The 55,073-nt window shown below is 60.8% G+C and carries 53 protein-coding genes (1 of these 53 cut by a window edge); 18 read left to right on the forward strand and 35 right to left on the reverse strand.

The features are described from left to right. Positions 1–1,129 (reverse strand): IS3 family transposase gene (locus AC1RBR_RS06290; RefSeq protein ID WP_177325627.1). Its coding sequence is split into 2 segments (ribosomal slippage): positions 1–778 and positions 778–1,129, totalling 1,224 coding nucleotides; it reaches 94 nt to the left of the window's first position; the frame shifts between segments, so codons are not numbered across the junction. A gap of 111 nt (positions 1,130–1,240) precedes the next feature. Next, complete coding sequence (locus AC1RBR_RS06295) at positions 1,241–1,450, reverse strand: cold-shock protein (RefSeq protein WP_002554837.1); 210 nt, start codon at positions 1,448–1,450, stop codon at positions 1,241–1,243. Between the two features lie 353 nt (positions 1,451–1,803). Here AC1RBR_RS06295 and dcd point away from each other — a divergent pair, with 353 nt between their 5' ends. Both dcd and AC1RBR_RS06305 read left to right on the forward strand, forming a co-directional pair. Then, complete coding sequence (gene dcd / locus AC1RBR_RS06300; RefSeq protein WP_095138429.1) at positions 1,804–2,370, forward strand: dCTP deaminase; 567 nt, start codon at positions 1,804–1,806, stop codon at positions 2,368–2,370. 102 nt (positions 2,371–2,472) lie between these two features. After that, a complete protein-coding gene (locus AC1RBR_RS06305; RefSeq protein WP_095138430.1) occupies positions 2,473–2,682 on the forward strand; it encodes a hypothetical protein in 210 nt (69 codons plus the stop codon). A gap of 45 nt (positions 2,683–2,727) precedes the next feature. Here AC1RBR_RS06305 and pdeM read toward each other — a convergent pair whose 3' ends face one another. The 10 genes from pdeM to AC1RBR_RS06355 all read right to left on the reverse strand — a co-directional run bounded on the left by pdeM (position 2,728) and on the right by AC1RBR_RS06355 (position 15,986). Next, the gene (pdeM, locus tag AC1RBR_RS06310; protein WP_443534626.1) at positions 2,728–3,384 is read right to left on the reverse strand and encodes a ligase-associated DNA damage response endonuclease PdeM; all 657 of its coding nucleotides are present in this window, start codon (positions 3,382–3,384) and stop codon (positions 2,728–2,730) included. Beyond that, positions 3,384–5,870 (reverse strand): ligase-associated DNA damage response DEXH box helicase, encoded by a 2,487-nt coding sequence (locus AC1RBR_RS06315; protein ID WP_492563481.1) that lies wholly within the window; start codon positions 5,868–5,870, stop codon positions 3,384–3,386. The genes pdeM and AC1RBR_RS06315 overlap by 1 nt, the downstream gene beginning before the upstream one ends. 190 nt (positions 5,871–6,060) lie before the next feature. Then, on the reverse strand, positions 6,061–6,825 hold the full coding sequence (locus AC1RBR_RS06320) for an ABC transporter ATP-binding protein (RefSeq protein ID WP_003222314.1): 765 nt from the start codon (positions 6,823–6,825) through the stop codon (positions 6,061–6,063). A 13-nt stretch (positions 6,826–6,838) separates the two neighbouring features. Further along, the gene (locus AC1RBR_RS06325; protein WP_166496558.1) at positions 6,839–7,957 is read right to left on the reverse strand and encodes a succinylglutamate desuccinylase/aspartoacylase family protein; all 1,119 of its coding nucleotides are present in this window, start codon (positions 7,955–7,957) and stop codon (positions 6,839–6,841) included. Positions 7,958–7,968: 11 nt separating this feature from the next. After that, positions 7,969–8,679: an ABC transporter permease gene (locus AC1RBR_RS06330; protein WP_115986257.1), complete on the reverse strand. Its 711-nt coding sequence runs from the start codon at positions 8,677–8,679 to the stop codon at positions 7,969–7,971. Beyond that, a complete protein-coding gene (locus AC1RBR_RS06335) occupies positions 8,676–9,404 on the reverse strand; it encodes an ABC transporter permease (protein ID WP_047601190.1) in 729 nt (242 codons plus the stop codon). Before AC1RBR_RS06335 ends, AC1RBR_RS06330 begins: the two co-directional genes overlap by 4 nt. Before the next feature lie 56 nt (positions 9,405–9,460). Next, the gene (locus tag AC1RBR_RS06340; protein ID WP_042557957.1) at positions 9,461–10,243 is read right to left on the reverse strand and encodes a transporter substrate-binding domain-containing protein; all 783 of its coding nucleotides are present in this window, start codon (positions 10,241–10,243) and stop codon (positions 9,461–9,463) included. Positions 10,244–10,630: 387 nt separating this feature from the next. Further along, positions 10,631–12,319, reverse strand: a complete 1,689-nt coding sequence (locus AC1RBR_RS06345) for an ATP-dependent DNA ligase (RefSeq protein WP_115986256.1) — start codon at positions 12,317–12,319, stop codon at positions 10,631–10,633. Further along, the gene (locus AC1RBR_RS06350; RefSeq protein WP_492563484.1) at positions 12,316–13,350 is read right to left on the reverse strand and encodes a ligase-associated DNA damage response exonuclease; all 1,035 of its coding nucleotides are present in this window, start codon (positions 13,348–13,350) and stop codon (positions 12,316–12,318) included. Before AC1RBR_RS06350 ends, AC1RBR_RS06345 begins: the two co-directional genes overlap by 4 nt. Positions 13,351–13,541: 191 nt before the next feature. Continuing rightward, positions 13,542–15,986: a penicillin acylase family protein gene (locus AC1RBR_RS06355; RefSeq protein ID WP_492563486.1), complete on the reverse strand. Its 2,445-nt coding sequence runs from the start codon at positions 15,984–15,986 to the stop codon at positions 13,542–13,544. A gap of 445 nt (positions 15,987–16,431) precedes the next feature. Between AC1RBR_RS06355 and AC1RBR_RS06360 the strand changes: the two genes are divergently transcribed. Beyond that, a complete protein-coding gene (locus tag AC1RBR_RS06360; protein ID WP_492567220.1) occupies positions 16,432–16,989 on the forward strand; it encodes a cysteine hydrolase family protein in 558 nt (185 codons plus the stop codon). A gap of 148 nt (positions 16,990–17,137) precedes the next feature. On the opposite strand, the gene AC1RBR_RS06365 is transcribed toward AC1RBR_RS06360, so the two are convergent. From AC1RBR_RS06365 to AC1RBR_RS06380, 4 genes are read right to left on the reverse strand one after another with little or no spacing between them, the layout of a single operon-like run. Further along, on the reverse strand, positions 17,138–17,341 hold the full coding sequence (locus AC1RBR_RS06365) for an SEC-C metal-binding domain-containing protein (protein ID WP_003198420.1): 204 nt from the start codon (positions 17,339–17,341) through the stop codon (positions 17,138–17,140). Further along, complete coding sequence (locus tag AC1RBR_RS06370) at positions 17,338–17,832, reverse strand: LEA/WHy family protein (protein WP_492563487.1); 495 nt, start codon at positions 17,830–17,832, stop codon at positions 17,338–17,340. Before AC1RBR_RS06370 ends, AC1RBR_RS06365 begins: the two co-directional genes overlap by 4 nt. A gap of 43 nt (positions 17,833–17,875) precedes the next feature. Beyond that, positions 17,876–18,352 (reverse strand): YchJ family protein, encoded by a 477-nt coding sequence (locus AC1RBR_RS06375; protein WP_027614356.1) that lies wholly within the window; start codon positions 18,350–18,352, stop codon positions 17,876–17,878. A 4-nt stretch (positions 18,353–18,356) separates the two neighbouring features. Further along, the gene (locus tag AC1RBR_RS06380) at positions 18,357–18,854 is read right to left on the reverse strand and encodes a DUF6231 family protein (RefSeq protein ID WP_095138440.1); all 498 of its coding nucleotides are present in this window, start codon (positions 18,852–18,854) and stop codon (positions 18,357–18,359) included. Positions 18,855–19,051: 197 nt separating this feature from the next. Between AC1RBR_RS06380 and AC1RBR_RS06385 the strand changes: the two genes are divergently transcribed. The 4 genes from AC1RBR_RS06385 (at position 19,052) to AC1RBR_RS06400 (ending at position 21,749) form a co-directional block, all read left to right on the forward strand. Continuing rightward, complete coding sequence (locus tag AC1RBR_RS06385; RefSeq protein WP_095138441.1) at positions 19,052–19,747, forward strand: PA1041 family peptidoglycan-binding anchor lipoprotein; 696 nt, start codon at positions 19,052–19,054, stop codon at positions 19,745–19,747. 90 nt (positions 19,748–19,837) lie between these two features. Next, positions 19,838–20,560 (forward strand): PA1041 family peptidoglycan-binding anchor lipoprotein, encoded by a 723-nt coding sequence (locus AC1RBR_RS06390; RefSeq protein ID WP_095138442.1) that lies wholly within the window; start codon positions 19,838–19,840, stop codon positions 20,558–20,560. 162 nt (positions 20,561–20,722) lie between these two features. Continuing rightward, on the forward strand, positions 20,723–20,998 hold the full coding sequence (locus tag AC1RBR_RS06395; RefSeq protein WP_204895043.1) for a DUF1145 domain-containing protein: 276 nt from the start codon (positions 20,723–20,725) through the stop codon (positions 20,996–20,998). Further along, entirely contained in the window at positions 20,991–21,749 is a 759-nt protein-coding gene (locus AC1RBR_RS06400; RefSeq protein WP_253151265.1) for a collagen-like protein, read from the forward strand. Before AC1RBR_RS06395 ends, AC1RBR_RS06400 begins: the two co-directional genes overlap by 8 nt. Positions 21,750–21,929: 180 nt before the next feature. Here the strand turns inward: AC1RBR_RS06400 and AC1RBR_RS06405 are convergent, their stop codons facing one another. Further along, positions 21,930–22,394 (reverse strand): DUF2269 family protein, encoded by a 465-nt coding sequence (locus AC1RBR_RS06405; protein ID WP_095138445.1) that lies wholly within the window; start codon positions 22,392–22,394, stop codon positions 21,930–21,932. 99 nt (positions 22,395–22,493) lie between these two features. Between AC1RBR_RS06405 and dinG the strand changes: the two genes are divergently transcribed. The 5 genes from dinG (at position 22,494) to pdxH (ending at position 30,486) form a co-directional block, all read left to right on the forward strand. After that, the gene (gene dinG, locus AC1RBR_RS06410; RefSeq protein ID WP_003222341.1) at positions 22,494–24,638 is read left to right on the forward strand and encodes an ATP-dependent DNA helicase DinG; all 2,145 of its coding nucleotides are present in this window, start codon (positions 22,494–22,496) and stop codon (positions 24,636–24,638) included. Positions 24,639–24,732: 94 nt separating this feature from the next. Then, positions 24,733–27,228 (forward strand): beta-galactosidase, encoded by a 2,496-nt coding sequence (locus AC1RBR_RS06415; protein ID WP_492563493.1) that lies wholly within the window; start codon positions 24,733–24,735, stop codon positions 27,226–27,228. Between the two features lie 214 nt (positions 27,229–27,442). After that, the gene (locus AC1RBR_RS06420; protein ID WP_492563495.1) at positions 27,443–28,588 is read left to right on the forward strand and encodes a serine hydrolase domain-containing protein; all 1,146 of its coding nucleotides are present in this window, start codon (positions 27,443–27,445) and stop codon (positions 28,586–28,588) included. 113 nt (positions 28,589–28,701) lie between these two features. Next, a complete protein-coding gene (locus AC1RBR_RS06425; protein WP_492563496.1) occupies positions 28,702–29,814 on the forward strand; it encodes an OmpA family protein in 1,113 nt (370 codons plus the stop codon). A 24-nt stretch (positions 29,815–29,838) separates the two neighbouring features. Next, a complete protein-coding gene (pdxH, locus tag AC1RBR_RS06430) occupies positions 29,839–30,486 on the forward strand; it encodes a pyridoxamine 5'-phosphate oxidase (protein ID WP_492563498.1) in 648 nt (215 codons plus the stop codon). A gap of 5 nt (positions 30,487–30,491) precedes the next feature. Here pdxH and AC1RBR_RS06435 read toward each other — a convergent pair whose 3' ends face one another. After that, on the reverse strand, positions 30,492–30,728 hold the full coding sequence (locus AC1RBR_RS06435; RefSeq protein WP_166496546.1) for a hypothetical protein: 237 nt from the start codon (positions 30,726–30,728) through the stop codon (positions 30,492–30,494). Between the two features lie 167 nt (positions 30,729–30,895). Between AC1RBR_RS06435 and AC1RBR_RS06440 the strand changes: the two genes are divergently transcribed. Further along, the gene (locus tag AC1RBR_RS06440) at positions 30,896–31,360 is read left to right on the forward strand and encodes an outer membrane lipoprotein (RefSeq protein ID WP_007969461.1); all 465 of its coding nucleotides are present in this window, start codon (positions 30,896–30,898) and stop codon (positions 31,358–31,360) included. A gap of 71 nt (positions 31,361–31,431) precedes the next feature. On the opposite strand, the gene AC1RBR_RS06445 is transcribed toward AC1RBR_RS06440, so the two are convergent. Together AC1RBR_RS06445 and AC1RBR_RS06450 are read right to left on the reverse strand one after the other, a co-directional pair. After that, positions 31,432–31,689, reverse strand: coding sequence for a colicin E3-like toxin immunity protein (locus AC1RBR_RS06445; RefSeq protein ID WP_456018866.1), 258 nt, complete (start codon positions 31,687–31,689; stop codon positions 31,432–31,434). Between the two features lie 5 nt (positions 31,690–31,694). Continuing rightward, positions 31,695–32,921 (reverse strand): S-type pyocin domain-containing protein, encoded by a 1,227-nt coding sequence (locus tag AC1RBR_RS06450; protein ID WP_492563501.1) that lies wholly within the window; start codon positions 32,919–32,921, stop codon positions 31,695–31,697. A 277-nt stretch (positions 32,922–33,198) separates the two neighbouring features. On the opposite strand from AC1RBR_RS06450, the gene AC1RBR_RS06455 reads away from it, so the two are divergent. Continuing rightward, the gene (locus AC1RBR_RS06455) at positions 33,199–34,293 is read left to right on the forward strand and encodes a PLP-dependent cysteine synthase family protein (protein WP_481396646.1); all 1,095 of its coding nucleotides are present in this window, start codon (positions 33,199–33,201) and stop codon (positions 34,291–34,293) included. 137 nt (positions 34,294–34,430) lie between these two features. Here AC1RBR_RS06455 and AC1RBR_RS06460 read toward each other — a convergent pair whose 3' ends face one another. The 3 genes from AC1RBR_RS06460 to AC1RBR_RS06470 form a co-directional block, all read right to left on the reverse strand. Next, positions 34,431–36,044, reverse strand: coding sequence for an NAD(P)/FAD-dependent oxidoreductase (locus tag AC1RBR_RS06460; protein WP_492563503.1), 1,614 nt, complete (start codon positions 36,042–36,044; stop codon positions 34,431–34,433). 97 nt (positions 36,045–36,141) lie between these two features. Next, positions 36,142–36,795, reverse strand: coding sequence for a COG3650 family protein (locus AC1RBR_RS06465; protein WP_492563505.1), 654 nt, complete (start codon positions 36,793–36,795; stop codon positions 36,142–36,144). Between the two features lie 136 nt (positions 36,796–36,931). After that, positions 36,932–37,531 (reverse strand): short chain dehydrogenase, encoded by a 600-nt coding sequence (locus AC1RBR_RS06470; RefSeq protein ID WP_492563506.1) that lies wholly within the window; start codon positions 37,529–37,531, stop codon positions 36,932–36,934. 104 nt (positions 37,532–37,635) lie between these two features. Between AC1RBR_RS06470 and AC1RBR_RS06475 the strand changes: the two genes are divergently transcribed. After that, positions 37,636–38,550, forward strand: a complete 915-nt coding sequence (locus AC1RBR_RS06475) for a LysR family transcriptional regulator (RefSeq protein ID WP_492563508.1) — start codon at positions 37,636–37,638, stop codon at positions 38,548–38,550. Between the two features lie 107 nt (positions 38,551–38,657). Here the strand turns inward: AC1RBR_RS06475 and AC1RBR_RS06480 are convergent, their stop codons facing one another. The 9 genes from AC1RBR_RS06480 to AC1RBR_RS06520 form a co-directional block, all read right to left on the reverse strand. Then, complete coding sequence (locus AC1RBR_RS06480; RefSeq protein ID WP_492563509.1) at positions 38,658–39,134, reverse strand: DoxX family protein; 477 nt, start codon at positions 39,132–39,134, stop codon at positions 38,658–38,660. After that, positions 39,131–39,889 (reverse strand): HvfC/BufC family peptide modification chaperone, encoded by a 759-nt coding sequence (locus tag AC1RBR_RS06485; protein ID WP_492563510.1) that lies wholly within the window; start codon positions 39,887–39,889, stop codon positions 39,131–39,133. Before AC1RBR_RS06485 ends, AC1RBR_RS06480 begins: the two co-directional genes overlap by 4 nt. Then, entirely contained in the window at positions 39,886–40,773 is an 888-nt protein-coding gene (bufB, locus tag AC1RBR_RS06490) for an MNIO family bufferin maturase (RefSeq protein WP_492563512.1), read from the reverse strand. Before bufB ends, AC1RBR_RS06485 begins: the two co-directional genes overlap by 4 nt. A 25-nt stretch (positions 40,774–40,798) precedes the next feature. After that, positions 40,799–41,107 (reverse strand): BufA1 family periplasmic bufferin-type metallophore, encoded by a 309-nt coding sequence (locus AC1RBR_RS06495; protein ID WP_115986234.1) that lies wholly within the window; start codon positions 41,105–41,107, stop codon positions 40,799–40,801. A 300-nt stretch (positions 41,108–41,407) separates the two neighbouring features. Continuing rightward, positions 41,408–42,109: an ABC transporter ATP-binding protein gene (locus AC1RBR_RS06500; RefSeq protein ID WP_003222380.1), complete on the reverse strand. Its 702-nt coding sequence runs from the start codon at positions 42,107–42,109 to the stop codon at positions 41,408–41,410. Further along, positions 42,110–42,877, reverse strand: a complete 768-nt coding sequence (gene livG / locus AC1RBR_RS06505) for a high-affinity branched-chain amino acid ABC transporter ATP-binding protein LivG (RefSeq protein ID WP_095138460.1) — start codon at positions 42,875–42,877, stop codon at positions 42,110–42,112. It abuts the gene before it with no gap. Next, positions 42,874–44,130: a high-affinity branched-chain amino acid ABC transporter permease LivM gene (locus tag AC1RBR_RS06510; protein WP_115986233.1), complete on the reverse strand. Its 1,257-nt coding sequence runs from the start codon at positions 44,128–44,130 to the stop codon at positions 42,874–42,876. The genes livG and AC1RBR_RS06510 overlap by 4 nt, the downstream gene beginning before the upstream one ends. Beyond that, the gene (gene livH / locus AC1RBR_RS06515; RefSeq protein ID WP_007918526.1) at positions 44,127–45,050 is read right to left on the reverse strand and encodes a high-affinity branched-chain amino acid ABC transporter permease LivH; all 924 of its coding nucleotides are present in this window, start codon (positions 45,048–45,050) and stop codon (positions 44,127–44,129) included. Before livH ends, AC1RBR_RS06510 begins: the two co-directional genes overlap by 4 nt. Before the next feature lie 231 nt (positions 45,051–45,281). Further along, positions 45,282–46,409 carry a branched-chain amino acid ABC transporter substrate-binding protein gene (locus tag AC1RBR_RS06520; protein WP_443533098.1) on the reverse strand — a complete coding sequence of 376 codons (1,128 nt, stop codon included), beginning with the start codon at positions 46,407–46,409 and terminating at the stop codon, positions 45,282–45,284. 351 nt (positions 46,410–46,760) lie between these two features. On the opposite strand from AC1RBR_RS06520, the gene AC1RBR_RS06525 reads away from it, so the two are divergent. Next, positions 46,761–47,066, forward strand: a complete 306-nt coding sequence (locus AC1RBR_RS06525) for a DUF2288 domain-containing protein (RefSeq protein ID WP_047292130.1) — start codon at positions 46,761–46,763, stop codon at positions 47,064–47,066. A gap of 294 nt (positions 47,067–47,360) precedes the next feature. Here the strand turns inward: AC1RBR_RS06525 and AC1RBR_RS06530 are convergent, their stop codons facing one another. After that, positions 47,361–49,559, reverse strand: a complete 2,199-nt coding sequence (locus tag AC1RBR_RS06530) for a hypothetical protein (RefSeq protein WP_166496535.1) — start codon at positions 49,557–49,559, stop codon at positions 47,361–47,363. A gap of 195 nt (positions 49,560–49,754) precedes the next feature. Here AC1RBR_RS06530 and AC1RBR_RS06535 point away from each other — a divergent pair, with 195 nt between their 5' ends. Then, the gene (locus AC1RBR_RS06535; RefSeq protein ID WP_492563516.1) at positions 49,755–50,651 is read left to right on the forward strand and encodes an NAD(P)-dependent oxidoreductase; all 897 of its coding nucleotides are present in this window, start codon (positions 49,755–49,757) and stop codon (positions 50,649–50,651) included. Here AC1RBR_RS06535 and AC1RBR_RS06540 read toward each other — a convergent pair. Further along, positions 50,542–52,824: a putative bifunctional diguanylate cyclase/phosphodiesterase gene (locus AC1RBR_RS06540; protein WP_481396652.1), complete on the reverse strand. Its 2,283-nt coding sequence runs from the start codon at positions 52,822–52,824 to the stop codon at positions 50,542–50,544. The genes AC1RBR_RS06535 and AC1RBR_RS06540 overlap by 110 nt on opposite strands. Positions 52,825–52,971: 147 nt before the next feature. Then, the gene (locus AC1RBR_RS06545; protein WP_095138466.1) at positions 52,972–53,340 is read right to left on the reverse strand and encodes a YkgJ family cysteine cluster protein; all 369 of its coding nucleotides are present in this window, start codon (positions 53,338–53,340) and stop codon (positions 52,972–52,974) included. A gap of 301 nt (positions 53,341–53,641) precedes the next feature. On the opposite strand from AC1RBR_RS06545, the gene AC1RBR_RS06550 reads away from it, so the two are divergent. Further along, a complete protein-coding gene (locus tag AC1RBR_RS06550) occupies positions 53,642–54,991 on the forward strand; it encodes a spinster family MFS transporter (RefSeq protein ID WP_095138467.1) in 1,350 nt (449 codons plus the stop codon). Positions 54,992–55,073: the final 82 nt, after the last annotated feature.

The raw sequence follows: 55,073 nt of genomic DNA on the forward strand, positions 1-55,073 counted from the left end.
TTCACTGCATCCGCCAGGTCTTTGGGGCGATGTAGCAAAAACTCAGTCTTCAAAATCCCATTTACCCTCTCCGCCATAGCGTTCTGATAGCAATCATAACCGTCAGTCATTGAGCACCTGATTCCATGCCGGGTATGCATCCGTTGGTATAAATCAGAGCAATACTGGGCTCCGCGATCTGAATGATGAATGAGCGGTTGATTGGATTTTCGCTGACTAACAGCCTTCTGCAGCGCCCTGACCACCGACTCCGTATGCAGGCTGCTGTGCACATGATGACCCACGATTTTGCGTGAGTACGCGTCTGTTATCAGGCTAACGTAAGCGACACTTTCCCGCGTTGGGAGATAGGTAATGTCTGCGACCCAAACCTGCTCAGGTCTGCTGGCTACAACTTGTTCCGGGCCAGCTTTGAGTAGGTTGGGGTGACGGCGGAAGCGATGATGGCTATGCGTGGTTTTATGATAAGCACGTTTGCGAGGAACCAGCTCTCGCGCCTCTCGCAAGATGGAAAACAGGCGGTCTCGACCGACACGTAGCGCTGTTGCGGCTTCAATTAGCATCAGGTGGTGCAGTTTGCGCGTCCCAAGCCTCGGCTGGCGCCGACGCTTTTCCAGAACGAATTCCACTACCTGCTGGTCTTGGCAAACTCTCGCGTCAAAGGCTCGGTTGCGCTTGTAATACGCTTGGCGCGAAATGCCCATAAACAGGCAAGCCCTGGTAATGCTCAGGTCTTGGATTTGCCCTTGCGAGAGGACTTGCCGGGTCGCTTTTTTACGATGGACACACCGTAATCATTTTTCAAGACGTTCACGACAGCTTCAAAGAACTGGGCCTTCTGATTGCTCAGCGCCAACTGTTCTTCAAGCTCTTTGATCCGCTGTTCGGGTGTCAGCGGTAGGTTGGGGTCGGTCATCGGCCTGCTCCGCAGCGCTCGGATTGAGGCGCCTTGGCTCCAGTCCTGTCGGCCATGCTTGCGTAACCAAACCAGTACCGTGGACCGGCCTTGAATGCCAAAGCGCCGTTGAGCCTCTTTATAACTCAACTCGCCTTTTTCGACTTGATCTACGACTGACAATTTAAAAGCTAGCGTGTAATCGCGCTGGCTCCGCCTTTTTCCGGTATCCATTGAATCCTCCTGAAGATTGGTCAGAAGGTGTAAACCTTATTCAGGACGCGACAGCGCTCACAAAAAAGCCCCGCTTTTGAGGGCGGGGCTCTTTTCTAAAGAAGCTACAAGTTAGATAACTTGTACTTCTTCAGCTTGCATGCCTTTCTGACCGCGGGTAGCGATGAAAGAAACCTGTTGGCCTTCTTTCAGGCTTTTGAAGCCGTCGGATTGGATAGCTTTGAAGTGAACGAACAGGTCGTCACCGGATTGTGGAGTGATGAAGCCGAAGCCTTTTTCATCGTTGAACCACTTAACGGTACCGGTTTGGCGATTAGACATGGTGTAACTCCTTGAACAAAGATAACTGCGACTCAGGAAGAACCCTGGCCGAGACTGAGTGCAAAGAGCAGGAAAAATTCTTGTAGATGGTTGGATCGAAATTCAACATATCGTGTAGAGATTCTCAGTGACACAAGCAACACAGTGGCGCCACCTTAACCCTTTTTCCGGAACGTGCCAATGTTTCTTGCGAAGGTTTCTCTGTTTTAGGGATCGGCGGTGTGACGGTTCGTCGCCAGAGCCTGTATTTCCAGCGTGTTCGGCGAGAATTGCAGCGCGGACTTTGAACGCGGCGGCGCGCCCGGTAAGATGCCGGACAGATTTTTTCCACCTCGCTATTCAGGACACCCGCCATGAGCATCAAATCGGACAAGTGGATTCGCCGCATGGCGCAGGAACAGGGCATGATCGAGCCGTTCGTCGAGCGCCAGGTGCGCGGCAGCGACGACAGCCGTGTGATCTCCTACGGTGTGTCGAGCTACGGCTACGATGTGCGCTGCACCAATCATTTCAAGGTGTTCACCAACATCAATTCGGCGATCGTCGATCCGAAGAACTTCGACGCCGGCAGCTTCGTCGACATTCACAGCGACGTCTGCATCATTCCACCGAACTCCTTCGCCCTGGCCAGCACCGTCGAATACTTCCGTATTCCGCGCAATGTGCTGACCATCTGCCTGGGCAAAAGCACCTACGCGCGCTGCGGCATCATCGTCAACGTCACCCCGCTCGAGCCTGAGTGGGAAGGCCACGTGACCCTGGAATTCTCCAACACCACCAACCTGCCGGCGAAAATCTACGCCAACGAAGGCGTGGCGCAGATGCTGTTCCTCGAATCCGACGAGCAATGCGAAGTTTCCTACAAGGATCGTGGCGGTAAATATCAGGGCCAGCGTGGCGTGACCCTGCCGCGTACCTGATCCATCCGGCGGTTCGCGGGAATTCTTTGGCGGGCAGACACTCTATGGGGTGTACTGCCCGTTTTTGCTTCTGGCAAAGCGGGCCTTCGCCGAGGAGGTTGCATGAAGATCGATCCGCATATCACCGCCGAACTGGCAAGGCTTGAGCCCAATCAGATTGGCGTTTTGGCCTGGTCATTGTTGGCACACCCGGCTTTCCACATGGCTGGCGGCATTCCCGGTCAGCCTGATCCCGATACCCCCAACGAACAACCGACCGAACCCGGCGAGCCGACGCTGCCGGACGAGCCGCCACCCGCGCCAGTGGCCTGAGCCGCTGCCCCATAATGGCCAGTCAGTCGAGGTTTGCCCAAGACCTCAGCTGACTGGCCATATTTCGTTGTCGCCGATGACGAAAATCCTGCACTGCGCATCTTTCTCGACCTGATAGCCACCGGTAAAGGCGCCGAAGGCCGGCAGCAGGCTCAATCGCTCACCCAGTCGGAAACACGCCAGCCGCAAACGCTGGCGCCCCTTGCCGTTAAGCCGATAGACCGGATGCACGTGCCCGGCCAGCACATGCCGTTCGGGATGCGGGTCGGGTTCGTGTTGCAGGGCAAACGGCCCGAGCAGCAGCGGCTCTGGAACCACGCGGATATTCAGCGCCGCCGGTGGATCCCCGGCGCGTTTGTCGTGGTTGCCGCGAATCAGCGTCATCGGCAGATCCGCGTGCCGTGCACGCCATTCGGCCAAGGCATTCAGCGTGCCCGCCGCATGCGAACCGGGGCCGTGCAGAAAGTCACCGAGGAAAATCAGCTGCCGACAGGGCAGTCTCGCCAGCAAGCGGTCGAGCACTTCGATATTCGCCGCCGTGGTCCCCTGCGGCACCGGCTGGCCGAGGCTGCGGTACGCTGCGGCTTTGCCGAAATGCACATCGGCGATCAGCAGCGCTTGCTGCGCCGGCCAGTACAGGGCCTTTTCCGGCAGCAACCAGAGGTCTTCGCCGGCCAATCGCACTGGATAGCCGCTGCTCATCAAGCGTTACCCTTATCGGCGGATTTCTCCAGATCGCCGACCATGCGCCGGATGCGGTCAGCGAGTTTTTCCGAACTCATGCTTTCGCGCATGCGCTCCACCAGCAACGGAAAGCCTAACGGTGTAGGACGTTTGATCAGATGCATGTCCAGTTTCATCCAGTTGATCCGCTCCAATGTCTGTTCCAGACGACGAATATCCAGTTCTTCCCGTAAGACTTCTTCCCCGGCTTGAGCCAGCAGCAGGTTGTCAGCGTCGTATTGTTTGAACACTTCGAAGAACAATCCGCTGGAGGCCTGCACCTGGCGGGTACTTTTCGGCGCGCCGGGATAGCCGGCGAACACCAGCCCGGCGATCCGCGCGATCTCGCGAAAGCGCCGCAACGCCAACTCCCCGGCATTGAGGCTGGCCAGCACGTCGCGCAGCAGATGCTCGGGGCTGAGCAGCGCCGCGTCGAATCGCCTGGACCAGTCGACTGGCGTGGCGCTGAGCAACTCCAGCCCGTAATCATTCACCGCAATCGAGAACGTCAGCGGCTGGCGCTGACTCGCGCGCCAGGCCAACAGGCTGGCGAGCCCCAGATGCACCTGGCGCCCGGCAAACGGGTAGAGGAAAAGGTGCCAGCCCTCGCGGGATTTCAGCACCTCCGCCAACAGACTGTCAGAGGTGGGCAGACCCGACCAGTGCGCCTGGGTGTGCAGCAACGGTTGCAGCGCGTGCATTTCCGGGCCGACGAACTCGCCCCGTGCTGCCGCCGTGAAGCGGCTGACCACGGCGGCGGCCAGTTCGTTGGAAAGTGGCATTCGCCCGCCATTCCAGCGCGGCACGGCGGCTTTTTTCGCGGTGCTGCGTTTGACGTACGCGGTCATGTTTTCCACCCGCACCAACTCCAGCAGGCGCCCGGCAAACAAAAAGCCATCGCCGGGTTTCAGCCGCGCGATAAAACCTTCCTCGACACTGCCCAACTGCTTGCCGCCGCCACCCTTGCTCCAGAATTTCAGATTGATGCTCGCGTCGCTGACGATAGTGCCGATGCTCATGCGATGACGACGCGCCAATCGCGCATCGGGTACCCGCCAGACACCGTGTTCGTCCGGCTCGACCCGGCGATAATCCGGATAGGCTGTCAGAGACAGCCCGCCGTGACGTACGAAAGCCAGCGCCCAGGCCCAATCTGCCAGTGTCAGATCACGATAAGCCCATGCACCACGCACTTCTTCATACAGCTCTTCGGGAATAAAGCCACCGCCCAGCGCCATGCTGACCAGATGCTGCACCAGCACATCCAGCGGTTTGTGCGGCGACAGACGCGGTTCGATGAGTCGTTGCTCCACGGCGTCGCCTGCGGCGGCGGCCTCGATCAGTTCCAGGCTGTGGGTCGGCACCAGTGTCACTCGCGAGGTGCGCCCCGGCGCGTGACCGGAGCGCCCGGCCCGCTGCATCAGCCGCGCCACGCCTTTCGCCGAGCCGATTTGCAGCACCCGTTCCACCGGTAAAAAGTCCACGCCCAGATCCAGGCTCGAGGTGCAGACCACGGCTTTCAACTGCCCATCCTTCAACGCTTGCTCGACCCAGTCGCGGGTCTCGCGGGACAGTGAGCTGTGGTGCAACGCGATCAGCCCGGCCCAGTCCGGCCGCGCTTCGAGCAGCGCCTGATACCAGATTTCCGACTGCGCGCGGGTGTTGGTGAACACCAGGCTGCTGGCGCAGGCGTCCAGTTCGGCGACCACTTGCGGGAGCATCTTCAAGCCGATGTGCCCGGCCCACGGGAAACGCTCGATGGCCGGTGGGATCAAGGTGTCGACCTTGAGTGATTTTTCGCTCTGGCCCTGCACGCTGATGCCGCCACCCTGTGGGATCAGCACCTGTTCGGCGTGGGCCTGATTACCGAGGGTGGCGGACACGCCCCAGACGATCAGCTCGGGTTGCCAATGGCGCAGACGGGCGAGGGCCAGTTGCAGCTGTACGCCGCGTTTGTTGCCGAGCAGTTCGTGCCATTCATCGACGACGATCATCCGCAGGCTCGACAGCGCGGTCTTGGCGTCGGCGCGAGCGAGCAGCAGGGTCAGGCTTTCCGGGGTGGTAATCAGTGTGGTCGGCAGGCGCCGGCCCTGACGCGCGCGTTCGGCGCTGCTGGTGTCGCCGGTGCGCAGACCGATGCTCCACGGAATCAGCAAATCGCTGACCGGCGCTTGCAAGGCGCGCGCGGTGTCGGCAGCGAGGGCACGCATCGGCGTGATCCACAGCACGGTCAGCGGTTCGGCAGGCGCTTTGCGTTTTTTGCTGTCTGCGACGCTGGGTTTGATGCGGGCGAAGCGATTGAGCGCCGCGAACCACACGGCGTAGGTTTTGCCGGCACCGGTGCTGGCGTGGAGCAACCCCGACTGACCTTGTTTGACGGCGGCCCACACCTGCTTTTGAAAGGCGAACGGCTTCCAGTTGCGTGCGCTGAACCAGGTTTTTGCGAGGTCGGTGGAGGTGGGCATACCGGCGGCGTGCGCTCTGAAGTTGTTCCTTCAGTGACCGCGCCGGTGAGGGACAAGTTTAATTTTGTGCGAGTACATGCACCCTTGTGGGAGCGGGCTTGCTCGCGAAAGCGGTGGGTCATTCAAAACATGCTGACTGACCCACCGCTTTCGCGAGCAAGCCCGCTCCCACAGGTTTTATGTGCACCAGTTACTTGAGGTTACCGCTGAGGAACTGCTTCAGCCGTTCGCTCTTCGGATTGCCCAGCACGTCTTCCGGCGCACCTTCTTCTTCCACCAGCCCCTGATGAAGGAACAACACCTGGCTGGAGACCTTGCGGGCAAAGCTCATTTCATGGGTCACCATGATCATCGTCCGGCCTTCCTCGGCCAGTCCCTGAATCACCCGCAGCACTTCACCTACCAGCTCCGGGTCGAGCGCCGAGGTCGGTTCGTCGAACAGCATCACTTCCGGCTCCATCGCCAGCGCCCGGGCGATCGCCACCCGCTGTTGCTGGCCGCCGGAGAGAAACGCCGGGTACTGATCGGCAACCCGCGCCGGCAGACCAACCTTGTCCAGATAACGGCGCGCGCGGTCTTCGGCTTCCTGCTTGCTGCAGCCCAGCACCCGGCGCGGGGCCATGGTGATGTTTTCCAGCACGGTCATGTGGCTCCACAGGTTGAAGTGCTGGAACACCATCGCCAGCCGCGTGCGCAGGCGTTGCAGTTCATTCGGGTCGGCGACGTGCATGCCGTGGCGATCGGTGACCATGCGGATCGCCTGGCCATCCAGGCTCATGGCGCCGTCGTTGGGTTGTTCGAGGAAGTTGATGCAGCGCAAAAAGGTGCTCTTGCCCGAGCCGCTGGCGCCGATCAGGCTGATCACGTCGCCGGTTTTGGCCTTGAGCGAAACGCCTTTGAGTACCTGATGGTCGCCGTAGCTTTTGTGCAGGCCTTCAACGGTCAATTTGTACATGGGACAGACATCCTCAAGGCGAAAGTAGGTAGCCGCTGCGGTAGGCTTCGGCGCCCGCCACGTGGGCGATCACCATGCCGGCAGTGGCCATGCGTCGCAGCGAGCGGGCGTACATGACGCCGGCAGCGGTGCAGCAAATGGGGGTGACCCGATCACTGATCGGGTCGATGATTTCGGCAATCTGTTGCCCGGCTTGCAGGTATTGCCCGGCTTGCGCGGTGTACACCAGCAGGCCGCCGACCGCAGTGGTGACCGGTTCGACACCGGCCAGCGGTGTGGCGGGGAACGGCAAGGGCGGCTGCGGCCGGGTTTCGCCGACGATCGCATCGAACTGGATCAGGTAGTCGATCAAGGCCTGGCAGTCACGGCTTGCCATTGGATGATTGACGTCACCCTGGCCACGCAACTCCACGGTCACCGAAAAACTGCCCAGCGGAATCTCGAAGTGCTCGCCAAAGCGTTCCTTCAATTGCCACCACAACAGGGTGAAGCATTCGTCGAACGACTGGCCGCCGGAATCCGTGGCCAGAAGGCTGGCCTGGGCTTCGATGTAGCGCGCCAGTGGTTCGACCTGCGGCCACGCTTCGGGCGTGGTGTAGAGGTGAACCACCGATTCGAAGTCGCAGTGCAGGTCGAGCACCATGTCGGCATCGCACGCCAGCCGTTGCAGGGTCAGGCGCTGGGATTGCAGTTGCGTGGCGGGTATCTGGCGGGCGAGGGCGTTGCGCAGGCTGGCGCGGATCAACTCAAGGTTGCGTTGTGGGTCATCGCTCAGCTTGCCCTCGATGTCATTGCCGATCTCTTCGCTGAGGTCGACGAACCAGCGATTGAAGTTCTGCCCGCTCTCCATCTCGTAGCGGCCCAGCGGCACGTCCATCAGCACTTGTTCGAGGCCGACCGGATTGGCTACCGGCACCAGCACGATCTGGCTGCGCAGGCGCCCGGCAGCTTCCAGCTCCGCCAGGCGCTGCTTGAGGTGCCAGGCCACGAGCATGCCGGGCAGCTCGTCGGCGTGCAGCGAGGACTGAATGTAGATTTTGCCTTGGGCCTGCTCCGGGCCAAAGTGGAAGCTGTGGATCTGTCGTGCAGTCCCGGGCAGCGGGGCCAACAGGTCATGGATCTGGTGTCGCATTACAGAATTTCCTAGTGGGTCGGCCCGAGGAAGGCCAGCCAGCGGCGTTCGGCGAGGCGGAACAGGCCGACCAGCGCAAAGGTAATGGTCAGGTAGATCAGCGCGGCGATACCGAACGACTGGAAGGTCAGAAAGGTCGCCGAGTTGGCGTCCCGCGCAACTTTCAGGATGTCGGGGATGGTCGCGGTGAAGGCTACAGTGGTCGAGTGCAGCATCAGGATCACTTCGTTGCTGTAATACGGCAGCGAACGCCGTAAGGCTGAGGGCATGATCACGTAGGCATACAGCTTCCAGCCAGTCAGGCCGTAGGCTTTGGCCGCTTCGACTTCGCCGTGGTTCATGCTGCGGATCGCCCCGGCAAAAATCTCCGTGGTGTAGGCGCAGGTGTTCAGGGCGAACGCGAGGATCGTGCAGTTCATCGCATCGCGAAAGAAACTGTCGAGCAGTGGCTGCGCGCGCACGGCGGCCAGGCTGTAAATACCCGTGTAGCAAATCAGCAACTGGATATACAGCGGCGTGCCGCGGAACAGGTAGGTGTAGAACTGCACCGGCCAGCGCACATAGAAATGCGTGGAAACCCTGGCAATCGACAACGGGATCGACACCAGAAAGCCGATGAAGATCGAAGCGCTGAGCAGCCACAGGGTCATCGCCAGACCGGTGATGTTTTGCCCGTCGGTATAAAGAAAGGCTCGCCAGTATTCCTGCAGAAGTTCGATCATCGTACGGCCTCCCGTGCGCCGGCGGCGTAACGGCGCTCGAGCCAGCGCAGGATGACGTTCGAAGCACTGGTGATCAGCAGATAGATCAAGGCGGCGAGTACCAGAAAGTAGAACAGTTGATAGGTGCTTTTACCGGCGTCCTGCGCGGCTTTGACCAGATCGGCCAGGCCGATGATCGAGACCAGCGCGGTGGCCTTGAGCATCACCATCCAGTTGTTGCCGATGCCCGGCAGGGCGAAGCGCATCATTTGCGGGAACACCACGAAGCGAAAGCGCTGGCCGCGCTTGAGGCCATAGGCGGTGGCGGCTTCGACCTGACCGCGCGGCACGGCAAGGATCGCCCCTCGGAAGGTTTCAGTGAAGTACGCGCCATAAATGAAGCCCAGAGTCAGCACCCCGGCACTGAACGGGTCGATCTCAATGTATTCCCATTCCATGTAGTCGGTGAGCGACGTCAGCCAGGTTTGCAGGCTGTAGAAGATCAGCAGCATCAGCACCAGATCCGGCACCCCGCGAATCAGCGTGGTGTAGAGCTGGGCGGGCAGACGCAGCAGTTTGACTTTTGACAGCTTGGCACTGGCGCCGAGCAGGCCGAGCAACACGGCCACCAGCAGCGACATCGCCGATAATTTGATGGTCATCCAGGTGCCTTGCAACAGCAACGGGCCGAAACCCTGAAGGCTGAACGCGGAGAGCCCCAGATTTTGTAAGAGGTTTTCGAACATAAATCAGCAACCTGAGCGGATGGAAAAGGCGCCCATCAAGGATGGGCGCCGGGGCATTATTTGCCGCTGTACAGATTCAGATCGCCAAAGTGTTTCTTTTGAATTTCGGCGTATTTGCCGTCGTCGTGTAACGCTTTGATACCTTTATCTAAAAGCGCTTTCAGCTCAGTGTTACCTTTCTTGATACCGACAGCGGTTTTGGCCGGCAGCAATTCACTGTCGACTGGCTTGCTGACTTCGTAGCCTTCGCCTTTTGGCGATTTCAGGAAGCCCAGTTCGGCTTGCAGCATGTCCTGAATGGCGGCATCGAGACGACCGGAAGTCAGGTCGGAGTAAACCTGGTCCTGATTCTGATAGGCCTGAGTCTTCACGCCAGCCTTGTCCAGCACGGCTTTGGCGTAGGCTTCCTGAATGGTGCCTTGCTCGTAGCCCACGGTTTTGCCCTTGAGGGACGCGACGTCTTCGCTCAGGCCGGAACCCTTTTTGAACACATAAGCGGTCGGGCCGGAGAACAGTTCGCTGGAGAAGTCGATGACTTTCTCGCGAGCCGGGGTCACGGTCATCGACGAGATCACACCGTCGAATTTATTGGCCTTGAGGCCCGGAATCATACCGTCGAAGTCACTTTCGACCCATTTGCACTTGACCTTCAGCTCGGCGCAGATCGCGTTGCCCAGGTCGATGTCGAAGCCCACCAGGCTGCCGTCGGCCGCTTTCGACTCGAACGGTGCGTAGGAAGGATCAACGCCAAAACGCAGCTCTTTGTATTCCTTGGCCAGCGCGGAGCCGGCGGCCATGCACAACGCCAGTGCAGAAAGGGTCAGCAATGCTTTTTTCATTATTCAATCCCTAAGAACCAATATGAGCGCTTGTGGCGCAGAATTATTGTTACTGGAACGCGTACGACCTATAGAAAGTAGCAATTTCCGAACCAGAGTCCCGAACAAGTGTTTTAAAAGGTGGCGGGTGGGGGCGGCGAGAGGGATTGGTGCACGGGAATGGGCGGCTGTGGAAGGCTGCACCATGTTGGGTCGATGCACGCATTTTCAAGAGATGGGACGAGCCATTGTGGCGAGGGAGCTTGCTCCCGCTGGAGGGCGAAGCACTCCCCTGCGTTTTTCAGACAGACCGTCATTGTGCGACTGCTGCGCAGTCGAGCGGGAGCAAGCTCCCTCGCCACAGGAGCTTCGTTCGGTCAAAGGTGATGAATGTTCCGGTAAACCGGGTCAGGCCAGCAAGTCCTGCAACGTCGCCAGACTGTCCGCCTCATCCACCGTTTTATCCTGGCGCCAGCGCAGCATTCGCGGAAAGCGCACGGCAATGCCGCTCTTGTGTCGGCGCGACAGGGCGATGCCTTCGAAACCCAGCTCGAACACCAGGCTCGGTTTGACACTGCTGACCGGGCCGAATTTTTCCACGGTGGTCTTGCGCACGATGCTGTCGACCTGGCGCATCTCCTCGTCGGTCAGCCCCGAATACGCCTTGGCGAATGGCACCAGCGCTCGTTGGCTGGACTCAGGCGGGCCGTCCCACACGGCGAAGGTGTAATCGCTGTACAGACTGGCGCGCCGGCCATGCCCGCGCTGGGCATAGATCAATACCGCATCGACGCTGAACGGATCGACCTTCCACTTCCACCACACGCCCATGTCCTTGGTCCGGCCCACGCCATACAGCGCGTCGCGGGCTTTGAGCATCATGCCTTCGACCCCCAGGCGCCGTGAGGCTTCACGCTGCCGGGCCAGATCGAACCAGTCGCTGCCGGTCAGAATCGGCGAGGCCAGTAACACCGGGTTGTTACCCTGAGCGATGACTTGCTCCAGTTGCGCACGCCGTTCTGCCTGCGGACGGTTGCGCCAGTCTTCGCCCTGCCACTCCAGCAAATCGTAGGCAAGCACCACCACCGGCACTTCTTCGAGGATTTTCTTGTCGAGAGTTTTGCGGCCGATGCGTTGCTGCAGCAGGGCGAAAGGTTGCACCGCCGGTGGGGCGGTCGATTGCGGATCAAAGGCGTCTTCGGTGGTCGGATGGGTACTTTTCCAGACTACAATTTCGCCGTCGATCACCGTGCCGTCGGGTAACGCGTGGATCAATGTATCGAACTCGGGGAAACGCTCGGTCACCAGTTCTTCACCCCGCGACCAGACCCACAGCCGACCCTCGCGCTTGACCACCTGCGCGCGGATGCCATCCCATTTCCACTCCACCTGCCAGTTGCTCGCCGGCCCCAGCAGCGCTTCAAATTCCTCCACCGGTTGTGACAAGCCATGGGCGAGGAAGAACGGGTAGGGCTGGCCGCCACGTTGCGCGTGTTCGTCGGCGGATTCCGGCGCGATCAGTTTCAGGTAGCTGGCAGCGTTCGGCCGGTTCGACAGGTCGGTGTACCCCACCAGGCGCTGCGCCACGCGTTTGCTGTCGAGGCCGGCCATCGACGCCAGAGCGCGGGTGACCAGCAGTTTCGACACGCCGACGCGGAAGCTGCCGGTGATCAACTTGATGCACAGCATCAGGCTCGGCCGATCCAGTTGCGCCCACAGTGCGGGCAATTGGCGGGCGAGGTATTCCGGGGTTTCACCGCGCAGTGGCAGCAGCTTGTCTTCGATCCATTCAGCAAGACCGGCTTCAGAGCTGTGCAGGTTTTCCGGCAGCACCAACGAAATGGTTTCTGCCAGGTCGCCGACGGACTGATAACTTTCCTCGAACAGCCATGGTTGCAGCCCCGAGACGTCCACCGCCAGTTCGCGCAGGATGCGCACCGGTACCAGTTGCCGTGGGCGTCCACCGGACAAAAAGTACACCGCCCATGCCGCGTCTTGCGGTGCAGCCTGGGCGAAGTAGGTTTGCATCGCCGCCAGTTTGGCGTTGCTCGATGTGGTGGCGTCGAGTTCGGCGTACAGCTCGGCGAAGGCTTTCATGCTTGCACCTCGGCGATAACCGGCTCGGCGCCAATGTTTTCCTCTTCGTCGTCGCCGTATTCGGTGTTGAAACCCTGCGCATCCAGGCCTTGTTCACGCAGATGCCGAACCAGCACACCGATTGAACCGTGGGTGACCATCACCCGTTCGGCGCCAGTCTGTTCGATGGCCCAGAGCAGGCCCGGCCAGTCGGCGTGATCCGACAGCACGAAACCGCGATCCACGCCGCGCCGCCGGCGGGTGCCGCGCAGGCGCATCCAGCCGCTGGCGAAGGCGTCGCTGTAGTCACCGAACCGGCGCATCCAGGTGCTGCCGCCCGCCGAGGGCGGGGCGATTACCAGCGCCTGGCGCATGAGCGGGTCGGACTTTTTCACATCGCCGGCGTAGATCGTCGGTGGCAGGTATACCCCGGCCTCGCGGTAAACCCGGTTCAGCGGTTCGACCGCACCGTGACTGAGGATAGGGCCGAGGCTGGCGTCGATGCCATGGAGAATCCGCTGAGCCTTGCCGAACGAGTAACAGAACAGCACGCTGGCCTTGCCCACAGCGATGTTCGCCTGCCACCACTGGTTGATCTCGTTGAATACCTGCGCCTGCGGCTGCCAGCGGTAGATCGGCAGGCCGAAAGTCGATTCGGTGATGAAGGTGTGGCAGCGCACCGGTTCGAACGGCGCGCAGGTGCCGTCGGGCTCGATCTTGTAGTCGCCCGACGCGACCCAGACTTCACCGCCGTATTCCAGACGCACCTGGGCCGAACCCAGCACATGCCCGGCGGGATGGAAACTCAAGGTCACACCGTGGTGGGTCAGCCGCTGGCCGTAGGCGAGGGTTTGCAGGTTGATGTCCTGACCCAGACGCGCGCGCAAAATCCCTTCACTGGCGCTGCTGGCCAGATAATGCTGATTGCCGGTACGCGCGTGATCGCCGTGGGCATGGGTGATCACCGAGCGTTCGACCGGGCGCCACGGGTCAATATAAAAGTCCCCGGCAGGGCAATACAAACCTTCGGGGCGGGCGATAACAAGGTCCATGTCGTTACCTGAATGGAGGGCTTGTTAGCTATGAGGTTGGCGCGAGTCTGGAAGTTCTATCGATTATTTTCCGGGGCGACACAAAGCCCCTGTAGGAGTGAGCCTGCTCGCGATGACGGTGTGTCAGACGCTTCAATTTTGAAGGTCAGACCGCGATCGCGAGCAGGCTCACTCCTACAAAGGGACGGCCATTATTTGCCCGGGGTCAGGGTCAAACGCGTCTTGCCATACACCCGGTCAAAGTTCTGCGGCTGCAGCGGCAAGCCGATGTACTGACCCTTGAGCCACGCATCGATGCCGTTGAGGTAATTCGGGCTGGCCGGGTTGCCGGACTGGCCGGTGCCGTTCTGGCCCATCAGTGGCTCGCTCTGGCTGAAATCGACGATGAAACGCATCGACGGCGCCCGCGTGGTGTTGAAGTCCTGACCCCAGGCAAACGCTGCGGTATTGAGCGTGGTGTGATCGCCGCCGGCAGCCATTGGGCCGCGTACGGTCTGGCCGTTGGCGTTTTTCCACGTGTAGCTGTGCAGTTTGCCCCATTGCCAGGCCTTGTGATCGCCGCCCAACTGACTGTCGCCGGCACTGATCGCCGCCGCCAGACTGCGCGCCAGAATCTGCGCTTTGTCTTCTTTCTGCGGGGTACGCAGGTCATCCCAGAACGGGCTGTCTTCGCGCCCGAGCAGGTGATCGGCCTGCGCCGCGTAGGACAAGTCGCCATTGGCAACAAAGGCTTTCCACGCCGCGCTCGACTCTGGGCCGAGTTCGTCGAGGAACATCTGCTTCATGCTTTCTTGCAGGAACAGCTCATAAATCGCCGCATCGGCCGAGGTCGGGCTGAGCTTGCCGTCGAAGGCCATCAAGCGGGTGAAGGCCTCGCGGGCCTTGCTGCGATCGGTTTCCGGCAGGGCGTCGATTGCCTGTTTCAGCGGCTGCTTCATGCCCGGCGCTTCAAACATTTTCTTCAGCTTGGCGGCAAACGTCGTGGTCTGGTCGTACTGCATGGCGATCACGCTGCGACCGTCCTGTTTGCCGCTGCCGGCCAGTTCCGCCAAGCGCTCGCCGCGCTCTGGCGCTCCCCAGGAGTTGGACAACTGCATGCCGTAGCCGTGAGGAATGACCCGCTGATTGGCAGTGCCGAGCCAGCCCTGGGCTGGATCCTGATCGTACGGGTGCAGCATCGGGTCGGCATAACCGTCCCAGTCGTAGCGGCCTTCCCAGCCCGGCGATGGCAGCAGGCCTTCGCCTTCGCGCCGGTTGGGGAAACGCCCGGTGACCTGCCAGCCGATGTTGCTGGCGTCGGCGAATACCATGTTCAGGGCGATGGCGCGGATCTCGCGGCTGGCGTCCGACGCGCGTTCAACGTTCTGCGCGCGAGTCAGGTCAAAAAACGCGTCCAGCGATTTGTCATCGGTGAAGCTCGGGGTTTGCAGGGCCAGGCCAAAACCGTTGCCCTGCGCCGCCTGGGCACTGTTGAGCAGCGCACCGTGGCGGGTTTCGTATACTGCTTCGCGAATCGGTCGCTGGCCTTTGACGAAATAGGTTTCGTTGCGCACGCCCAGCGGCTGCCATTTGCCGTTGACCTCGTAGGTCAGGCTGTTGCCCTGACGGCGGATTTTTTCCAGGAACAGGTCCTGGTTGTCGCCGAGCACGCTGGTGGCGCTCCACGTGACTTTGCCGTTGAAACCACCGAGCACCATCGGCAGACCGGCGACAGTGACGCCGGCAGCCTGATATTTCGGTGCGCGAATCTGCACGAAGGTCCACAGCGACGGCGCGGCCAATGGCCCATGGCTGTCGCTGGCAAGAATGCTCTTGCCGCTGCGGCTGCGTTGCGGGGCGATGGCCCAGTTGTTCGAAGTGTGGGTGCCGAGCAGATTCCCCGCCAATTGCTGACTGGCGTTGCTCAGTTCGCCGAGGCCTGGGATCTGCCCGTTGAGCTTGAGGCCTTGCAGCTTGTCGGCCTCGGCCAGTGGCAGATTTTCATCCGGTGCGGACGGGGTAAGCCAGGCGAGTTTGTCGCTGGTCACGGTTTGCGCCAGCACCAGCGAGGCAATCTCTTCCGGCAGGTTGGCCGACTGGCTGAAGTTCAATAGCGCGAACATCAGCGCCGAATCTTCCGGTTTCCAGTACTCCGGCTTGTAGCCGCTGGCGGCGAGGTCGCCCGGCAGTTTGTCGGCGTAGCGGAACAGGTAGGCGTTGACGCCCCGCGCATAGACTTCGAAGAACCGCTTGAGGCGTGGCGACGAGGCCTTGTACAGCTCGTCGGCGCTTTTCTTCAGGTTGACCGCGCGCATGTAGCGGTCGGCGTCGAGCATCGATGCGCCGGACATCTCCGCCAGACGGCCCTGGGCCAACAGGCGCAGGGTGACCATCTGGTTGATGCGGTCGCTGGCATGCACGTAACCGAGGGCGAACAGCGCGTCGTGGAAGCTGTTGCTTTCGATCAACGGCATGCCCATGGCATTGCGGCGTACCGACACGTTCTGCGCCAGGCCCTTGAGCGGTTGCACGCCGGAGGTGGGCGGCAGGGTGTCCTGCGCGTTCCAGGTCTGGCAACCGGACAGGCTCAAGACACCGGTCACTGCTGCGGCAACGCCGAACCGGGGAAGAAAATGTGTGAGGGCTGGCGAGGCCATGGCAAAGCTCCTGCGGGGGTGTAGAGGCTGGGGGCGCAATAAAGCCGCTACGTTAGTGAGCGGGAGATGGCCGCGCAAGCGGGGCGAGCGGTTATTTCTGTATTTGTCTGACCAACAGCAAATCTGCAGAGATAACAGTGTTTTTGTGGCGAGGGAGCTTGCTCCCGCTCGGCTGCGCAGCAGTCGTTATCCAGACTGCGCATTTTCCTGATAGATCGCGGCGACCAGTTTGGGAGCGCTTCGCACTCCAGCGGGAGCAAGCTCCCTCGCCACAACAACGATCCTTCCAGATATCAGGATTTCGGCGGGTTGATCTTCTGCACCAAGACATACGCGTTCACCGTCGCCGGGCGATCCTTGATCGGGTTGAATCAGAGCTTGCTCACCCCGTGGCGGTGATGCTGAAGTGCGGGAAATTCACTGACCCTGCATGAGAAAAAACGCCATGGAGCTGAAGGCCAACGCTGCACTGATCATCATCGACCAGCAACAAGGCATTCTGCAGCCGCGCCTGGGGCGGCGGAATAATCCGCAGGCTGAAGAGCGGATGCTCGATCTGCTGGGGCTTTGGCGCCGTAGTAATCGTCCGGTGATTCATGTGCAGCACCTGTCGCGTGAGCCGGATTCGGTGTTCTGGCCCGGGCAGTCAGGGGTGGAATTTCAGCAGAGATTCATGCCGCAGGACGGCGAATGGCTGATCCAGAAACAGGTGCCGGATGCGTTTTGTGCTACGAAGCTTGAGGCACAGTTGCGTGAGGCGGGGATCGGGCAATTGATCATTGTTGGTGTAGCGACCCACAACTCGGTGGAATCCACAGCGCGCACGGCGGGCAATCTGGAGTTCGAGACGTGGGTGGTGGAGGACGCGTGTTTCACCTTCGACAAGGCCGATTATTTCGGCACACCGCGTTCAGCCGAAGAAGTGCACGGGATGTCGCTGGGGAATTTGCACGGGGAATATGCGACGGTGATCAGCGCTGCGCAGATTCTGGCGGCTCTCTGAACCTTTCGGGGTGAATGTTCCGGCCCTTTCGCGAGCAAGCCCGCTCCCACAGTCGGCTGCGTTCAGTCAGCGGGAACGCGGTCAACTGTGGGAGCGGGCTTGCTCGCGAAGGCAATGTGTCAGGCGAAGAATATCTTCACCTGAAGCATCAAGCGCCGTGGCACTTCTTGAATTTCTTGCCGTTGCCGCATGGGCAAGGGTCGTTGCGGCCAACGTCTTTCAGGGCGTTGCGCACCGGTTCCTGGTGGGCATGGCCGCAGTTCGGGCCGTGGACATGGCCATGGTCGTGATCATGATGATGGTCATGATCGTGGTTGCAGTCAGGGCCATGGACATGAGGTTGCTGAGTCATCGGTTGTACTCCGGAATTAAATCGGCGGGGATTATCACGCCATTGCGCTCCAGGTGCACGTAGTGGGCGATGAATAAGCCGGTTTCCATTTCGCCCTGCAACCGATAGGGAATCTGCTGGTTGGGGTTTTTCAGCATTTTCACCACGTCTTTTACCCGAGGCCACAGGTTGGTGCGGATCGGCACTTTGAAATAGGCACTGCGTTTTGGCCCGACGGTGAACCAGTGCTCATGCTCGCCTTCGGCCAGCAACAGGTTCGCCAGATGAATCCGGTATTCCAGACCGCGCACGGTCAGGTCGCTGTCGTTGGGGTTGTCGATGCGAAAGTGCAGGATGAATTTCTGTTCAAGCAACTTGGCCCGCACCACCTCGACTTTTACCAGGTGCACGGCGGGGTCGACGCTGTCGTCGCTGAACCATGAGGCGCAACCGCCGAGGTTCAGCAACAGCATCAATAGCAAGCCATGTAGTGTGCGACGGTGACCGAGCATCGAAAAAACTCCCTTTGTGCCCCAGTCTAGTCGGCGCTTCCCTTTATGCGCCGAAATACCCCGCACAGCACTTCTTGAACTTCTGCCCGCTGGCACACGGGCACGCGTCATTGCGCCCCAGCTTCAACTGCACGGTCGGGTCGATGAAGTACCAACGCCCGGCGTTTTGCACGAACGAAGAGCGCTCGCGGTGGCTGTGCTCGCCCTGGCTGTCGTGCCAGCGCGCGGTAAAGGTGACGAAGGCGTGCTCGGGCTGGCCGCCGAACACTTCCGAGCTTTCGACTTCAAGACCGAGCCAGGTGCTCTGCGCGCTCCAGGCGCTGATCGACTGGCGATCCAGACCGGCCTGCTGGGCGGGCAGGGTGGTGGCCACCAGATAATCGATCAGCCCCAGCACGTAGGCGCTGTAGCGCGAACGCATCAGCGCTTCGGCGCAAGGCGCCGGGTGGCCTTCGTGATAGTGACCGCAGCAGGCCTCCAGCAGATTGCCGCTGCCGCACGGGCAAATGGCTGTACTCATTGCATTACCACCAGTATTTGCCGAAGTTTTCCGGATTGGCCCAGAACCGCGAGTTGAGCCAGTCGGGGACTTGTTTGTAGTCAAGCAGATCATAGGTGAACAGGGTCAGTACCTGCTCGTCACGCTGAAAGCGTTCGCTGGCCTGCAGCGCCAGCGAATAGAAATCGGTTTCCTGCCAGCCGCTGGCCGGCAGATCCGCCAGCACCGCGATCCGACTGGCGTTGAGATTGCGGATTCCGCCCAGCAGATTCAGGCCGTCGCGCTTGGGCAAATGCTCCAGGCAATCGACCACCAGCGCCAGGTCGAAGCGCCGCGCCGCGAGTTCGGCGGGCAGCGCGCCGGGTGCGGCGTGGGCCACGCAGGTGTCCGGATGTGCCTGCTTGAAAGCGGCGAGCGCCGGAAATTCGCTGGCACCGATCAGCAGCAGACGCGCCGGGGCATAGCGATCCAGTAAAGCAGCCAGCGCCTGTTGCGGCGTGCGCGAAGAAATGGCGACGTTCATCGAAGCTCCTCAATCAGATCGCCAAGACTAGCGCGCCAGACGGATCCGGCCTAGACCCCGAATTGCCGCGCGTGGCAAAAGTGCCAAATCCCTGTGAACACGGTCCCAAATGCCAGTGGCCTATTGCTGGCGGAGATTAAAACTCCGGTCTTTACTCCGTGAATCGGTTCTAAGCCGATCCCTCAGGAGAAAACCAGATGAGCATAGTTCGGACAGCATTACCTTTGATTCTGCTAACCAGTGTGTTGACTGGTTGCGCAGGTTTGCAGAAAACCGACTGGCCGACCTGTGCGGCGGTCGGTGGTGTAGTCGGTGCCGGTCTCGGTGCGACGGAAAGTTCGGCGTGGGCCGGCTACGGCGCCCTTTTGGTCGGCGGTACGGCAGCGGCCTATTGCTGGGTGCACGGTGATGGTGACGAAGACGGCGATGGTGTGCCGGACAGTCGCGACAAGTGCCCGGGCACGCCTAAAGGCGTACAGGTTGATGCTGACGGTTGCCCTCCACCAGCGCCTGCACCCGTGGTCGAAGAAGCTGTAGTGGTCAAGGAAGAAACCATTGTTATCCGTGATGTGCACTTCCAGTTCGACAAAGCCACCCTGACCGGCTCCGACAAACAGGTGCTGGATAAAGTTGCCACGCGCCTGAAACAAGAGTCGTCCACGGCGCAACTGACTGTGACCGGCCACACCGATAGCGTCGGCAGCGATGCCTACAACAAAAAACTGTCGGATCGTCGTGCGCACTCGGTGGTGGATTACCTGATCCAGCAAGGTGTACCACGTGCCAGCTTCGTCTCGGTCTCGGGCATGGGTGAAAGCCAGCCAGTGGCGGATAACAAAACCGCAGACGGTCGCGCACAGAACCGTCGTACCGAAATCAAAATCGTCCGCTAGCCCCTCTCGCATCCGCGGCTTGTGCAGTCGCGGATGCGGGTCTTTACTCCTGTGTAACCGGTATGGGCCGGTGACACAGGAGCTTTCACAATGACTGTTTTCTCAAGGTCCGTCTTGCCGGTGCTGCTGCTGGGCAGCCTGCTCACCGGTTGCGCCACACATAGCGATGGCGATGCCCCCCTCAATCAACGTACGTGGCCGATCTGCAGCCTGATCGGCGGGCTGGTCGGTGGCGGTCTTGGCGCCATTGAAAGTGGCGGCTGGGCCGGCGGCGGTGCGGCGCTGGGGATTCTGACTGGCGGGCTGATCTGTTATGCCCAGGATGGCGATGAAGACGGCGATGGCGTATTCGACCGCCGCGACCGTTGCCCGGACACCCCGGAAAATACTCCGGTCGATCACCGCGGCTGTCCGCTGCCGCAATATCCGGTCACTGCGAAAGCCCCCGAGCCTGCGCCGCAATCGGAGGTCATCACCCTCAGCGATGCCGGCAACGTATTGTTCGATTTCGACAAGTCGGACCTGACCCCGGCCGCCAAAGCGCAGCTCGATACGCTGATGGACAAGTTGCGCAACGCCGACGTGGTCAGCATCAAGGTCATCGGCCATACCGACAGCAAAGGTTCGGATGCCTATAACCAGGCGCTGTCGGAGCGGCGTGCCAGCAGTGTCGCGGCGTATCTGCTGAGTCAGGGCCTGGCACCGAACAAACTGACCAGTGAAGGGCGCGGCGAGAGCGAGCCGGTGGCTGACAATGCGACCGAAGAGGGACGGGCGCAAAACCGTCGGGTGGAGTTGCATATCAATCGCTAGGACGCGTCTGTAGTCCGCAGACTAGAGCTGCCGGTCGCCGATTCTCGGCGATCCGGCAGCGATCCGACGACTGACAAAAGTTTTTTCTTTTGCGCCTCTGGCTTATCCCCCGCGTAAGCCGTTACTGTGCGCCCAAAGAATAATTCCGAGACGGGGGAGCGTATGAAGGTTTTCTGGGGGCTGGGGCGTTTGCTGACCCTGCTGTTCTGGTGCGTGGTGGTGGTCAATCTGCTGGTGCCGTTTGTGCATCCGCTGCATTTGCTGGTCAATCTGGCCGGCGGCTTGTTGCTCGCGCTGCACGTGCTGGAGTTGCTGTTCTCGCGCCTCAAGGGGCGTACCAACCCGTGGCGTGACCGTCTGCGCATCCTGCTGTTCGGCGTTTTTCACCTGCAAACCATCCCGGCCCCGGCCGCTCCGGAGGCTTCTTCCCATGCGTAAACTTTGCCTGCTCGCTGCATTCATCAGTCCCCTGGCCTGCGCCCAGGTGGTCAGCGTCGAAACCAATTCCCTGATGCGTTTGCCCAACACCGCCAGCGTCTTGCAGCTGGAACGGCTGGACGTGGCGGACTACGGCACGTTGCTGATTCCTTCCAACGTGACCGAGCTGACCGTCGGCGAATTGCGCCTGGGCCATGAAGCACGCATCGCGATTGTTCCGAGCGAACAAGCGCTGGACATGAAGGTCATTCGTGCCGAACTGTCCGAAGGCAGCCTGATTACCGCACGTGGTGCGCCGGGCACTTATGAAAAAGCCGCCCGTGCCGGGCGCAATCTGAATTTGCAGTTCAAGGCCTTGAACGCACCCAAACTGTTTGTGGATGCCCGTGGCGGTACCGGCGCACCGGGTTTTGTCGGCCTGGATGGCGGCAACGGTGAAGATCCGGGCTGCACCTGGGGCGCTGCCGGTCACGGTTTTGATGGCAGCAATGGCAGCGACGGCCAGCCCGGTGCACCGGGGGCGCTGGTGCGTCTCGAAGTACCGCGCGAGTTCCCGGCCGAGCTGATCAAGGTCAACGTCGCTGGTGGCGCCGGTGGTCCAGCGGGTGTTGGCGGCAAGGCGGGCAAGGGCGGCCAGTCCAAGGGCTGCCTGGTGTATCGCGCCGATGGCGGCAAGAACGGCAAAGCCGGGGCGGATGGTCAGCCTGGGCCTGCGGGCGCGGCGGGGGCGGTGACTGTGCAGCGCCTCTAAAACACCGTATTTCTTAATTGTGGTGAGGGGATTTATCCCCGATGGGCTGCGAAGCAGCCCACTCCAGATACCGCGTTTCTTCAGATTGAACGCGTCAGCTGATTTGGGGCCGCTTCGCGCGCCATCGGGGATAAATCCCCTCACCACAACAGTGTTCACAGCGCAAAAAAATGGGGTGGGTCAGAACATCGGCCGAGCCGCCGCAATCGCCACCAGCACCAACCCGACAATCAAATTGATCCCCACCACCCGGCGAATCCGGCCCAGCACCGCCGCACCCGCCGGCCAGTCCTTCGCCTCCACCGCTTTGCGCAACTCCGGCAGCATCAAACCCTGAATCCGGATAAACAGCGCCGTCATTACCACATACAGCCCGATCATCACCTGTACGTACTTCGGCGCGGTCTCGAAACCGACCTGCTGCAAGTGCAACATGCCCACGCCGCTGATCGGCAACAGGATCACCGCGACCCAGACCCAGCGGAAAAAACCTTGAAACACTTCCACCCACAAGGTCAGGCGGGCAGGGCCGTCGAGAGCCTTGACCGCCGCCGGGCGCAGGACCATCCAGGCGAAAAACATGCCGCCGACCCAGACCAGGGCGGACAGGACATGCAGCGGATAAACGAGGCTAAAAGGTGTCATTGGGGCACTCCGTTCTGCGCGGGATTAATTAGCGGGGTATGATAGCCGCCATCCGAAACCACTGAAAATTTATCCAGCGTTTTTAGCGCCCGACAATCAATGATCAGCACTGAACTCAAAACCACGATCCAGGGCGCCTATTCGCGTTTTCTTGAAGCCAAGAGCCTCAAGCCGCGTTACGGCCAGCGCCTGATGATCGCTGAAATCGCCAAAGTCCTCGGGGATATCGACACCGACGACGAAGGCCGGCGCAGTGGCGACCCCGCGATTGTCGCGGTGGAAGCCGGCACCGGTACCGGCAAGACCGTGGCCTACAGCCTGGCGGCGATCCCGACGGCGAAGCTGGCCGGCAAGCGCCTGGTGATTGCCACCGCGACCGTGGCTCTGCAAGAGCAGATCGTCTACAAGGATTTGCCTGACCTGATGCGCAACAGCGGGCTGAACTTCAGCTTCGCGCTGGCCAAGGGCCGTGGTCGCTACATGTGCCTGTCCAAACTCGACATGCTGCTGCAGGAAGGCCACGCGCAAACCGCCACCGCCCAGCTGTTCGAAGAAGAAGGCTTCAAGATCGAGGTCGACGAGGCCAGTCAGAAGCTGTTCACCAGCATGATCGAGAAGCTCGCCGGCAATAAGTGGGACGGCGATCGCGACAGTTGGCCCAACGCGCTGGAAGACGCCGACTGGGCGCGTCTGACCACCGATCACAGCCAGTGCACCAACCGTCACTGCCCGAACTTCGGCCAGTGCGCCTTCTACAAGGCGCGCGAAGGCATGGGCAAGGTTGATGTAATCGTCACCAACCACGACATGGTGCTGGCTGACCTCGCGCTCGGCGGCGGTGCGGTGCTGCCGGATCCGCGTGACACCATTTACGTGTTCGACGAAGGCCATCACCTGCCGGACAAGGCCATCGGCCACTTCGCCCACTACACGCGCCTGCGTTCCACCGCCGACTGGCTGGAAACCACCGCGAAGAACCTCACCAAACTGTTGGCCCAGCATCCGTTGCCGGGGGATCTCGGCAAGCTGATCGAGCAAGTGCCCGAGCTGGCGCGCGAGATCAAGACACAGCAGCAGTTCATGTTCACCGCGTGCGAGCAGATTGCCGATTTCAAACCCGGCGAAGACGTCGAGGGTCGCGAGCGGCCACGCCATCGTTTCGTCGGCGGGGTGATTCCCGAGCACATGCGCGAAATGGGCATCGAGCTGAAAAAGGGTTATTCGCGGCTCAACGATCTGTTCACCCGCCTGACCGACCTGCTCAAGGAAGGCATGGACGGCGAGGTCAACATCGGCATCGCCAGCAATCAGGCCGAGGAGTGGTATCCGCTGTTCGGCAGCCTGTTGTCGCGGGCGTCGGGCAACTGGGAGTTGTGGACCGCGTTCACCGCCGAAGACCCGGAAGACAGCCCGCCGATGGCGCGCTGGCTGACGCTGGCCGAAAGCGGTTCGCTGTTCGACATCGAGGTTAACGCCAGCCCGATTCTTGCCGCCGAAACCCTGCGCCGCAGCCTGTGGAACGTGGCCTACGGCTGCCTGGTGACGTCGGCAACGCTGACCGCGCTGGGCACTTTCGACCGTTTCCGCATGCGCGCCGGTCTGCCGAAAAAAGCCGTCACCGCCGTGGTGCCGAGCCCGTTCCATCACGCCGACGCCGGTGTGCTGCGGGTGCCGGATCTGAAGGCCGACCCACGCGACGCCGCGGCTCACACCGCGGCGATCATCCGCGAGTTGCCGGATCTGGTCGAAGGCTCGCGCGGCACGCTGGTGCTGTTCTCTTCGCGCAAACAGATGCAGGACGTGTTCGACGGCCTCGACCGCGACTGGCGCAAGCAAGTGTTCATTCAAGGCAACCTGTCGAAACAGGAAACCCTGAACAAGCACAAGGCGCGAGTCGATGGCGGCGATTCCAGCGTGTTGTTCGGCCTCGCCAGTTTCGCCGAAGGCGTGGACTTGCCGGGCGCCTACTGCGAGCACGTGGTGATCGCCAAGATCCCGTTCTCGGTGCCGGACGATCCGGTCGAGGCGGCGCTGTCGGAGTGGATCGAGGCCCGGGGCGGCAATCCGTTCATGGAAATCTCGGTGCCCGACGCCTCGCTGAAACTGGTGCAGGCCTGCGGGCGTCTGCTGCGTACCGAAGAAGACCGCGGCACCATCACCTTGCTTGATCGGCGACTGGTCACCCAGCGCTATGGCAAGGCGATCCTCAATGCGTTGCCGCCATTCCGTCGTGAAATATCCTGAGACAACGGTGGGCAGTTTTGCCCGCCGCGCTGTCTATCTCTCTGCCATGCTTTTCCATTGGCCTTAGTTGGTCGTTAGGGAGAACTCCGTTCTTATGATTCGCCGTTCGTTGCCTGCCGTATTCGCCTTGATTTTTGCTGCCCCGTTACTGGCGGCGCCTGCGGGTCAGCAGACCCTGTTCAACTTCGTCCGTCCTGCCGACGTGGTGAAAGTCGTCACCGAAAACACTGACTTGCCACAAGCCAACGCCGAGCAAACCCCCGAAGGTGAAGTGCTGCGCCGGGTGACGTTCAACCCGGTGGCTCGCCCGACCCTGCGCCTGACCCCGCAGACCGGCGCCTGGGACTGGTCGCAGTCGGGCATGATGAGCCTGCGTCTGCAGAGCGCAATGAACTGGGCCGTGACGGTCTACGTGCAAATCCAGAGCAACAACGGCCAGGCGCTGACCAGCCGCGTCGACCTGCCGGCCGGCCCGGCGCAAACCCTTTTGGTGCCGCTGGTGGCGACCTCGCCGCTGAGCCAGGGCATGAAGGCCGGGCCGCCGATGCCGATGAATGTTGATGGCCAGCGAATTCTGCTGGCCAGCAGCAGCGGTGAACTGGATCGCAGCCAGGTGGTGTCGGTGAGTCTGTGGATGGATCAGCCGAAAGCCGCGCAGAGCCTGCTGCTCGAGCGATTCGGCGTGCAGGACGGCGATGCCGTGACTCGGGCCGTGTACGGCAATCTGGTGGACGCCTACGGTCAATCGACCCGCAGCAAATGGCCGGAAAAAATCAGCAACGACGAACAACTGAAATCCGCCGCCGCCAAGGAACAGCAACAGCTGAAAACCTGGCTGGCCGAGCGCGAAAAGTCCTCGCTGGACAAGTTCGGTGGCTGGAATAAAGGCCCGGCGTTCAAGGCCAGCGGCTTTTTCCGCACCGAAAAGCGTGACGGTCGCTGGTATCTGGTGACCCCTGAAGGGCATCCGTTCTATTCGCTGGGGGTCAACACCGTCAGCCCGCAGGTCAACCAGACTTACGTGGCCGGGCGCGAGTGGATGTTCGAATCCCTGCCCAAGGCCGACGAGCCGCTCGCGAGCCATTTCGGCGAAGGCGATAACCGTGGCGGCAACGGTGCCGATCAGGGCCGTGGCTATGGCAACGGGCGCTGGTACGACTTCTATGGCGCCAACCTGCAGCGGGTTTACGGCGAGCCCTGCAAACCGGACAGCGATACCAAGGCCGGAATTGCTGAAGCGGCCAAGGCTGGTGCGGTTGAAGAAACCGCAGTAAAAGCTGCCGAGCCTGTGCCAAAGTCAAACGAGGCGAAGGCCGGTGTCGCCGCAGCGGCGAAAACAGACGCCGTAGCGACGACTGCTGAAAAGGCTGCCGATCAACCCGTCGCTGCGCCGTGCAAGGCCACGGTCGATCAGCAGAAGTGGGCCACGCACACCCTCGATCGCCTGCAGGCCTGGGGTTTCAACACCGTCGGCAACTGGAGTGCCGACTCGCTTGCCGACGCCGAGCGGGTGCCGTACACCTTGCCGCTGTCGATCGTCGGCGACTACACCAGCATCAGCACCGGCAGCGACTGGTGGGGCGGCATGCCTGACCCGTTTGACCCGCGTTTCGCCATGGCCACTGAGCGTGCCGTGGCCATTGCCGCCCGCGATCATCGTGATGATCCGTGGCTGATCGGCTACTACGCCGACAATGAACTGGCCTGGGCCGGCCCCGGCGACGATCCGCAGTCGCGCTACGCGCTGGCCTATGGCACGTTGAAAATGACCACCGACGTGCCGGCCAAACGCGCATTCCTCAAGCAGTTGCGCGACAAGTACCGCAACCAGGCGGGCCTGTCGAAAGCCTGGGGCATTGATCTGCCGGCGTGGGAATTGATGGAAGACCCGGGTTTCGTGCCGCCGATGCCGAGTCCGGAGCACCCGGAAATCGAAAACGACTTCAAATACTTCCAGAAGGTATTTGCCGACACCTACTTCAAGACCATCTCCGATTCGCTGAAATGGCACGCACCGAATCAGTTGCTGCTCGGTGGCCGTTTCGCCACCAGCACCCCGGAAGCCGTGGCGTCCTGCGCACAGTATTGCGACGTGTTGAGTTTCAATATGTACACGCTGAAACCGCAGGACGGCTATGACTTCGCCGCCCTGCGCGCTCTCGACAAGCCGGTGCTGATCACCGAATTCAACTTTGGCTCCAGTGATCGCGGCCCGTTCTGGGGGGGCGTGACGCAACTGGCGCGGGAAGAAGATCGCGGCCCGGCGTATGCCAGTTTCCTCAAACAGGCGTTGAGCGAACCGTCGATTGTCGGCGTGCACTGGTTCCAGTATCTGGACCAACCGGTGACCGGGCGTCTGCTCGATGGCGAGAACGGGCACTTCGGTCTGGTGGGGATTACCGATCTGCCGTATCAGGGCTTTGTCGAAGCGGTGCGCAAGAGCAATTTGCAGGCAGTTGATCAGTTGGGCAAAGAGGCTGAGAAGGCCGCTGCGGTCGCCGGTCATGAAGCCGCAGGCGGGCGTAAGGGTGAAGCTGGAAAAGGCCCGGGAGCCGGGCATGCGGGTGGGCATTCGGGCAATGGTCATTAAGGTTTAGACCGCGTCATCGTTCTTCGCGAGCAAGCCCGCTCCCACACTGGATCTCTGCCACACCAAAGAATCTCTGTGGGAGCGAGCTTGCTCGCGAAGGGGTCAGCCGCCTCACTGCAGCATTCAACCGTCCGGCCCGCAGCTGTTCCCAAATCCCTCAAGGGCTGGAACAATGCGGGCCACTTTGTAGAGCGTTTTCGCGGGGGAGTTGCGGGTGCAGATTCAGGGACATTACGAGCTTCAATTCGAAGCAGTGCGCGAGGCGTTCGCGGCACTGTTCGACGATCCCCAGGAACGCGGCGCAGCCCTGTGCATCAAGGTCGGCGGAGAAACCGTCCTCGACCTCTGGTCCGGTACTGCCGACAAGGACGGCACCGAGGCCTGGCACAGCGACACCATCGCCAACCTGTTTTCCTGCACCAAGACCTTCACCGCAGTCACCGCGTTGCAACTGGTGGCTGAAGGCAAACTGCAACTGGATGCACCGGTTGCCCGCTACTGGCCGGAATTCGCTGCCGCTGGCAAAGAAACCGTCACCCTGCGCCAACTGCTCTGCCATCAGGCCGGTCTGCCGGCCCTGCGCGAGTTGCTGGCGCCCGCCGCCCTCTACGAATGGCAAACCATGGTCGACGCCCTCGCGGCCGAAGCCCCGTGGTGGACGCCGGGCACCGGCCACGGCTATGCCGCCATCACTTATGGCTGGCTGGTCGGGGAGTTGCTCCGTCGCGCTGACGGTCGCGGGCCGGGCGAGTCGATCGTCGCCCGTGTCGCCAGGCCGCTGGGGCTGGATTTCCACGTCGGCCTGGCTGACGAAGAGTTCTACCGCGTGGCGCATATCGCACGGGGCAAGGGCAACGTCGGCGACGCCGCGGCCCAGCGCCTGTTGCAAGTGACCATGCGCGAACCGACCGCCCTGACCACCCGCGCCTTCACCAATCCGCCGTCGGTGCTTACCAGTACCAACAAACCGGAATGGCGGCGCATGCAGCAACCGGCCGCCAATGGTCATGGCAATGCGCGCAGTCTGGCCGGTTTCTATGCCGGTTTGCTCGATGGCAGCCTGCTCGAAAGCGAAATGCTCGAAGAGCTGACCCGCGAACACAGCTACGGCGACGACAAGACCCTGCTGACCCGCACCCGTTTCGGTCTGGGCTGCATGCTCGATCAACCGGACATGGCGAACGCCACCTACGGCCTCGGCCCGCGCGCGTTCGGTCATCCGGGGGCGGGCGGTTCGGTGGGTTTTGCTGATCCTGAGCACGATGTCGCGTTCGGTTTTGTGACAAATACCCTTGGGCCGTACGTCTTGATGGATCCGCGCGCACAGCAATTGGCGCGGGTACTTGCCACTTGTCTGTAAAGCGTTACATGAGGTTCCAGGGTTGGAACCAGATCCGGTTTTTCGATTCAAAGTGTCTGTTTATCCGGGCGAAAGTGCTCTGATTTTTCATTACTTCATTTTGTGGATTTTCAATGTCAGCTAAAACGACTCTCGCCCTGGCCCTGTGTGTTGCGATCACCGGTTGTGCACAGACTCCAAAAAATGATGCGGACGGCGGCAGCTGGTGGCCGTTCGGGTCTTCCGACAAAGTGGCGGCCAACGAGCCGGCACCGGCGCCTGTGAAACCTGCCGCCAGCGCACCAGTGGCTAAAACCGAGAGCAGCAGCCCTTGGTACTGGCCGTTCGGATCCGATGATGCAGCAGCTAAGGCCGACATGAAGGCCGAAGTCGCCCCTGAAGCGAAAAAAACGGTGACGGTTGCCAAGGCTGAAGCCGACAAGGGCGGCAAATGGTGGTGGCCGTTCGGTGGCAAGGATCAGGACACCGCCAAGGTGGTGCCAATGCCGGACCCTAAAGTCACCCAGGCCTGGCTCGACGATTATGAGCCGCGCCTGCGTACCGCGATTCAGGACAGCAACCTGCAACTCGAACGCCGTGACAACGTGCTGGTCGTGACCGCACCGGTGGAAGGCTCGTTCAACCCGGATCGTCCGGCCATGCTGCTGCCAGTGACCCTGGGCCCGTTCACCCGCGTGGCAAAAATCCTCGAAGCTGACCCGAAAACCGCCGTGCTGGTACTCGGTCACAGCGACTCCAGTGGCGCCGCGCCTGCCAACGTCAAATTGAGTCAGGAGCGTGCACAAGCCATTGCGGCGATTTTCCGTCTCAGCGGTTTGCAGCGTGATCGTCTGATGCTGCGCGGTATGGGTTCTGAAGCGCCGCGTGCCGCCAACGACAGCGTTGAGGGTCGTGCCCTGAACCGTCGCGTGGAAATGCTGGTGACTCCACAGAACACCATGGTTGCGCTGCTGAGCAAATACAACATGCCGGCGCCGAAGCCTGTGACAATGGTTGCCGCGCAGGACGTCAAGCCTGTGGCCAAACCGGTCACCCCAGCGCCTGCTGCGAAGAAAGCCGCGGTACCTGCGACCAAAAAAGCGCCGGTCAAGAAAGCTGCCGCCAAGGCTCCGGTGAAGAAGGCCGCGACCAAGGCACCGGCCAAGGCGCCTGCGAAGAAAACCGCGCCAGCCAAAGCCGCCGCGACCGACAAGAAAGTCGCGGCTGCCGATGCCGCCAAGAAGTGATCCGCTAACGAAAAGGAATGCGCCATGACCCAGGCTCTGGCAGATATGCGTCGTGATTACACTCGGGACGGGCTCACCGAGGCGCAAGCCCCGGCCGAGCCGTTTGCGCTGTTTCACCAGTGGTTTGCCGACGCGGTGAAAACCGAACAGGCTCCAGTGGAAGCCAACGCCATGACCCTGGCCACGGTGGATGCTGACGGGCGGCCGCATTGCCGCATTCTGCTGCTCAAGGGCCTGGACGCGCAGGGCTTCACCTTTTTCACCAACTACGACAGCGCCAAGGGCCAGCAACTGGCGGCCAACCCGTTTGCCGCCATGACCTTCTTCTGGCCGACCCTGGAACGGCAGGTGCGCATCGAAGGGCGTGTGGTGAAGGTCACGCCGCAAGAGTCCGACGCGTATTATCAGGTGCGACCGCTGGGCAGCCGGCTCGGGGCCTGGGCCTCACCGCAGAGCCGGGTGATCAACGGGCGTGGCGAGCTGGAAAATCTGCTCAAGGCCACCGAGCAGCGTTTCAGCGATACCCAGCCTGACTGTCCGGAACATTGGGGTGGTTACCGCCTGCTGCCCGAGCGCATCGAGTTCTGGCAGGGCCGTCCGAGCCGTCTGCATGATCGCCTGAACTATCGTCAGCAGGACGCCCACTGGATTCTTGAACGTCTGGCGCCCTGAGCAGTCTACCGAGCGAGATAGCCTGCCGCTGCGGCCTCAAGCCACTTCGGCAGGTCCCGACGCTTGATCTTTTGCGCGCGGGCATCGGCCAGTCGTTCCAGCATGAAGGCGCGTTTGCCTTCATCCTTGCCCGCCAGGGACAGCGCCAGGTCACGATCCATCCAGCGTCTGATCCGCACGTACAGCCACCCGTGGAAGTACAGACCGGCAGCGGTGGTGATGAAAATGATCAGGTAATCCATGGAAATCCTTGGGTTTGGCGCGGCAGGTCGGGCGATTTGGCGCTACTGTAGGGTGGGCTGCCGGAGCCTGTACCGGGCCTGAATAAAATCAAGTTTATCCGGGCTGCGTCGTGACAGGCGTCAAGCAGCGGGGTTTAATGAACACAAGTTCTTTTGGAGTTGATGCTATGCGTAAGTCTGTTCTGCTGGTTGCTTCCTTTTCCACGATGGCGATGTTGCTGACCGGCTGCCAGTCGAGCCTGACCGGTGACTCCTACTCCCGTGACGAAGCGCGTCGTGTGCAGACGATTCGCATGGGCACCATCGAATCCCTGCGTCCGGTGAAAATCGAAGGCACCAAGACTCCGATCGGCGGCGCTGCTGGCGCAGTGGTCGGCGGTGTAGGCGGCAGCGCCATCGGTGGCGGCAAGGGCAGCATCGTCGCGGCGGTCATCGGTGCTGTGGCCGGTGGTCTGATCGGTTCCGCGACTGAAGAAGGCCTGACCCGCACCCAGGGCGTGGAAATCACCGTGCGCGAAGACGACGGCAGCATGCGCGCCTACGTGCAACAGGTTCAGGAAAACGAAGTGTTCCGTGTCGGTGAGCGCGTGCGCATCTCCACCGTCGGTGGCACCAGCCGCGTTTCGCACTAAGCGCGAACGAGCGGTAAAGAAAAACCCCGATCAGGTGACTGGTCGGGGTTTTTTATGATCCTGGGTGCCGGTTACCAGACGTCGCAGTAGTCAAACGAAATTTGATAGTCGTGAGTCGTTAGGGAAATATTATTTTGAAAGTAAGGTTGAAGGACAGGTTTCCAACTTTCGAGTACGTTGAAGCCGCCATTATTAATGTTGTTTTCTACCGGTATACCCAAGGCATTCAAAACGGTTTCATCGTCGCCTAAATCCTCGGAATATTCTTCGCCCTCGCATAGATGGGTTTGCTTGTCGTACCACTCCAGCCTTAGTTTTAATCCCATCATCACCCTCACAAGTATTTTTTTCTGATGCTTCTTTCATCTTTCGGGCCCTCTCGTCGCTCTCCTGTAAAAGGGTCAAAAGCGCCTAGGTGAGCTCCGTCACTTGCACGGTAAACTTCCAACTCGCCGTGCATCGAGTCCCACTCATAAATTCTCCTGCCTTTGGCATCCTTCCATCGTTCCCGAAGTCCGCCACCTCCTTGTACGGGATTCATTTTCTGTGCCTTTTTCAGGCCGGGAAACGCGGTAATTTCCTCTGCTTTCGGAGGTTTATGATAGCTGTGTCCCGCTGGTGGTAAGCCTTTGCGCGAGGAGTTGACCACGATGTATAGAGGCCGAACCCCCGAATCCGCCGGAAACACCAGAATGAAATCCCGATATTCCGGCGGATAAATCGGATTCACCAAAATCCCGTCCGCCGCTTTCGTCGGCGGATAAACCCAGATGTGCGGTGCCTGCGGGGCGGCTTCCAAAGCGGGAATGCCGAGAACGTCCGAGCCATCCACCGCAGGCGTCCAGATCAGTTCGATGCCTTCACCCAGGTCGGCGACGAACCGGTTGCCGCGCGCGGTGAACTGCACGACATCGACCATTTCCCAGTCGCGATTCCTGCCGGTGTAGAAGCCGTAGCCCTTGAGGCTGCCGTCGTCCTGTTGTTCGACGCGTAGGCGAACGCGGGTGCGGGCCTGTTTGAGGCTGCGCAGTTGCTCGTCGCTATAGAGTGCGCTGTCGCCAAGGCTGGAAGGCATGAGCAGCGCCACCAGTCCTGCCAGGGTGGCGGTAGCCGTCCCGGCGGCGATCGCGGGTAGCGCCTCGAACGCGGTGCCGGCCAAGGCGAAGCTGCCCAGCCCGGCGGGGATTGCGGTGGCGCCGATTTTCTTCAGGGCCACGCCGCCGTTCTCATCGCTTTCGCGAGCGCCAAGCAGGATCAGCTCGCCGTAATCCTTGAGGCTGTCGGTCGGCACCATCCCCGAAGGATTCACGTAGTCGATGATCGCGTCCGGCAATTTGCAGGACTTGGCGAATACGCAGCCGGCGCGCACCGGATCAGGCTTTTGGGCCGCTATTTCGCGGCTGCGCTCGAAAGCCTCCTGCCGCGCCAGCATGGCCTCGTAAGCGTTTTGTCGGGCTTCGCGCTCGGCCAGTTCAGTGGCCGTCATGTAGCGCCAGGTGACGTGATGACCGTCGCCCGCCGGCGGGTTGGGGACCCGGGGAATGTCCTTGTTGCGAGCCACTGAGCGTCCTTTCGTTCATCCATCGACAGGCCCTCGAAAGGGCTGTGCGACGTTAACGAAGCAGGCAAAGGGTGGCTGTAGGACGGGTCTTTGATTAAGTGCGGATTGTTCGCTATTTGTCAGGCAGGAGGGCGAGCAGGCCCATTTGCACAGAATCTGGCAGTTGGCGGATGAATTGAGCCTCAGCTGTATCTGTGAGGCCTGCAGGTTTTTTCCTATGCTTGAGAGCTGAGCCTGTGACGAGGCAATTCCTGCCCGACTCAACGAGAACATGACCATGAGCGACAACCGCCAGTGGGCCCGCGAAGCCATCCGCATCATCGAAGCGGACTTCCAGCGCAGCGCCGACACCCATCTGATTCCCTTGCCGCTGCCGGGGTTTGCAGGCATCGAGTTGTATTTCAAGGACGAGTCGAGCCATCCCACCGGCAGCCTCAAGCATCGTCTGGCACGTTCGCTGTTCCTGTATGCGTTGTGTAACGGGTGGCTCAAACCCGGCGCACCGGTGATCGAGGCGTCCAGCGGTTCGACGGCGATTTCCGAGGCGTATTTCGCGCGCATGCTCGGTTTGCCGTTCATTGCGGTGATGCCGGCGACCACTTCGAAAGAGAAGATCGCGCAGATCGCCTTCTACGGTGGTCAGAGCCATCTGGTGAAGGATCCGACGCAGATTTACGCCGAATCCGAACGTCTGGCCCGCGAGCATGGCGGCCACTTCATCGACCAGTTCACCTACGCCGAGCGGGCCACCGATTGGCGGGCGAACAACAACATCGCCGAGTCGATCTTCCAGCAGATGCGTTTCGAGAAACACCCGGAACCGAGCTGGCTGATTTCCAGCCCCGGCACCGGCGGCACCACCGCGACCCTCGGCCGCTACGTGCGTTATCGCCAGCATTGCACCCGGGTGTTGTGCGCCGACGCCGAGCGCTCGGTATTCTTCGATTTCTACCAGACCGGTGACGCCAGTCTGCGTCTGGACTGCGGTTCACGGATCGAAGGCATCGGCCGGCCCCGGGTCGAGGCGTCGTTCCTGCCCAAGGTCATCGATGCGATGGTCAAGGTGCCGGACGCCTTGTCGCTGGCGGCCATGCATTATCTGGCGCAGCGTCTGGGACGGCATGTCGGCGGGTCGAGCGGCACCAACCTGATCGGCGCACTGATGGCGGCGCAGCAGATGAAAGCGGCGGGGGAGTCGGGGTCGATCGTGGCGATTCTGTGCGATGGCGGCGAGCGCTATGCCGACACCTATTACGATCAGGGCTGGCTGAAGGCGCAGGGCTATGAGCTGGAGGGATTGATTGCAGCGGTGGCGGCGAGTGCCGAGAAAGGTGAGCCGTTGCCGACTTCAGTCCTGCGCGCCAATATCTGAAGCAACACAGAAACCAATGTGGGAGCGGGCTTGCTCGCGAATGCGGTGGGTCAGTCAACATTGTCGTCGACTGACCCACCGCATTCGCGAGCAAGCCCGCTCCCACAGGAGGTTGGTGTTACTTCAAAACAGATGTATCAGTCTTCCAGACCGAGAATATCGCGCGCCACGGCCTCGGCAATCCGAATCCCGTCCACACCCGCCGACAGAATCCCGCCCGCATAACCGGCGCCTTCACCGGCCGGGAACAGGCCTTTGACGTTCAGGCTCTGCAGCGATTCGTTACGCGTGATGCGCAGCGGCGACGAGGTGCGGGTTTCGATGCCGGTCAACACCGCATCGTGCAGCGAGTAACCGCGAATCTGCTTCTCGAACGCCGGCAACGCTTCGCGGATCGCTTCGATGGCAAAGTCCGGCAGCGCCAAGGCCAGGTCGCCCAGGGCCACGCCCGGTTTGTACGACGGCTCGACTTCGCCCAGTTCGGTCGACGGGGTGCCATTGATGAAGTCGCCGACCAGTTGCGCCGGGGCCTTGTAGTCGCTGCCGCCGAGGATGAACGCGTGGGATTCCAGACGCTCCTGCAACTCGATACCGGCCAGCGGGCCGCCCGGGTAATCGACTTCCGGGGTGATGCCGACGACGATCCCGGAGTTGGCGTTGCGCTCGTTGCGCGAGTACTGGCTCATGCCGTTGGTGACCACGCGGTTCGGCTCGGAAGTGGCCGCGACCACGGTGCCGCCCGGGCACATGCAGAAGCTGTAGACCGAACGGCCGTTCTTGGCGTGGTGCACCAGTTTGTAGTCGGCAGCCCCCAGCTTCGGGTGGCCGGCGTACTTGCCCAGCCGCGCGCGGTCGATCAGCGATTGCGGGTGTTCGATGCGGAAGCCCACCGAGAACGGCTTGGCTTCCATGAATACGCCACGGCTGTGGAGCATGCGGAAAGTGTCGCGGGCACTGTGGCCGAGGGCCAGAACCACGTGTTTCGAATGCAGGGTTTCGCCGCTCGCCAGTTCGACGCCGACCAGTTGGCCGTCTTCGATCAGCACGTCGGTGACGCGCTCCTGGAAGCGTACTTCGCCGCCCAGCGCGCGGATCTCTTCACGCATGGTCTCGACCATGCCGGTCAGACGGAACGTACCGATGTGCGGTTTGCTGACGTAGAGGATTTCTTCCGGCGCGCCGGCCTTGACGAACTCGTGCAGGACTTTGCGGCCAAGGAACTTCGGATCCTTGATCTGGCTGTACAGCTTGCCGTCGGAGAACGTGCCCGCGCCGCCTTCGCCGAACTGCACGTTGGACTCGGGGTTGAGCACGCTTTTACGCCACAGGCCCCAGGTGTCCTTGGTGCGCTGGCGGACTTCGGTACCGCGTTCGAGGATGATCGGCTTGAAGCCCATCTGCGCCAGCAACAGGCCGGCGAAAATTCCGCACGGGCCGAAACCGACCACGATCGGGCGCTGGTTCAGGTCGCTTGGCGCCTGACCGACGAATTTGTAGCTGACATCCGGCGCCACGTTGACGTTACGGTCGTCGGCGAACTTGCCCAGCACTTTGGCCTCGTCGCGCACGGTGAGGTCAATGGTGTAGATGAAGCACAGTTCGGAGGACTTTTTGCGCGCGTCGTAGCTGCGCTTGAACAAGGTGAAATCGAGCAAATCATCGCTGGCGATGCCCAGACGCTGCACGATGGCGGCACGCAGGTCTTCTTCGGGATGGTCGATTGGCAGCTTGAGTTCGGTGATTCGTAACATGGCGAGGATCCGGATTCGCGGGGCGCACAACTGCGCCAGGGCGTTTGAAGGCCGCGATTATAAGCCGCAAAGGCCGGATCCGGTGAGGCTAAAACGCTCAGTCGTTACGCGATCCGCCGAAATACCCGCAACCACGCTCGACCTTGCCGTCGATGCGCAGCTCGGCGCTCATGTGCTGCACGCTGCCGGTGCTGCTGTCGACGCAGCGTTGCGGCGCGACCCACAACTCGATGCGCTGGTTGTTGGCTTCGCTGCTGAGGTTGAAGCGGCCGTCGCCCAGTTGCTCCTCGACATACGGCACCGCCAGCGCCGGCTGGCCTTCACGGTCGATGACCATGCCCTTGCCGCTGACTTTGACGCTCCACTCGGGACCGTGGCCGGCGGCACGCAGGATCAACAGCTTGAAGTTCGGGTCATCGCACGCGGTGCCGGAACGCTCGACGCGATACAACTGGCCGAGGTCGAGGCGGTCGCCAGCGATCTTCCCGCGCACATCGGCAAACAGCTTGCCCTGCTGATCGGCAAGGGTCGCGGCCTCTTGCAGCACGCTGGTGCCGCCGATGTCGTTGACCACGTACTGACGCTGTTCGCCACACGGCTGGAACACCAGTTTGCCGTCGGCTGCGGTCAACTGCCCCTGCATCCGGGTTTGTCCGATGTGGGACGCGCTTTCCCGCGGGCCATCGAGCAATTGGCAGGCGGCGAACAATGGCAGCAGGGCAACAACGATCAACGAACGGGCAACACGCATCTTCGGCTCTCCAGACAAGTGCCGCCACGTTACGCAGGCTGACCATCAAATGCAAAAGATCGCAGCCTGCGGCAGCTCCTACATGGAGACGCACGCTCGTGTGTAGGAGCTGCCGCAGGCTGCGATCTTTTTGCTTTTAACCGACGTGAAAAGTCTGACCGGTTTGCAGGCCTTCGACACTTTTCGCGTAGGCCAATGCCACATCGGCTGCCGCAACCGGCTTGTAGCCACGGAAGTACGGGGCGTAGCTGCCCATGGCTTCCAGCAGCACGGTCGGGCTGATCGAGTTGATGCGCAGGCCACGCGGCAATTCGATGGCGGCGGCTTTGACGAAGCTGTCCAGAGCGCCGTTAACCAGTGCCGCCGAGGCGCCGGTACGGATCGGGTCATGGCTGAGCACGCCGGTGGTGAAAGTGAACGAGGCGCCGTCGTTGGCGTATTCGCGACCGATCAGCAGCAGGTTGACCTGGCCCATCAGTTTGTCTTTCAGGCCCAGGGCAAAGCTGTCGGCGTTCATCTCGCCGAGTGGGGCGAAGGTCACGTTGCCGGCGGCGCAGATCAGCGCATCGAACTTGCCGGTCTGCTCGAACAGCTGGCGAATCGAGGCGCTGTCGCTGATGTCCACCTGGAAGTCGCCGTTGTTGCGACCGATGCGGATCACTTCATGACGCTGGCTCAGTTCTTTGTCCACGGCCGAACCGATGGTGCCGGCGGCACCGATTAACAGAATCTTCATGGGGCTGTTCCTCAATGGGTTGAACGAGGTTTCAGTCTAGAGTGGTTTTTTCTGCGGATAAGCGCACTAATAGGCAACCTTTGGTTTTCAAATGGAAACAATCCATGAGCGAAATGGATGATCTGGCGGCGTTCGCGGTGTTGATCGAGGCAGGCAGCTTTACCCTGGCGGCGCAGCAACTGGGTTGCAGCAAGGGCCAGTTGTCCAAGCGCATCAGCCAGTTGGAAGCGCAGTTTTCCGTGGTGCTGCTGCAACGCACCACCCGCCGCCTGAGCCTGACTGCCGCCGGCGCCGCATTGTTGCCGCAAGCCCAGGCGTTGGTGGTGCAGGTGGAGCGCGCGCGGCAGGCATTGGCGCGTTTGAAAGACGACATGGCCGGCCCGGTGCGGATGACGGTGCCAGTGTCGTTGGGGGAAACGTTTTTCGACGGTTTGCTGCTGGAGTTCTCGCAGAAGTATCCCGAGGTGCAGATCGAACTGGAGCTGAACAACCACTATCGCGACCTGTCCCGGGACGGCTTCGATCTGGCGATTCGCGCCGAGGTGGCCAATGACGAGCGGCTGGTGGCCAAGCCACTGCTGGCGTGGCAGGAAATGACCTGCGCCAGCCCGGCGTATCTGGTGCAGTTCGGCGAACCGCTGACCCCGCAGGAGCTGGCCGAACACCGCTGCCTGCTCAACAGCCACTACAGTGGCCGCGAGGAGTGGCTGTATCACCAACAGCACGAATTGCTGCGGGTGCGGGTGTCGGGGCCGTTCGCCAGCAACCATTACAACCTGCTGAAGAAAGCTGCACTGGCCGGCGCCGGCATCGCAAGGTTGCCGTCGTATCTGCTGCAAACCGAACTGGCTGACGGCCGATTGCGCTGGCTGCTGCGGGATTTTCAGACGCGGCGGATGCCGATGTATCTGGTGCATCCTTATCAGGGCGGGTTGCCCAAACGCACGCAGGTGCTGGCGGATTATCTGATCGGCTGGTTCAAACGCAGCGGCGAGGCGCTGGATCGGCTTGAGCGCTAACTCATTTCCTGTAGGAGTGAGCCTGCTCGCGATTGCGTAAGCAAATTCAACAGAAATGTTGGCTGGATTACCGCTATCGCGAGCAGGCTCACTCCTACAGTTTGTGGTCAGCTGGCAAGACGTCGTGCGATCAGGTGATCGATCGACAATCTGCCCGGTCCGGTCGCCATCAGGTACAGCAACACCGCCGCCCAGGTGCCATGGGTCGGGTAGGCATCGGGATAAACGAATACCTCGATGACCAGCGTCATGCCCAGCAGCGTCAGCGCCGAAAACCTTGTGGCGAAGCCGATCAATATCAGCACCGGAAAGAAGTGTTCGGCAAACGCCGCCATGTGCGCGGCGACTTCCGGTGACAGCAGCGGCACGTGGTATTCGCTCTGGAACAACGGAATCGTCGAGTCCGCCAAGTGTGGCCAGCCGAGTTGAACGGTGCCGTCGAGCAAATCGATGGCCAGCCCCTCGACCTTGGTCTGCCCGGACTTCCAGAACACCGCGGCAATCGAAAACCGCGCGATGAAGGCGATCAGGCTGTGGGGGATTTTTTCCATTAGTCCGATGGCGCGAGTGATGAGGTTGCTCATGGCGATACCTGGTTGTTCAAGTCGGTGATGGCGTTGTGGCCGATCAGCAGGGCGAGGGTCTGCGGCAGATCGAGCGGCGGGCTGTCTTGCGCCGCCTGCAGCAGCGGTCGGTGATGGAGCAGATGGCGGATGAACACGCTGGCGCCTTGATCGAGGGCAAAGACCTCGACCTCCAGACCGTTGCGCAGCACCAGTGCGTGTTGCCCTTGATGGATGTCGATGCCCGCCAGCGTGGCGTCCTGCTGATGTGCGGCCCAGATCGAAACCACCGCACAGGCCGAATCGAGCAGGTGCAGCGAGGGATGCAGGGTGATGTTCAGTTCGGCGAGAGTTTGTGGATCGGCCAGTGCAGCGCTGATCTGTTGCGCACTGACCGTCGCGGCATCGGCGGCGTGATAAGCGCGGGTGCGCAAGCGTTCGAGCCGTGCGACATCGGCCAGATACGGCACCTCGGCCGCCGGTTCGAATGCGTCAATGAAGTCCGCCAGACCGTCGCCGTAACGGCTCATCAACGGACTGTGCGGCGGCTGCTGTTGGATGAATATGCCGGCCATGCCACGGAAGAATTCCTCGCCGACCAACTGCTGCACCACCGGATAACTGTCGGCCAGCGCGTTGATCAACGAGCCTTGCACGTTATTGCGATACACCAGAAATCGGCTGGCAGGATCAGCACCGTTGGCGCTGCACAGGCCGGCGGGGCAGGGCAGGCGAGTGTCGAGCAGAGCGGCGCTGAAGTCGGCTTGAGTGCTCATGGCCGACTCCCAGCGTGCAGCAACAACGCTTCGGCCTGCTGCGCCTCGGCCAGCAGCACATTGAACGCCGGGACCTGATTGTCCCGTTCGATCAAGGTTGCCACCGGGCCGATTCGTTCGAGCGCTTGTCGGTACAACGCCCAGACTGCGTCATCAATCGGCGCGCCGTGATCATCGATCAGCAAGCGGTCGCCGAGGCTATCGGCGTCTTCGGCGAACCCGGCCAGGTGAATCTCGCCGACCGCGTGCAACGGCAGCGCGTCGAGGTAGGTCAGTGGCTCGCGTTGATGATTGATGCACGAGACGTAGACGTTGTTGACGTCAAGTAGCAGTCCGCAACCGCTGCGGCGGATCACCTCGGTGATGAACTCCGGCTCATCGATGGTCGAGCGCTCGAAGCCGAGATAGGTCGCTGGATTCTCCAGCAGCATCGGCCGCTTGAGGCTGTTCTGCACTTGATCGATGTGTTCGCAGACGCGGCTCAGCGTCGGCGTGTCATACGCCAGCGGCAGCAGGTCATTGAGGAACACCGGGCCGTGGCTCGACCAGGCCAGGTGTTCGGAAAAGGCTTGCGGTTGATAGCGCTCGATCAGTGTTTGCAGGCGTTGCAGGTGCTGCACGTCTAATGGCCCTTCGGCCCCGATCGACAGCCCGACGCCGTGCAGCGACAGCGGATACTGTTCACGGATCAACCCGAGAAAATGATGAAACGGACCGCCGTCGACCATGTAGTTTTCGGCGTGGACTTCGAAGAAGCCAATGTCCGGTCGGGTGCCGAGCACTTCACGCAAGTGCCCGGTCTTGAGCCCCAGCCCCGCGCGGGGCGGGAGCCCGCAGAGGGCTGCCCGAGTGCGCGGTGGGACAGGTTCGTTGATTGTGAACATGAGCGTCACTCGGGCAGGCAATGGATCAGGACTTGGCTTTGAAGGCTTCCATCTGACCGAAACCGGTCGGCGAGGTCTTGCTCTCGGTGGTGGTGCAGGTGCCTTTTGGCACTAACTTCCACGCGTTGGGCTGGTAGTCCATCTTGGCTGTGCCGGCACACGTGGTGCCTGCGCCCGCGGCGCAATCGTTGTGGCCTTTCATGGCCACGCCGAAGCATTTTTCCATGTTGCTGTTGTCGGCGGCATTGGCGCTGGAAACGGCGGTCATGCTCAGGGCGGAACCAAGAGCCAGAACCAGTGCCGCGGCGGACAGGGTGCGAGTGGTAGCAGTCATGATGTTTCTCCAGATTTGAGCTTGGGTTTTACAAGCGAAGTGCGCTTGCTTGTCCCACTAGAGAAACGACATGGCGATGCGTTACAGCGCAGTGCAAAGTTTTTTCAAAACTTCTTCGAACACGGCAAACCACTGTGGGAGCGGGCTTGCTCGCGAAGGCGTAGTGTCAGACGCCATTGATGTTGGATGACACACCGCATTCGCGAGCAAGCCCGCTCCCACAAGGGATTGTCGGTGGATGGAAGGTTTTTGACAGACAAAAAAACGGCCCGAAGGCCGTTTTTTATTAGGCGAAATGACTCAACCGCCGAGGTACGCCTCGCGTACTTTCGGGTCGGTCAGCAGCGCTTCACCGGTGCCTTGCATGACCACGCGGCCGTTCTCCAGAACGTACGCACGGTCAGCGATTTTCAGCGCCTGGTTGGCGTTTTGCTCGACCAGGAACACTGTTACACCGTCCTTGCGCAGCTGTTCGATGATGTCGAAGATCTGCTGGATGATGATCGGTGCCAGGCCCAGCGACGGCTCGTCGAGCAGCAGCAGTTTCGGCTTGCTCATCAGCGCACGACCGATGGCGAGCATCTGCTGTTCGCCGCCGGACATGGTGCCGCCGCGCTGGTTGAAGCGTTCTTTCAGGCGCGGGAACAGGCCGAGGACCTTGTCCATTTGCTCCTGATAGTCGCCCTTGTCGGTGAAGAAACCGCCCATCGACAGGTTTTCTTCGACGGTCAGGCGCGCAAACACCCGACGACCTTCCGGCACCACCGCGATGCTCTTGCGCATGATCTGCGACGAGTCCTGACCGACCAGTTCCTCACCCATGTAGCGGATGCTGCCGCTGTGCGCCTGCGGCGAACCGCAAAGCGTCATCAGCAGCGTGGACTTGCCGGCACCGTTGGCGCCGATCAGGGTCACGATCTCGCCCTGACGGACTTCGACGTTGACGCTGTGCAGGGCCTGGATCTTGCCGTAGAAGGTGGAAACGTTTTCGAACTGCAGCATTTACGCTTCCCCCAGGTAGGCTTTGATCACTTCGGGATTGTCGCGGATCTGTTCCGGTGTGCCGTCAGCCAGAGGCGTGCCCTGGTTGATCACGACGATGTGGTCGGAAATGCTCATGACCAATTTCATGTCGTGTTCGATCAGCAGCACGGTCACGTTGTGCTCTTCACGCAGCACGCCGATCAGCGCCTTGAGGTCTTCGGTTTCCTTCGGGTTCAGACCGGCCGCCGGTTCGTCGAGCATGAGGATCCGTGGGCGGGTCATCATGCAGCGGGCGATTTCCAGCCGGCGTTGCTGACCGTAGGCCAGAGTGCCGGCGGTACGGTTGGCGAACTCTTTGAGGTTGACCTTTTCCAGCCAGTACTCGGCATATTCCATGGCCTCGCGCTCGCTCTTGCGGAACGCCGGGGTCTTGAACAGGCCGGACAGGAAGTTGGTGTTCAGGTGACGATGCTGGGCGATCAACAGGTTCTCGACCGCTGTCATATCCTTGAACAGCCGCACGTTCTGGAAGGTGCGCACCACGCCCTTGAGGGCGATCTTGTGCCCCGGCAGGCCCTGGATCGGCTCGCCGTCCAGCAGGATGCTGCCGCCCGATGGCTGGTAGAAACCGGTGAGGCAGTTGAACACGGTGGTCTTGCCCGCGCCGTTCGGCCCGATCAGTGCCACCACTTGTTTCTCCTTGACGGTCAGGGCCACGCCATTGACCGCGAGCAAGCCGCCGAAGCGCATGCTCAGGTTTTCGACTTTCAGAATCTCGCGGCTCATTTTCGCAACTCCATGTGTGGGCGTTGCATCGGCAGCAGACCTTGTGGACGCCAGATCATCATCAACACCATCAGCGCACCGAACATCAACATCCGGTATTCGCTGAATTCACGCATCATTTCCGGCAACAGGATCATCACTACGGCCGCGAGGATCACGCCCAGTTGCGAGCCCATGCCACCCAGCACGACGATGGCGAGGATGATCGCCGACTCGATAAAGGTGAACGATTCCGGGGTCACCAGACCCTGACGGGCGGCGAAGAAACTACCGGCAAAACCGGCAAACGCAGCACCGAGGGTGAACGCGGAAAGCTTGATCACGGTCGGGTTCAGACCCAGCGCGCGGCAGGCGATTTCGTCTTCACGCAACGCTTCCCAGGCACGGCCGATCGGCATGCGCAGCAGGCGGTTGATCACGAACAGCGCCGCCAGCGCCAGCAACAGGGCAACCAGGTAGAGGAAAATCACCTTGTTGATCGAGTTGTATTGCAGGCCGAAATACTCGTGGAAGGTTTGCATGCCTTCCGCGGCTTTGCGTTCGAAGGTCAGGCCGAAGAACGTCGGTTTCTCGATGTTGCTGATGCCGTTCGGGCCACCGGTGATGTCGGTCAGGTTACGCAGGAACAGCCGGATGATCTCACCGAAACCGAGGGTCACGATCGCCAGGTAGTCACCGCGCAAGCGCAGCACCGGGAAGCCCAGCAGGAAACCGAATGTCGCCGCCATCAGACCGGCAATCGGCAGGCAGATCCAGAAGCTCAGGCCGTAGTAATGCGACAGTAGCGCGTAGCTGTAGGCGCCGACGGCGTAGAAGCCGACGTAGCCCAGGTCAAGCAGACCGGCCAGACCGACGACGATGTTCAGACCGAGGCCGAGCATCACGTAGATCAGGATCAGCGTGGCAATGTCCACCGCGCCACGGGAGCCGAAGAACGGCCAGATCAGTGCGCCAAGGATCAGCGCAATGATGATGTAGCGTTGCGTGGTCGGCAGGGTCAGGAAGTTGCTGGCCTTGGCAGGGATCAACGGCATGCCCGGCGAGGATCGCCAGGCCTTGCTGATCTGCTGGTTGAACAGCACTCGCAGGAACATCAGCACCGAGCAGATGGCGATGGTCGCCAGAATGGCCGGGCTGGTGTTGTGCACTTCGAGGTTGATGCCGACGATGGTCAGTTTCAAACCGAGTACCGGGTAGGCCACGGCCCACACCAGCAAAGCGCTGAACAGCGCCTGTTTAAGATTCCTAGTCATACTTTCTCAACCTCCGGACGGCCCAGAATGCCGGTCGGACGGAACAACAGCACCAGAACCAACAAGCCGAAAGCCACGACATCCTTGTACTGGTCGCCGAAGATATCGGCACCAAAGGCTTCCGCCACCCCAAGCACCAGCCCGCCGAGCATGGCGCCGGGGATGCTGCCAATCCCGCCCAATACTGCGGCGGTGAAGGCTTTGAGGCCGACGAGGAAACCGGCGTTGGGGTTGATCACCCCGTATTGCATGCTCAGCAGCACAGCCGCAACGGCCGCCAGCGCAGCACCAATGACGAAGGTCAGGGCGATGATGTTGTTGGTGTTGATGCCCAGCAGGTTGGCCATCTTGATGTCTTCGGCGCAGGCGCGGCAGGCGCGACCCAGGCGAGAGCGGGAGATGAACAGCGTCAGGCCGAGCATGGCGATCAGAGTCACCACGAACACCACGATTTGCATGTAGGAAATCAGCACTTCTTGTGCGCCACCTGGGCCGAAGGCAATGTTGCCCGGAATCAGGTTGGGGATAGCTTTGTCCTTGGAGTCTTGCGCCAGCAGAACGGTGTTCTGCAGGAAGATCGACATACCGATCGCGGAAATCAGCGGGATCAGACGGTTGCTGCCGCGCAACGGGCGGTAGGCAATGCGTTCGATGCTGTAACCGTAGGAACTGGTAACGACGATGCTGGCGATGAACGCCGCCGTCATCAACAGCGGGACACTGTCGAGTCCCATCATGGTCAACCCGGCGATGGCGATGAACGCCACGTAAGAGCCGATCATGTACACCTCGCCGTGGGCGAAGTTGATCATTCCAATGATGCCGTAAACCATCGTGTAGCCGATGGCGATCAAGGCATACATGCTGCCAACGTTAAGGCCGTTAACCAGCTGTTGGAAGAAGTGATAGATGTCAGGCATTACAGCGCTCCTAAAAACCTGATACGCATTTCACTGGTGGAGTCATTTTCCCGCCCGGCCCCGTGGATCTTTATCCACTTCGAATCCGGGTTTTGCCAGCGAACCGCTGATGACGGTTTTGAGATTTTCAGGTGGGGAGACTGGCGGATCACGCCAGCGCGGCCCAATACATTCGTAAAACAAAGCCCACGGCACGCCGTGGGCTTTATTGGCAGTCAGTCAGGCAGCGCCTTACTGAGGCGATACTTCAGTTTTAGGTTTGCCGTTGTGCCACTCGTAGACCACGAATTTGAAGTCTTTGAGGTCGCCCTTGGCGTCGAAGCTCAGGTCGCCAGTCGGGGTCTTGAAGGTACCGGCGTGGATGGCTTCAGCCACTTTGGTCGCGTCTTCGGACTTGGCTGCCTTGATGCCTTCGGCAATTACAGTCACCGCCGAGTAGGAAGGGAACACGAACGGACCGCTCGGATCTTCCTTCTTGGCTTTGAATGCGTCAGCCAGAGCAACGTTGGCTGGATCCTGATCGAAGGATTTCGGCAGGGTCACCAGCAGGCCTTCGGATGCGTCCTTGGCGATTTGAGTGATCGAGTCGTTACCCACGCCTTCCGGCCCCATGAACTTGGCTTTCAGGCCTTTTTCCTGGGCTTGGCGCAGGATCAGACCCAATTCCGGGTGGTAGCCGCCGTAGTAGACGAAATCGACGTTGGCTTGCTTGAGCTTGGCGATGATCGCCGAGAAGTCTTTGTCGCCGGCGTTGACGCCTTCGAATACGGCAACCTTGGTGCCTTTCTTCTCGAGAGTCGATTTCACCGCGGTGGCGATGCCTTCACCGTACTGCTGCTTGTCGTGCAGGACGCCAACGATTTTCGGTTTTACGTGATCGGCAATGTAGTTACCGGCGGCAGGGCCCTGGGCGCTGTCCAGGCCGATGGTACGGAAGACCATTTTGTAACCACGGGTGGTGATGTCCGGGCTGGTGGCAGCCGGGGTGATCATGATCACGCCTTCGTCTTCGTAGATATCCGAAGCAGGCTGAGTGGAGCTGGAGCACAGGTGACCGACCACGAACTTGACGCCGTCGTTGACGACCTTGTTCGCAACCGCTACCGCTTGTTTCGGATCGCACGCATCATCGTATTCAACGGCTTCGAGTTTCTTGCCGTCGACGCCGCCCTTGGCGTTGATCTGCTCGATGGCCATTTTCGCGCCACTGAACTGCATGTCGCCGTATTGGGCTACAGGACCGGTCTTGGGGCCGGCGATACCGATCTTGATGGTGTCAGCGGCGAACGAATGGCTGGCAACCCCGGCCAGAACCATAGCGGCAAACAGTTTGGAAATCTGCTTAGTAGCCTTAGTCATAGTGCTCCACTCTTACTGTTGTAATTTTTTTGAGTTCTGGCGCCGTAGCAGCAGAACCGGGTCAGATATCTTTGCGATACCCTCCGGAAATGCCCCCGGCAACTGTACCGGTACAGTGTAGAGCGCCGGTTGTTGGCCTGGGAAGCAGGCGCCGAGGGGCAAAACTTGGGGGTGTCGCATTTTTGAATGAAAAAGACAGAATTGCGGCGGGGGTTTGGTGGGCATATATCCCAATCACCAGCATTCCTTGGCGTTCCTGCTCTTTTCGTTCGGTGAAGCCATTTGCAACCGGGTTTTTCTGCCGAACCAGCGACGTTATCATTCGCGTCGATTTCTTTTCCGGACAGTCCCATGAATCAAGAACCTAGCACCCTCTATGCCAAGCTGCTTGGTGAAACCGCATCTATTACCTGGAAAGAGCTGGAGCCGTTCTTCGCCAAGGGTGCCCTATTGTGGGTCGATCCGGCCCTGGATTTGATCGCCGCCGCCGAGGCCGTGGCATCGGACGATGGCGAGAAAGTCGCCGCCTGGCTGGCCGAAGACAAGGTCGCCAAGCTGTCTGAAACGCGGGCGCTGGATATTTTCGAGCGTGATCCGGCGCTGTGGGCGGTGGTGGTGAGTCCGTGGATTCTGATCCAGGAAAGGGCGGTCGCCTGAGTCTGCGCACCTTTTTGGTGCTCATGATCGTCAGCGAAAAGTGTGTAGCGGAGTAGCGTGATGGCACGTTGCCGTAGAGAAAGGCCACAAGCGTGGGTGGCCTCACGGTGACGTAAACGTAACGGGAACAGTTTATTGAGCAGCCTGAGGGCTGCTTAATTGTTTCTGGATGTTGGAACGGCTGAGATCTTCAGAGGTCTTGAGGGCCTCATCGCGAGCAGGCTCACTCCTACAGGGAAACGCATTCAATTGTAGGAGTGAGCCTGCTCGCGATTGGGGCGACTCGGTCTGACATTAGACCGAGTAAGTCTTCCCGGTATGATTATTCAGCGAAATTACCTTGGTCTTGCCGATCCGGTGACGGTAGATCTCGCGCAGGTACTTGATCGATTTCTTCACGCAATCGCGCGACAGGCGAATGTCGTTGATCGAGACGAATTTGTCCTTGTCGTTGATCAACTCGCGATATTTCTTCTCGTACATCGGTTTGATCGCGTACCAGTTGGTATCGAGGATCTTCGCCGGGTTTTCGAACTCGTTGAGCAGATCGTCGATGCGCTCTTCGTCGAACTCCTCGTTGATGATGAAATCGAGGATCGAATTGTCCAGGGTCTCGTCGAAACGGTACGGGTTCTTGGCGAAGCAACGCTTGATGAACGCCACGATCAACGTCAGGAAGTCGTCCGACAGGCACGGGCTCTTGGCGATCAGGGTGGTCAGCGACAGGTTGGCCGAGGCGCCGATCACCAGCGCATAACGCTTGAGCGTGGTGTTGGGGAACAGGCTGTTGAGGTGGGTCTTCAACCGGTTCAGGTCCATGTACGACAGCTTGTAGTCTTTCGGCAACGAGACGATCGAGACCACCGACGAGCAGTTCTTGAAGAAGTGCAGGTCGTGCAGCGCGGCGGCGTCGTAGCCGGAATTCTTGTACTGCTCCAGCGAGGCGCGATAGCGCTTGGATTCGATCGGCAGCAGGCTGATGCCTTCAATGGCCTGGGTGACCTTGTTGAAGTGCGGCAGGTCGATCGAGCGGAAAAACAGGTCGTCGATGTTCAGGCGCTGCGGCTCTTTGTCGAACACCTTGAACTTGTCGCTGCTCGGCGGCGGGGTCTCCGGCACCACTGATTCCGCGTAGGCAATCGCCACCGGGCCGGCCAGGCTCATGAACAGGTCGTTGGCATCCAGGCGAATGGTTTCGCCGATGTCGATGCCGGCGCGACGGAAGTAGTTCTGGTCGTAGTCGGTGGTCACCGCCTGCGCCGTCAGAATGTTGAAGATCTGCTGCGAGATGTACTGGTTGGCGTGCTTCTCCATCGCATTGACATCAATGTTCTGGATGTTGCCGTCATCGCTCTCTTCGGCGTAACGCATGATGTCGTTGGAGATCAGCATCATCGCGTTCCATGGGCGTATGCGCCCCATGACGCTGGCTTCGCTGCTGTCTTCATTGGCGAAGTTGTAGGAGAAATCCCATTCTTCCGACAGGTATTTGCACAGCAGGCGTCCGGCGTTGATGTGCAGCGCCTCGGACATTTCACTGCGGTGATCGGAAATGTTCGGCAGTACGCAGATGCCGCTGGTGAAGATCGGCTCGAACACGAACGAATGCCCGCTCTTGCCGTCGTGTTCGTCCATCGGCTTGGTGTCGAACGTCTTGTTCATGTACGAGTGCTGCTGGGCCAGGCCGAATTCCGAGGCCATGCCCGAACCGGTACCGCCGCCGGCACTGAAGATCGAGAAATACAGGCGCGACTGGTTGGCCTTGATGCCGCAGCTGTCGATCAGGTACGAGTGGATCATTTTCCAGTCGGGGCTGGAGAAGCGCTGGGTGTCCTTGTTGAGGATGATCTTCGCCAGATACTGGCCGAGGATCGGCGCGTTACCGGCGCCACCGGCGTGGACTTCGGACAAGTCCATGATCTTCATTTTGCTGTAGTCGCGCAGGAAGCCGCTTTTCTCGCCCTTGCGCGAGAAGCGGATGCGCCCGGCGATGTCCTTGTCGAGGTCGCCCAGCATCACCAATGGTTCGACGAGGAACACCGGTTTGCTCGACTTGTTCGGGCCAATGCGCAGGTTGTGCTTGATCCACTGTGCCGGGCTGTAGCCCTTGTCGGCCAGACGCCGATCTGCCGCGCGGTCTTCGTTGTTGAATTCGTTGAGGTAGAACTTGCGCGCGTTGTACACCAGTTCCGCGACGTCGAGGGCGATGTTGGAGCCGCAGCGACCGAGGCCGATCAGGCACACCGACGGAAATTCCTGATCGTTGTGCTGTTCGTTGTCGCCTTCCAGGTGCGGCGGGCGCGGGAACACCAGATCACGCAGGCCATCGAGGTTGTCGAGGATGCGGTCGGTATTGGTTTCGGTGTAGTACAGATATTGCTGAGTGCCCAGCGGGCGCGAGGGAGGCAATGGCTTCGAGGGTGACGGGCTGTTTGCGGCAGGGCTGAGGGTCAGATCGGATACCGCAGTGGCGGGATTGTTTTTAGAAGTCATTGTGCGCCATATACCTGGACTGGTTGGTTCGCTGACCAGTGTCAGCGAGCCTCACGGAATAAGATCTCGCGTCTTTTATTGCGCGAATTTGGCCCGGGCGTCAGGGGCTTGGCCTGATTGTCGCGCGGGGGAATCCTTTCCTGATCGCTCATGAATCGGCCATTATTCAGTGATCTTTAATCGAAAAGAGGCAAAATGATGTCAACGCTACCTTCGTTGGGTTTTGCCGGAATCGGCTTGATGGGCCTGCCGATGTGCCGCCGTTTGCTGGCGGCGGGCTACCCGCTGACCGTGTGGAATCGCAACCCGGCCAAGTGCGCGCCACTGGTCGAAGCCGGCGCCCGGCAAGTGGCGACTCCGGCAGAACTGTGCGAACACGCGGACGTGGTGATGCTGTGCCTGGCCGACACGGCGGTGGTGCGCGAGGTGGTGTTTGGCGCCGGGGGTGTCGCTGAAGGTGCGAAAAGCGGCCAGTTGCTGGTGGACTTTTCCAGCCTCGAACCGACTGCTACCCGCGAGATGGCCGCCGAGTTGGCAGACAAGGCCGGGATGAGCTGGCTCGATTCACCGGTGTCCGGCGGCGTGGTCGGTGCCGAGGCCGGCAGTCTGGCGATCATGGTCGGCGGCGCGGCGGCGGATCTGGATCGGGTGCGCCCTGTGCTGCTCAGACTCGGTCAACGCGCCACGCACATGGGCGGTGTCGGCGCCGGGCAGGTGACCAAGGCTTGCAACCAGATGATTGTCGCCTGCAATGCGCTGGTGATTGCCGAAGTGGTAGCCCTGGCCGAACAGGCCGGAGTCGATGCGAGCCTGATCGCCGAAGCGCTGGCCGGTGGCTTTGCCGATTCGAAACCGTTGCAGATCCTTGCCCCGCAAATGGCCGAGAGCCGTTTTGAACCGGTGAAATGGCACGTGCGCACGCTGCTCAAAGACCTCGATACCGCGGTGAAATTCTCCCGCGAACAAGGCTCGGCCACACCGATCAGCGGATTGGCCGCACAACTGATGCGCCTGCATGGGGCGCAAGGTTTTTTGCAGAAGGATCCTGCGACACTGGTACAAATGTACCGCGCGCCAGACTCAACGGATTGACCGCGTGCGAGTGTTTGCGCTGATTGATTTCCTCAAGCACCGGGCGTAACTCGTCCAGCGGCACCGGGCGGCTGAGCAGATAGCCCTGAATGAAATCGCAGCCCGAGCGCTCAAGAAACTCGTACTGTTCCAGGCTTTCCACGCCTTCGGTCACCACCTGCAAATGCAGGGTGTGGGCCATGACGATGATCGCCTGGACGATCTCCATGTCGGCGGTCGCTGTGGGAATGTCGAGGATGAACGAACGGTCGATTTTCAGCGTATTGAGCGGCAGGCGCTTGAGGTAGGCCAGCGACGAATAGCCAGTGCCGAAGTCGTCGATCGACAGCGAGACGCCGAGAGCGCGGATCTGCCGCAGCAGCACCAGGGTGTTGGCGATGTTGCCCATCAGCGCGTTTTCGGTGACTTCCAGTTCCAGCCGTTCCGGCGCGACCCCGGCGCTGCGCAGCGCACTTTCGATTTCATCGGCGAGTTCTTCCCGGGCGAGGTTGAGGGGCGAGCAGTTCCAGGCGATTTTCAGTTCGTCGCAGCCATGCCGGGTCAGTTCGCCAAGGTCGGTGCAGGCCCGGCGCAGCACCCAGTTATCCAGTTCGGCGATCAGGCCGTTGGTTTCGGCAATCGCAATGAAACGGTCCGGGGCCAGCAGGCCATGCACCGGGTGCTGCCAGCGGATCAGCGCTTCGAGTTTGGTCACCCGACCGGTTTTCAGTTCGAAGATCGGTTGGTAATACAGCGTCAGCCCGTTTTCCTCCCGCAGGGCCTGGCGCAGTTCTTCTTCCAGTTGCAGTTCGAGGCTGGCGCGGGTCTTCATGTTGGTGCTGAAAAAATGCAGGCCGTTACGCCCGGCGCCCTTGGATTGATACAGCGCCAGATCCGCGTGCTTGAGCAGTTCTTCGCAGGTGGTGCCGTCGTCCGGGAACAGGCTGATGCCGATGCTGGTGGTCATCACCATACGGCGGCCGGCCAGCTCGATCGGCTCCTTCATCTTCAGCATGATCCGTTGCGCCATGTTGCGCGCTTCCTCTCGTTCACGCAGGCTGATCAGGATGCAGAACTCGTCACCGCCGAAGCGGGCGACCACGTCTTCATGGCTGCGCACTGACCCCTTGATGTGATTGGCGATGACTTTGAGCAGGGCGTCGCCGGCGTCATGGCCGAGGCTGTCGTTGATTCGCTTGAAGTGATCGATGTCGAGAAACATCACCGCGAGCATCCCGCCCTCGCTGGTTTTCTGGCTGAGTTTCTCGGCGAAAAGCTGGTTGAAACCGCGACGGTTGATCAGGTTGGTCAGGGCATCGTAGTTGGCCACTTGCTGCAGCGACATCCGCGCCTGATCGAGCTGGCTGAGCAGGGCGTTGACCCGGCGCAGGTCGTGCTCCTTGCTTTGCAGTTTCTTGTCGGCCAGTGCCGCGCTGATCGCGCTGCCGAGAATCAGCAGGATGATCAATGCGACGGTCAGGCCCAGTTGCAGGTAATTGGTTTCGCCGCTCAGGGTCGGTGCTGCGCCCTCGGGCACCACCAGATTCAACGCGGCCATGCCGGTGAAATGCATGCTGATGATGCCGGCACCGAGGATCATCGCGGCGGTGTATTTGAGCAGTTGATGAAACCGTCCACTGCTTTCACGCAAATAACCGGCGACCCACAGTGCGGCGAAGCTGGCGCCGATGGCAATCACGATCGACAGGCAGAACAGCAGCGGCTGGTAATACGCGGTGGCCACCGAATGCATCGCCGCCATGCCGACGTAATGCATGCCGGCGATGCCCAGGCCGATAACGATCGCGGTTTTCAGGTACTGCATCAGCGAGGGTTGAGGCACGCTCAGGGTGTGCATCGCCAGCCACGAGGCGAGCAGGGCGATCACCAGGGAAAACAGAGTGGTGGCCAGTTCGTAATGGATTTCCAGCGGCGCCTGGAATGCCAGCATGGCGATGAAGTGCATGGCCCAGATGCCGCCGGCCAGGCAAGTGGCACCGATCCAGCGCCAGACCCGTTGCGAACCCGGATCTTCGGCGTGGCCAACCCGCTCGGCCATATCGAGGGTGGCAAAACTCGCGGCGCAGGCAACCAGATAGGCCACCAGCACCAACAAGGGATTGTGTGTGCAATCGAGAATGACCTGCCCGCTCTCCGGCAGCTCGGTAACAAACTGCAAACCAAGCCACTCCATAGCATCCCCGTCTCAGAAGTCGTCCCTGCTGCCTCAGCAACGCAGGCGAATGAGAGGAGTATAGAGGCGGTTTTTATCGTGCAAGCGGTAGTGGCACATTGCAGTCAACGATTTCGGCATGAGCTTCATAGCAATTGGTGCTAAGCGTCAGGCACTCTGGTCGTAATGAATCCGGTTCCACTCCGGGTCGAGGGGCGGCAGGCCGAATCGCGCCCGGGCGGCGTCGCAATCGACGTTCTGCTCACCGTTTTCCCACGACGCCTCGAACTCGCGGCATGTGCTGGAACGCTTGTCGTAGATCGAGCATTGCACAACGTTGCCGACTTCGCCGACCAACGCGGTGCAGCGTGCCGGTTTCTGATCGGTACCGATCATGGCCACCCGGCTGGGTGTGATCTGGGTGACCAGTTCATCGGGCACCGTCCCCCCGGAGGATGAGCATTCACCCCAGAAAAAAGACACGCGAAAATGGGAACAGCAGGCACCGCAATTCAGACACGGACTGACTTCGGACATGGGGAGGGTATCAAAGGGGTTGATCGGCGAATCCGGACGGATCCGGCGGCTATTCTAGGCTTCGCCATGAACTTGGGAAGGGGGGCGCGAAAGTATTTTTTTGTAGCCGGGTTTTGCCGCAAAACCCCCGGTTTATGGGCGATTGCCGAGTTATCAAGGGCTTACGTTTCTTTACAGTGCCATGGCTCATTATCAGGCTGACGAATGATCACAGACAGCCTCGGCAGGTCTGTCTAGATTGCAGGTTCCGGGCTCGGATGCGTCGGCAGTGAAGCCCTCATAACAATAAAGAGACGGACCCATGCAGAACTCGACCCAAGCGGCGAATGCCTGGCGCATTCTGTTCCTGTTGTTCCTTGCCAACCTGTTCAATTTCTTCGACCGCACCATTCCGGCGATCATCATCGAGCCGATCCGCATGGAATGGCACCTCAGCGACTTTCAACTGGGGATCGTCGGCACGGCGTTCACCATTGTCTATGCGATTGCCGGTCTGCCGCTTGGGCGCATGGCCGACACCGGCTCACGCAGCAAACTGATGGGCTGGGGTCTGGCGACCTGGAGCGCGCTCACCGCCGTCAACGGGCTGGTGGGCAGTTTCTGGAGTTTCCTCATCGTACGTATGGGCATCGGCATCGGTGAGGCCAGTTACGCGCCGGCGGCCAACTCGCTGATTGGCGACTTGTTCCCGGCGCACCGTCGGGCGCGGGCCATGGGCATTTTCATGCTCGGCCTGCCGCTGGGGCTGTTGCTGGCGTTCTTCACCATAGGCTGGATGGTCAAGGCTTTCGACAGTTGGCGCGCGCCGTTCTTCATCGCTGCGGTACCGGGACTGTTCCTTGCGATCTTCATGTTTTTCATAAAAGAACCGAAGCGCGGCGCGGCAGAAACCGTGCAGGTTTCGCAAGAGAAAGTCGACAAGCCGATCCGTCGAATTCTCGCTGTGCCGACGTTCCTGTGGCTGGTGATGGCCGGCTTGTGCTTCAACTTTGCCACCTATGCCTGCAACTCGTTTCTGGTGCCGATGCTGCAGCGCTACTTCCTGATGCCGCTGCAGGAAGCGGCAGTGGCGACTGGGGTGATTGTCGGCATCACCGGGCTGATCGGCCTGACCCTCGGCGGCTGGATCGCCGACAAGATTCATCAACGAGTCGCCAACGGTCGACTGCTGTTTGCCGGCTTCAGCCTGATCATCTCGACCCTGTGCACCGCGTGGGCGCTGCATGCCGGACGGGTCGAGATCGGCGTGTTCGTCGCGGTGTTCAGCGTCGGCTGGCTGTTCGCCTATAACTTCTATACCTGCGTGTACACGGCGATTCAGGACGTGGTCGAACCACGCCTGCGGGCTACGGCGATGGCGCTGTTCTTTGCCGGGCTGTACTTGCTCGGCGGCGGCTTGGGGCCAGTGGTGGTTGGGGCCTTGTCCGATCACTTCGCCAAGTCGGCGATGCTTTCGGCGGGGGCCGAGCAGATGACCGAGGCGTTCAAGGCTGTGGGGCTGCATGACGCGATGTACCTGATTCCGGTGGCGCTGTTCTTGACCATGGTGTTTCTGTTTCTGGCGGCGCGCTGTTTTGTGCGCGATGCGCAGCGGATGAAGGAGGGGTTGGTGGCAGTGGTTGAGCCTGATGTTTCTGTCGCGACTGCATGATCGCCTTCGCGAGCAAGCCCGCTCCCACATGGGAACGCATTCCAAACTGTAGGAGCGGGCTTGCTCGCGAAAGGGCCATCAG

Source organism: Pseudomonas sp. GW823-FHT01D03, assembly GCF_058798255.1.

What these genes read in the sequence shown, in the direction of transcription:
- AC1RBR_RS06305 (WP_095138430.1), top strand. Translation starts at nt 2,473, where the DNA reads ATGAAGATCGATCCGCATATCACCGCCGAACTGGCAAGGCTTGAGCCC.
- AC1RBR_RS06520 (WP_443533098.1), bottom strand. Translation starts at nt 46,409, where the DNA reads ATGACTAAGGCTACTAAGCAGATTTCCAAACTGTTTGCCGCTATGGTT.
- livG (WP_095138460.1), bottom strand. Translation starts at nt 42,877, where the DNA reads ATGAGCCGCGAGATTCTGAAAGTCGAAAACCTGAGCATGCGCTTCGGC.
- AC1RBR_RS06325 (WP_166496558.1), bottom strand. Translation starts at nt 7,957, where the DNA reads ATGCGACACCAGATCCATGACCTGTTGGCCCCGCTGCCCGGGACTGCA.
- AC1RBR_RS06425 (WP_492563496.1), top strand. Translation starts at nt 28,702, where the DNA reads ATGTCAGCTAAAACGACTCTCGCCCTGGCCCTGTGTGTTGCGATCACC.
- pdxH (WP_492563498.1), top strand. Translation starts at nt 29,839, where the DNA reads ATGACCCAGGCTCTGGCAGATATGCGTCGTGATTACACTCGGGACGGG.
- AC1RBR_RS06390 (WP_095138442.1), top strand. Translation starts at nt 19,838, where the DNA reads ATGACTGTTTTCTCAAGGTCCGTCTTGCCGGTGCTGCTGCTGGGCAGC.
- AC1RBR_RS06355 (WP_492563486.1), bottom strand. Translation starts at nt 15,986, where the DNA reads ATGGCCTCGCCAGCCCTCACACATTTTCTTCCCCGGTTCGGCGTTGCC.
- AC1RBR_RS06320 (WP_003222314.1), bottom strand. Translation starts at nt 6,825, where the DNA reads ATGTACAAATTGACCGTTGAAGGCCTGCACAAAAGCTACGGCGACCAT.
- AC1RBR_RS06375 (WP_027614356.1), bottom strand. Translation starts at nt 18,352, where the DNA reads ATGAGTACAGCCATTTGCCCGTGCGGCAGCGGCAATCTGCTGGAGGCC.
- AC1RBR_RS06370 (WP_492563487.1), bottom strand. Translation starts at nt 17,832, where the DNA reads ATGCTCGGTCACCGTCGCACACTACATGGCTTGCTATTGATGCTGTTG.
- AC1RBR_RS06415 (WP_492563493.1), top strand. Translation starts at nt 24,733, where the DNA reads ATGATTCGCCGTTCGTTGCCTGCCGTATTCGCCTTGATTTTTGCTGCC.
- AC1RBR_RS06360 (WP_492567220.1), top strand. Translation starts at nt 16,432, where the DNA reads ATGGAGCTGAAGGCCAACGCTGCACTGATCATCATCGACCAGCAACAA.
- AC1RBR_RS06345 (WP_115986256.1), bottom strand. Translation starts at nt 12,319, where the DNA reads ATGAAAGCCTTCGCCGAGCTGTACGCCGAACTCGACGCCACCACATCG.
- AC1RBR_RS06440 (WP_007969461.1), top strand. Translation starts at nt 30,896, where the DNA reads ATGCGTAAGTCTGTTCTGCTGGTTGCTTCCTTTTCCACGATGGCGATG.
- AC1RBR_RS06525 (WP_047292130.1), top strand. Translation starts at nt 46,761, where the DNA reads ATGAATCAAGAACCTAGCACCCTCTATGCCAAGCTGCTTGGTGAAACC.
- AC1RBR_RS06445 (WP_456018866.1), bottom strand. Translation starts at nt 31,689, where the DNA reads ATGATGGGATTAAAACTAAGGCTGGAGTGGTACGACAAGCAAACCCAT.
- AC1RBR_RS06295 (WP_002554837.1), bottom strand. Translation starts at nt 1,450, where the DNA reads ATGTCTAATCGCCAAACCGGTACCGTTAAGTGGTTCAACGATGAAAAA.
- AC1RBR_RS06385 (WP_095138441.1), top strand. Translation starts at nt 19,052, where the DNA reads ATGAGCATAGTTCGGACAGCATTACCTTTGATTCTGCTAACCAGTGTG.
- AC1RBR_RS06475 (WP_492563508.1), top strand. Translation starts at nt 37,636, where the DNA reads ATGAGCGAAATGGATGATCTGGCGGCGTTCGCGGTGTTGATCGAGGCA.
- AC1RBR_RS06465 (WP_492563505.1), bottom strand. Translation starts at nt 36,795, where the DNA reads ATGCGTGTTGCCCGTTCGTTGATCGTTGTTGCCCTGCTGCCATTGTTC.
- AC1RBR_RS06335 (WP_047601190.1), bottom strand. Translation starts at nt 9,404, where the DNA reads ATGTTCGAAAACCTCTTACAAAATCTGGGGCTCTCCGCGTTCAGCCTT.
- AC1RBR_RS06550 (WP_095138467.1), top strand. Translation starts at nt 53,642, where the DNA reads ATGCAGAACTCGACCCAAGCGGCGAATGCCTGGCGCATTCTGTTCCTG.
- AC1RBR_RS06435 (WP_166496546.1), bottom strand. Translation starts at nt 30,728, where the DNA reads ATGGATTACCTGATCATTTTCATCACCACCGCTGCCGGTCTGTACTTC.
- AC1RBR_RS06510 (WP_115986233.1), bottom strand. Translation starts at nt 44,130, where the DNA reads ATGACTAGGAATCTTAAACAGGCGCTGTTCAGCGCTTTGCTGGTGTGG.
- AC1RBR_RS06540 (WP_481396652.1), bottom strand. Translation starts at nt 52,824, where the DNA reads ATGGAGTGGCTTGGTTTGCAGTTTGTTACCGAGCTGCCGGAGAGCGGG.
- AC1RBR_RS06330 (WP_115986257.1), bottom strand. Translation starts at nt 8,679, where the DNA reads ATGATCGAACTTCTGCAGGAATACTGGCGAGCCTTTCTTTATACCGAC.
- pdeM (WP_443534626.1), bottom strand. Translation starts at nt 3,384, where the DNA reads ATGAGCAGCGGCTATCCAGTGCGATTGGCCGGCGAAGACCTCTGGTTG.
- dinG (WP_003222341.1), top strand. Translation starts at nt 22,494, where the DNA reads ATGATCAGCACTGAACTCAAAACCACGATCCAGGGCGCCTATTCGCGT.
- AC1RBR_RS06400 (WP_253151265.1), top strand. Translation starts at nt 20,991, where the DNA reads ATGCGTAAACTTTGCCTGCTCGCTGCATTCATCAGTCCCCTGGCCTGC.
- livH (WP_007918526.1), bottom strand. Translation starts at nt 45,050, where the DNA reads ATGCCTGACATCTATCACTTCTTCCAACAGCTGGTTAACGGCCTTAAC.
- AC1RBR_RS06485 (WP_492563510.1), bottom strand. Translation starts at nt 39,889, where the DNA reads ATGAGCACTCAAGCCGACTTCAGCGCCGCTCTGCTCGACACTCGCCTG.
- bufB (WP_492563512.1), bottom strand. Translation starts at nt 40,773, where the DNA reads ATGTTCACAATCAACGAACCTGTCCCACCGCGCACTCGGGCAGCCCTC.
- AC1RBR_RS06405 (WP_095138445.1), bottom strand. Translation starts at nt 22,394, where the DNA reads ATGACACCTTTTAGCCTCGTTTATCCGCTGCATGTCCTGTCCGCCCTG.
- AC1RBR_RS06480 (WP_492563509.1), bottom strand. Translation starts at nt 39,134, where the DNA reads ATGAGCAACCTCATCACTCGCGCCATCGGACTAATGGAAAAAATCCCC.
- AC1RBR_RS06460 (WP_492563503.1), bottom strand. Translation starts at nt 36,044, where the DNA reads ATGTTACGAATCACCGAACTCAAGCTGCCAATCGACCATCCCGAAGAA.
- AC1RBR_RS06380 (WP_095138440.1), bottom strand. Translation starts at nt 18,854, where the DNA reads ATGAACGTCGCCATTTCTTCGCGCACGCCGCAACAGGCGCTGGCTGCT.
- AC1RBR_RS06470 (WP_492563506.1), bottom strand. Translation starts at nt 37,531, where the DNA reads ATGAAGATTCTGTTAATCGGTGCCGCCGGCACCATCGGTTCGGCCGTG.
- AC1RBR_RS06530 (WP_166496535.1), bottom strand. Translation starts at nt 49,559, where the DNA reads ATGACTTCTAAAAACAATCCCGCCACTGCGGTATCCGATCTGACCCTC.
- AC1RBR_RS06340 (WP_042557957.1), bottom strand. Translation starts at nt 10,243, where the DNA reads ATGAAAAAAGCATTGCTGACCCTTTCTGCACTGGCGTTGTGCATGGCC.
- AC1RBR_RS06315 (WP_492563481.1), bottom strand. Translation starts at nt 5,870, where the DNA reads ATGCCCACCTCCACCGACCTCGCAAAAACCTGGTTCAGCGCACGCAAC.
- dcd (WP_095138429.1), top strand. Translation starts at nt 1,804, where the DNA reads ATGAGCATCAAATCGGACAAGTGGATTCGCCGCATGGCGCAGGAACAG.
- AC1RBR_RS06495 (WP_115986234.1), bottom strand. Translation starts at nt 41,107, where the DNA reads ATGACTGCTACCACTCGCACCCTGTCCGCCGCGGCACTGGTTCTGGCT.
- AC1RBR_RS06395 (WP_204895043.1), top strand. Translation starts at nt 20,723, where the DNA reads ATGAAGGTTTTCTGGGGGCTGGGGCGTTTGCTGACCCTGCTGTTCTGG.
- AC1RBR_RS06500 (WP_003222380.1), bottom strand. Translation starts at nt 42,109, where the DNA reads ATGCTGCAGTTCGAAAACGTTTCCACCTTCTACGGCAAGATCCAGGCC.
- AC1RBR_RS06545 (WP_095138466.1), bottom strand. Translation starts at nt 53,340, where the DNA reads ATGTCCGAAGTCAGTCCGTGTCTGAATTGCGGTGCCTGCTGTTCCCAT.
- AC1RBR_RS06350 (WP_492563484.1), bottom strand. Translation starts at nt 13,350, where the DNA reads ATGGACCTTGTTATCGCCCGCCCCGAAGGTTTGTATTGCCCTGCCGGG.
- AC1RBR_RS06535 (WP_492563516.1), top strand. Translation starts at nt 49,755, where the DNA reads ATGATGTCAACGCTACCTTCGTTGGGTTTTGCCGGAATCGGCTTGATG.
- AC1RBR_RS06365 (WP_003198420.1), bottom strand. Translation starts at nt 17,341, where the DNA reads ATGACTCAGCAACCTCATGTCCATGGCCCTGACTGCAACCACGATCAT.
- AC1RBR_RS06455 (WP_481396646.1), top strand. Translation starts at nt 33,199, where the DNA reads ATGAGCGACAACCGCCAGTGGGCCCGCGAAGCCATCCGCATCATCGAA.